Source organism: Flavobacterium daemonense (assembly GCF_007341385.1).
GTDB classification, from domain to species: Bacteria; Bacteroidota; Bacteroidia; order Flavobacteriales; family Flavobacteriaceae; genus Flavobacterium; species Flavobacterium daemonense.
The window spans coordinates 1-57,671 of the sequence record NZ_VJYD01000015.1 but is presented as its reverse complement, the minus strand read 5'-3'; the positions used below and the strand labels follow the sequence as shown (position 1 = coordinate 57,671).

At 35.4% G+C, this 57,671-nt stretch carries 41 protein-coding genes (1 of these 41 running past the window's edge); 16 read left to right on the top strand and 25 right to left on the bottom strand.

Annotated features, from left to right (window positions below; translation table 11 throughout):
• From FND99_RS17065 to FND99_RS17050, 4 genes are all read right to left on the bottom strand, one after another.
• Positions 1 to 5,474, bottom strand: the 5' portion of a protein-coding gene (locus FND99_RS17065) for an Ig-like domain-containing protein (RefSeq protein WP_144339146.1). Its footprint begins 2,653 nt before the window's first position; only the first 5,474 of its 8,127 coding nucleotides appear in the window; its start codon is at positions 5,472 to 5,474; the stop codon falls past the left edge of the window.
• Positions 5,475 to 5,529: 55 nt separating this feature from the next.
• The gene (locus FND99_RS17060) at positions 5,530 to 7,473 is read right to left on the bottom strand and encodes an OmpA family protein (protein WP_144339145.1); all 1,944 of its coding nucleotides are present in this window, start codon (positions 7,471 to 7,473) and stop codon (positions 5,530 to 5,532) included.
• 11 nt (positions 7,474 to 7,484) lie between these two features.
• On the bottom strand, positions 7,485 to 8,396 hold the full coding sequence (locus FND99_RS17055; RefSeq protein ID WP_144339144.1) for a PorP/SprF family type IX secretion system membrane protein: 912 nt from the start codon (positions 8,394 to 8,396) through the stop codon (positions 7,485 to 7,487).
• 745 nt (positions 8,397 to 9,141) lie between these two features.
• On the bottom strand, positions 9,142 to 9,600 hold the full coding sequence (locus tag FND99_RS17050) for an RNA methyltransferase (RefSeq protein WP_144339193.1): 459 nt from the start codon (positions 9,598 to 9,600) through the stop codon (positions 9,142 to 9,144).
• A 358-nt stretch (positions 9,601 to 9,958) separates the two neighbouring features.
• Between FND99_RS17050 and FND99_RS17045 the strand changes: the two genes are divergently transcribed.
• On the top strand, positions 9,959 to 10,756 hold the full coding sequence (locus FND99_RS17045) for a polysaccharide lyase (protein WP_144339143.1): 798 nt from the start codon (positions 9,959 to 9,961) through the stop codon (positions 10,754 to 10,756).
• A 278-nt stretch (positions 10,757 to 11,034) separates the two neighbouring features.
• Positions 11,035 to 11,604, top strand: a complete 570-nt coding sequence (locus FND99_RS17040; RefSeq protein WP_144339142.1) for a helix-turn-helix domain-containing protein — start codon at positions 11,035 to 11,037, stop codon at positions 11,602 to 11,604.
• 91 nt (positions 11,605 to 11,695) lie between these two features.
• Here FND99_RS17040 and FND99_RS17035 read toward each other — a convergent pair whose 3' ends face one another.
• From FND99_RS17035 to FND99_RS16985, 11 genes are all read right to left on the bottom strand, one after another.
• Positions 11,696 to 12,034: a DUF1934 family protein gene (locus tag FND99_RS17035; RefSeq protein WP_144339141.1), complete on the bottom strand. Its 339-nt coding sequence runs from the start codon at positions 12,032 to 12,034 to the stop codon at positions 11,696 to 11,698.
• A gap of 178 nt (positions 12,035 to 12,212) precedes the next feature.
• Positions 12,213 to 13,154 (bottom strand): aldo/keto reductase, encoded by a 942-nt coding sequence (locus tag FND99_RS17030; RefSeq protein WP_144339140.1) that lies wholly within the window; start codon positions 13,152 to 13,154, stop codon positions 12,213 to 12,215.
• A 73-nt stretch (positions 13,155 to 13,227) separates the two neighbouring features.
• Positions 13,228 to 14,913: a mechanosensitive ion channel family protein gene (locus tag FND99_RS17025; RefSeq protein ID WP_144339139.1), complete on the bottom strand. Its 1,686-nt coding sequence runs from the start codon at positions 14,911 to 14,913 to the stop codon at positions 13,228 to 13,230.
• Between the two features lie 175 nt (positions 14,914 to 15,088).
• Positions 15,089 to 15,631 (bottom strand): YceI family protein, encoded by a 543-nt coding sequence (locus FND99_RS17020; protein WP_144339138.1) that lies wholly within the window; start codon positions 15,629 to 15,631, stop codon positions 15,089 to 15,091.
• A 10-nt stretch (positions 15,632 to 15,641) separates the two neighbouring features.
• Positions 15,642 to 15,986, bottom strand: coding sequence for a hypothetical protein (locus tag FND99_RS17015; RefSeq protein WP_144339137.1), 345 nt, complete (start codon positions 15,984 to 15,986; stop codon positions 15,642 to 15,644).
• Positions 15,987 to 16,003: 17 nt separating this feature from the next.
• Complete coding sequence (locus tag FND99_RS17010) at positions 16,004 to 16,867, bottom strand: DUF5777 family beta-barrel protein (protein ID WP_144339136.1); 864 nt, start codon at positions 16,865 to 16,867, stop codon at positions 16,004 to 16,006.
• A 4-nt stretch (positions 16,868 to 16,871) separates the two neighbouring features.
• Entirely contained in the window at positions 16,872 to 17,267 is a 396-nt protein-coding gene (locus FND99_RS17005) for an OB-fold protein (RefSeq protein ID WP_144339135.1), read from the bottom strand.
• Between the two features lie 55 nt (positions 17,268 to 17,322).
• A complete protein-coding gene (locus FND99_RS17000; protein WP_144339134.1) occupies positions 17,323 to 18,231 on the bottom strand; it encodes a COG4315 family predicted lipoprotein in 909 nt (302 codons plus the stop codon).
• A 290-nt stretch (positions 18,232 to 18,521) separates the two neighbouring features.
• On the bottom strand, positions 18,522 to 21,026 hold the full coding sequence (locus tag FND99_RS16995; RefSeq protein WP_246074238.1) for a TonB-dependent receptor: 2,505 nt from the start codon (positions 21,024 to 21,026) through the stop codon (positions 18,522 to 18,524).
• Between the two features lie 27 nt (positions 21,027 to 21,053).
• Complete coding sequence (locus FND99_RS16990; protein ID WP_144339132.1) at positions 21,054 to 21,953, bottom strand: FecR family protein; 900 nt, start codon at positions 21,951 to 21,953, stop codon at positions 21,054 to 21,056.
• A 50-nt stretch (positions 21,954 to 22,003) separates the two neighbouring features.
• Positions 22,004 to 22,519 (bottom strand): RNA polymerase sigma factor, encoded by a 516-nt coding sequence (locus FND99_RS16985; protein ID WP_144339131.1) that lies wholly within the window; start codon positions 22,517 to 22,519, stop codon positions 22,004 to 22,006.
• 195 nt (positions 22,520 to 22,714) lie between these two features.
• Here FND99_RS16985 and FND99_RS16980 point away from each other — a divergent pair, with 195 nt between their 5' ends.
• The 3 genes from FND99_RS16980 (at position 22,715) to FND99_RS16970 (ending at position 26,102) form a co-directional block, all read left to right on the top strand.
• Positions 22,715 to 23,734, top strand: a complete 1,020-nt coding sequence (locus FND99_RS16980; protein WP_144339130.1) for a hypothetical protein — start codon at positions 22,715 to 22,717, stop codon at positions 23,732 to 23,734.
• 639 nt (positions 23,735 to 24,373) lie between these two features.
• The gene (locus tag FND99_RS16975) at positions 24,374 to 24,751 is read left to right on the top strand and encodes a hypothetical protein (protein WP_144339129.1); all 378 of its coding nucleotides are present in this window, start codon (positions 24,374 to 24,376) and stop codon (positions 24,749 to 24,751) included.
• Positions 24,752 to 24,830: 79 nt separating this feature from the next.
• The gene (locus FND99_RS16970) at positions 24,831 to 26,102 is read left to right on the top strand and encodes a hypothetical protein (RefSeq protein WP_144339128.1); all 1,272 of its coding nucleotides are present in this window, start codon (positions 24,831 to 24,833) and stop codon (positions 26,100 to 26,102) included.
• A 490-nt stretch (positions 26,103 to 26,592) separates the two neighbouring features.
• Here FND99_RS16970 and FND99_RS16965 read toward each other — a convergent pair whose 3' ends face one another.
• From FND99_RS16965 to FND99_RS16955, 3 genes are all read right to left on the bottom strand, one after another.
• Positions 26,593 to 27,669 (bottom strand): Ppx/GppA phosphatase family protein, encoded by a 1,077-nt coding sequence (locus FND99_RS16965; protein ID WP_144339127.1) that lies wholly within the window; start codon positions 27,667 to 27,669, stop codon positions 26,593 to 26,595.
• A gap of 91 nt (positions 27,670 to 27,760) precedes the next feature.
• Positions 27,761 to 29,029 (bottom strand): MFS transporter, encoded by a 1,269-nt coding sequence (locus FND99_RS16960; RefSeq protein ID WP_162615568.1) that lies wholly within the window; start codon positions 29,027 to 29,029, stop codon positions 27,761 to 27,763.
• 242 nt (positions 29,030 to 29,271) lie between these two features.
• The gene (locus tag FND99_RS16955) at positions 29,272 to 30,252 is read right to left on the bottom strand and encodes a BstXI family restriction endonuclease (RefSeq protein WP_144339126.1); all 981 of its coding nucleotides are present in this window, start codon (positions 30,250 to 30,252) and stop codon (positions 29,272 to 29,274) included.
• A gap of 505 nt (positions 30,253 to 30,757) precedes the next feature.
• On the opposite strand from FND99_RS16955, the gene FND99_RS16950 reads away from it, so the two are divergent.
• From FND99_RS16950 to FND99_RS16905, 10 genes are all read left to right on the top strand, one after another.
• Positions 30,758 to 31,669, top strand: a complete 912-nt coding sequence (locus tag FND99_RS16950; RefSeq protein ID WP_144339125.1) for an AraC family transcriptional regulator — start codon at positions 30,758 to 30,760, stop codon at positions 31,667 to 31,669.
• A gap of 132 nt (positions 31,670 to 31,801) precedes the next feature.
• Positions 31,802 to 33,412: a sensor histidine kinase gene (locus tag FND99_RS16945; RefSeq protein ID WP_144339124.1), complete on the top strand. Its 1,611-nt coding sequence runs from the start codon at positions 31,802 to 31,804 to the stop codon at positions 33,410 to 33,412.
• A gap of 14 nt (positions 33,413 to 33,426) precedes the next feature.
• Positions 33,427 to 35,376, top strand: coding sequence for a sigma 54-interacting response regulator (locus FND99_RS16940; protein WP_144339123.1), 1,950 nt, complete (start codon positions 33,427 to 33,429; stop codon positions 35,374 to 35,376).
• A gap of 486 nt (positions 35,377 to 35,862) precedes the next feature.
• On the top strand, positions 35,863 to 36,660 hold the full coding sequence (locus FND99_RS16935; protein ID WP_144339122.1) for an alpha/beta hydrolase: 798 nt from the start codon (positions 35,863 to 35,865) through the stop codon (positions 36,658 to 36,660).
• Positions 36,661 to 36,700: 40 nt separating this feature from the next.
• Positions 36,701 to 37,720 (top strand): alpha/beta fold hydrolase, encoded by a 1,020-nt coding sequence (locus FND99_RS16930; RefSeq protein WP_211356641.1) that lies wholly within the window; start codon positions 36,701 to 36,703, stop codon positions 37,718 to 37,720.
• A gap of 172 nt (positions 37,721 to 37,892) precedes the next feature.
• Complete coding sequence (locus tag FND99_RS16925) at positions 37,893 to 39,656, top strand: amidohydrolase (protein ID WP_144339121.1); 1,764 nt, start codon at positions 37,893 to 37,895, stop codon at positions 39,654 to 39,656.
• Between the two features lie 261 nt (positions 39,657 to 39,917).
• On the top strand, positions 39,918 to 40,940 hold the full coding sequence (locus FND99_RS16920) for an MBL fold metallo-hydrolase (RefSeq protein WP_144339120.1): 1,023 nt from the start codon (positions 39,918 to 39,920) through the stop codon (positions 40,938 to 40,940).
• Between the two features lie 3 nt (positions 40,941 to 40,943).
• Positions 40,944 to 42,311 (top strand): alginate export family protein, encoded by a 1,368-nt coding sequence (locus FND99_RS16915; protein WP_144339119.1) that lies wholly within the window; start codon positions 40,944 to 40,946, stop codon positions 42,309 to 42,311.
• 24 nt (positions 42,312 to 42,335) lie between these two features.
• Entirely contained in the window at positions 42,336 to 43,022 is a 687-nt protein-coding gene (locus FND99_RS16910; protein WP_144339118.1) for a hydrolase, read from the top strand.
• 225 nt (positions 43,023 to 43,247) lie between these two features.
• On the top strand, positions 43,248 to 44,198 hold the full coding sequence (locus FND99_RS16905) for a polysaccharide deacetylase family protein (RefSeq protein ID WP_144339117.1): 951 nt from the start codon (positions 43,248 to 43,250) through the stop codon (positions 44,196 to 44,198).
• Positions 44,199 to 44,261: 63 nt separating this feature from the next.
• Here FND99_RS16905 and katG read toward each other — a convergent pair whose 3' ends face one another.
• Positions 44,262 to 46,532, bottom strand: coding sequence for a catalase/peroxidase HPI (gene katG, locus FND99_RS16900; protein ID WP_144339116.1), 2,271 nt, complete (start codon positions 46,530 to 46,532; stop codon positions 44,262 to 44,264).
• A gap of 292 nt (positions 46,533 to 46,824) precedes the next feature.
• On the opposite strand from katG, the gene ligD reads away from it, so the two are divergent.
• Positions 46,825 to 49,380 (top strand): DNA ligase D, encoded by a 2,556-nt coding sequence (ligD, locus tag FND99_RS16895; RefSeq protein WP_144339115.1) that lies wholly within the window; start codon positions 46,825 to 46,827, stop codon positions 49,378 to 49,380.
• A 7-nt stretch (positions 49,381 to 49,387) separates the two neighbouring features.
• Here ligD and ku read toward each other — a convergent pair whose 3' ends face one another.
• The 6 genes from ku to FND99_RS16865 all read right to left on the bottom strand — a co-directional run.
• Positions 49,388 to 50,164, bottom strand: a complete 777-nt coding sequence (gene ku / locus FND99_RS16890; RefSeq protein ID WP_144339114.1) for a non-homologous end joining protein Ku — start codon at positions 50,162 to 50,164, stop codon at positions 49,388 to 49,390.
• 118 nt (positions 50,165 to 50,282) lie between these two features.
• On the bottom strand, positions 50,283 to 51,671 hold the full coding sequence (locus FND99_RS16885) for an autotransporter-associated beta strand repeat-containing protein (protein ID WP_144339113.1): 1,389 nt from the start codon (positions 51,669 to 51,671) through the stop codon (positions 50,283 to 50,285).
• Positions 51,672 to 51,682: 11 nt separating this feature from the next.
• Complete coding sequence (locus FND99_RS16880) at positions 51,683 to 52,816, bottom strand: hypothetical protein (RefSeq protein ID WP_144339112.1); 1,134 nt, start codon at positions 52,814 to 52,816, stop codon at positions 51,683 to 51,685.
• A 434-nt stretch (positions 52,817 to 53,250) separates the two neighbouring features.
• The gene (locus FND99_RS16875) at positions 53,251 to 54,000 is read right to left on the bottom strand and encodes a hypothetical protein (protein WP_144339111.1); all 750 of its coding nucleotides are present in this window, start codon (positions 53,998 to 54,000) and stop codon (positions 53,251 to 53,253) included.
• Positions 54,001 to 54,052: 52 nt separating this feature from the next.
• Positions 54,053 to 54,922 (bottom strand): hypothetical protein, encoded by an 870-nt coding sequence (locus FND99_RS16870; RefSeq protein ID WP_144339110.1) that lies wholly within the window; start codon positions 54,920 to 54,922, stop codon positions 54,053 to 54,055.
• A gap of 926 nt (positions 54,923 to 55,848) precedes the next feature.
• A partial coding sequence (locus tag FND99_RS16865) for an OmpA family protein (RefSeq protein WP_144339109.1) occupies positions 55,849 to 57,671 on the bottom strand: 1,823 nt, incomplete at its 5' end.

Genomic DNA, 57,671 nt, shown 5'->3' with positions numbered 1-57,671 from the left:
GGTTTTCTGGTATTGATAGCATTTTCACAAACTCCATCACCGCTTACGCTGACATAATACGTTGTCGTTGTTGCCGGAGTTACGCTAAAAGTATCTCCTGTAAAGAGCGCCGTAGTTGTTGCCTGATCAGCATACCATCTGAAAACTGGATTTGTTATTCCAGTTGTTGAAGCTGTAAGAGCAGTCGATGAACCCGCACAAATTACAGCATCTGAAGCCGTGATATCAGCATCCAAACCTAATCTATTCACAGTAACCACAACCGCTTTTCTAGTATTGATGGCGTTTTCACAAACTCCATCGCCGCTTACGCTGACGTAATACGTTGTTGTTGTTGCCGGAGTTACAGTGTAAGTATCTCCTGTAAATAACGCTGTAGTCGTTGTCTGATCTGCATACCATCTGAAAATTGGTGTTGTAATAGTTGTTGAAGCTGTAAGCGAAGTCGATGAACCCGCACAGATTACAGCATCTGAAGCCGTGATATCAGCATCCAATCCTAATCTATTTACAGTAACCACGACAGGTTTTCTGGTGTTGATGGCATTCTCGCAGACTCCGTCACCGCTTACGCTGACATAATACGTTGTCGTTGCTGCAGGAGTTACGTTATAAGTATCTCCTGTAAAGAGTGCTGTAGTCGTTGTCTGATCAGCATACCATCTGAAAACTGGTGTTGTAATAGTTGTTGAAGCTGTAAGCGAAGCTGATGAACCCGCACAAATTAATGCATCTGAAGCCGTGATATCAGCATCCAAACCTAGTCTATTCACAGTAACTGCAACCGCTTTTCTGGTATTAATGGCATTTTCACAGACACCATCGCCGCTTACGCTGACATAATACGTTGTCGTTGCTGCAGGTGTTACAGTATAAGTATCTCCTGTAAATAACGCTGTAGTCGTTGTCTGATCTGCATACCATCTGAAAATTGGTGTTGTAATAGTTGTTGAAGCTGTAAGCGAAGTCGATGAACCCGCGCAAATTACAGCATCTGAAGCCGTAATATCAGCATCCAAACCTAATCTATTGACAGTCACCACGACCGCTTTTCTAGTGTTGATCGCGTTTTCACAGACGCTATCGCCGCTTACGCTAATATAATATGTTGTCGTTGTTGCAGGTGTTACAGTATAAGTATCTCCTGTAAATAACGCTGTAGTCGTTGTCTGATCTGCATACCATCTGAAAATTGGTGTTGTAATAGTTGTTGAAGCTGTAAGCGAAGTCGATGAACCCGCACAGATTACAGCATCTGAAGCCGTAATATCAGCATCCAAACCTAATCTATTTACAGTAACCACGACAGGTTTTCTGGTGTTGATGGCATTCTCGCAGACACCATCACCGCTTACGCTGACGTAATACGTTGTCGTTGTTGCAGGTGTTACAGTATAAGTATCTGCTGTATTTAATATCGTGGTACTTGTCTGATCTGCATACCATCTGAAAACTGGATTTGTTATTCCAGTAGCTGAAGCTGTAAGCGTAGTCGATGACCCCTCGCAAATTACAGCATCTGAAGCAGTAATATCAGAATCTAAACCTAATCTGTTGACATTTACTACAACCGCTTTTCTGGTATTGATGGCATTATCACAAATATTAGTTCCTCTCACACTAACATAATACGTCGTTGTAGTTTGTGGCGAAGGATCAAATACAGCTCCAATGGATAGCGGATCGGCAGAAACTTGATCTGCATACCAAAAAAATTCAGGATTACTGATTGTTGATGAAGCGGTCAAGACTGCGACGTCTCCTGAACAAATGGTCTGATCAGCAGCATCTATATCTGCGGCCGTTGCCAAAGGATTCATCGAAACGGTTACCGGCTTTCTTGTATTTGGCGCATTTTCACAAGCATTGTCTCCGCTCACACTTAAATAATAAATTGTAGTTACTGTTGGAGATACCGTGTAAGTGTCTCCGATGTTTAATATTGCTGTCGTCGTTTGATCTGCATACCATCTGAAAATTGGCGAAGTGACGGTTGCTGATGAAGCAGAAAGAACTGATGCCTCGCCTGGACAAGTTGTAGTATCTGTTGCCGTGATATCTGAAACAACTGCTAGAGGATCAACATTTACAGTCACTGCTTTTCTTGTATTGACGGCATTCTCACAAACACCGTCACCGCTTACGCTTACATAATACGTGGTCGTTGAGGTTGGGGAAACAGTAAAAGTATCTCCTGTGCTGAGCGCTGTAGTAGTTGTTTGATCGGCGTACCATTTAAATATTGGTGTTGTAACTGTAGTTGTTGAAGCAGAAAGAACTACCGAAGATCCTGCGCAAATTTCATCATCCGCAACAGCGATATCCGAGTCCAAAGCCAGCGTATTTACAGTCACAGTTACTGCTTTTCTAGTATTTATAGCATTTTCACAGACTCCGTCCCCGCTTACACTTACGTAATAGGTTGTTGTTACGGCGGGAGAAACAGTATAAGTATCTCCAGTGAAGAGAAGTGTAGCACTTGTTTGATCAGCATACCATCTAAAAACGGGCGTGGTCACAGTAGTTGATGAAACTGCTAGTGCTGCGGAAGAACCAGCGCATATTGTTGCGTCTGTACTTAGTATATCAGAATCAAGTCCTAAAGAATTTATTGTTACTGTAATGGGTTTTCTAAAATTCGGCTCATTCTCACAGACATTATTACCTTTTACACTGACATAATACGTTGTAGTTGAGACTGGGGAAACAGTATACGTTGTACCAGTATTAATTGCTGTCGTACTGTTTTGATCAGCATACCATGTAAAGGTAGGAATACCGATAGTTAATGTACTTACCGTTAGCGTAGTACTATCGCCGGGACAGACTTCACTGTCTGCACCTGTAATATCAGATGCGGTCGCAGAGGCATTAACATTTACAGTAATTAATCTTGTTGTTGCAGCTGATGGACAGCCACTCAAGCCAGTTATAGTATAGGTAATTGTTGCATTTCCCGGTCCATTACCAGTAATTACCCCATTTGCATCTACAGTGGCAATACCAGGAAAATCTGAACTCCAAAGTCCGCCCGGGTCGCCATCAGTAGTAAAAAGGGTTGTATCTCCAATACATAAATTCTGTTTTCCTGATAAAGTCCCCGGATTAGCTTGAATAATATTTACAGAATAAACAGAAGGTATGACTGGACAACTTCCCGTTTGTATTATGGTGTATTTTATATTTGTTGTACCACGTGCAACACCAGTCACCACACCATTCACATCAACAGTCGCAATAGTTGGATCTTCACTTTCCCATAATCCGCCAGGAGTTCCGCTCGAAGTTAATGCAGAAGTACCGCTAACACAAATATCTTGATTTCCTGATATCGTACCCGATTCAGCCGCATCTTCAATCGTAATTGATCTTGTAGCCGATGCATCGGCACAACCTCCTGTTCCACTAACGGTATACGTTATAAATGTTGTACCCGGCAATAATCCTGTAATGACGCCACCACTGTCAACAGATGCTATGGTAGTATCAAGGCTTGACCAAGTACCTCCTGCAGCGCCATCGGAACTAAAAGTTGTTGTTGTTCCTTGGCAAATATTTTGCGTTCCCGATAAATTTCCAGCATTTGGAGGCGCTGTTATGGTCAATGTTACCGGAGTTCGCACAGAAGTTGTGCAACTACCATTATTTCCCTGTGCATAATACGTTACGGTTCCTACTGTGCTTAGTGTTGGAGATGCTACAATATTTCCAGCAGTCGCGGCATCATACCAAACTACAGACTGACCACTAGGAACGCTCGCAGTTGCTGTCAGCGTGGTTGGAGAACATCCTTGAGACGCAATTGTTGTATCGACTGGTATGCTTGCAGCAGTCAATGTAATTAATGCATTATTTGAAATATTCCCATCAGCATCTCTGCCGTTATATGCCATTGGAGTTGGTGCTATTACACTGCTGGATTGTGGTTCAAAGGTAACTTGACCAGCAGAGTTCACTTCCCAAACTCCTTCTCCCGGAATAGTTATTGAAACAATATCCCCTTGTCCGTCAGTAATAATATTTGTTCCCGTTCCCGGATTTACCAAACTTAACGTTGAAGGAACAATCGTATTTCCAGTAGTGTCATTGGACAAAATATTTATTGCCCCCGAAGGACTTCCTACATTGAAACAAGCCACATCTGGCGTAGCAGCTGGAAGTCCAATTGCATAATCTTCAACTTCACCATCCATGAATGCGCCGCCAGTATCCGAAGTGGTAATGGCTTCTGTGGTTGTTCTTACTCTTAAATAAGTTCTTGCATGACCTGCTGTATTGGTCAAAGTAACATTGTTCCAAGTAAGATTAACGCTTCCTGACAATGTTCCTGCCGGCGTTGTTGCTGTAGTACCTTCTGAAGCCTGAAATACGCCGTCATTATTCCAGTCAATCCAAGCCACATAATTTGCTGGCAGTCCTGTATTATTATGAAAAGTTGTAGCAACTGTATAACTACTGATTAATTGTCCGTTGTTTGTCAAAGGCGGAATGGTCTGTATTCCATCATCATCAACAGAAGCGTCTGCTAATACAGATGGTGAACCATCGGGCTCTGTGTAATTAGTATCTCCTAAAATAAGTGTTCCAACAACGCCGTGAGATGGTCCGCCAGAAGCTAGCAATGTTTTATAACTGTCTGGTGCATCTCCAAAATCTGAACTAATCGTAATTACTATCGGACTTAAGCCTGATGCTTGGACATTGGCTTGACCGGTAACACTCCAAATTCCTGTCATCAAAAAGAAATCAGTTACTTTGGTAGTTGATGATGGTGGCGTAAACAAAACCTGATGGTTTAGATCATCAGGAGTACCAGATCCTCCACTAGTTGTTTGTCTTCTAATTGTCATCGCATTAGGCAAAGCCGCCGCCGCTGTTGCTCCAATTGAATTGCTTACTAAAGTTCTCCAACTATGACCTGCCGCAGAAGTATTGATTGATTGGTTTGTAAGCTGTGTTGTGGGGCCGCTAATGATATACGGAACATACGTATTGCCATCATAACCAAAAAAAGCAACCCATTCAGCATTTCCATTTGGTGTTCCATGCACCCCATCAATGTCCAAAGCAAGAAAATTGATGCTGGAAATTGGTCGGCTGAAATAAATTCTAAAACCAATACTATTTGTGCAATTATTTCCCACTCCATTATCGGCATTTTGGGTATTTGCCATTTGAATTTTGGTGAAATTTGTCGGAGTTTTGTCTCCAACATAAGCCGGAAGCGTAATTCCTGTGAACAGTCCTCCAATATCTGGCCCAGGAGTTCCTGAACCGGCAGCGCCTGTAGAATGTGTTGCACTTCCTGTCGTGATAAGCTGCGCTTTTACAATTGTTCCATCAGGCATTCTTTTTCCATTTGGCATTGAACTTAAAATATCAGCAATTGAAAAACTGTAATTCGTTTGAGCAGATACACTTGTTATTAAAAACACTGTAATAAATACTAATAAGATTTTAACTGTATTTTTCATTATCGATAAATTTTAGTGTGCTATATTTTTTCTTTCAGATAAGTTGAAGCCAGAATTACAAAGCAGTAATTATAAACTCACTTCGTCTATTGGCTTGATGTTCTTCTTCGGTACATTGAACCCCATCTGAACATTTATTGACAAGTTGTGTCTCTCCGTATCCTTTTCCAGTCAAGCGGTCGGCTTTTACGCCATTTTTAATCAGCCAATTAATTGTTGATTTTGCTCTTCGGTCAGATAAAGCTTCGTTGTATTGATGTGATGCTCTACTATCGGTATGTGAACGAATATCAAGTTTCATATTAGGATACTCATTTAATACCGCCAATATTTTTTCTAAATCGATAGCCGCTTCGGTTCTGATATTGGATTTATCCAAATCAAAGTAGATCATTTTTATACCAAAACAAACTCCTAGATCATCACCAACAGTTACTCGGCAAACACCTCTATCTAAAGCAATTGGCAAGCTGGTTTTTCCGGTAATTTTTGGAATGGTTACAGAAACTTCTTTCGTTTCATAATCCTCTTTTTCAGCTCTAACTTGATACGATTTCCCGCATTCAACAGAAAAAGAATAATTTCCTGAATTGTCTGAAAGCACAGTATTTTTAACCGCCATTTTATCATCAAACAAAGTAACTTTAGCTCCCTGCAGAACAGCTCCCGTTTGCACATCGGTAATAACCCCATCAAGTTCTTGAATACAATTGAGTCTTCTGGTTTCTAAGAAACTGTAGATGTCATCAGAACCATGACCGCCGTCTTTATTCGAACTAAAATATCCTTTTCGGGTCGCAGGATTAATGATGTAGGCAAAATCATCTTTGGGAGAATTAACATCGGATCCTAAATTTTGGATATTGCTTATTTTACCATCTGAATCAATATTGGCAACAAAAACATCCAAACCTCCCAGGCCGGGATGACCGTCTGATGAAAAATAAATTTCATTTTCACTTGTTACATACGGGAATGTTTCTTTTCCTTCTGTATTGATTATATTGCCAAGATTTTCTGGCGTTCCGTAGCCACCATTAGAATTTATGCTTACTTTATACAAATCAGATTGCCCGATTGTGCCCGGCATATCAGAAGCAAAATAAAGTGTTTTTTCATCTGGACTTAAGGCAGGATGAGCTACACTGTATGTATTGCTGTTAAAAGGAAGTTCAGTAATATTTGACCATTTATTATCTTTATCTAACGTGGCTTTATAGATTTTTATGAAAGTAGTTTTGTTCTCGTCTTTTCCTTTTTTTCCGTTGAGGTAATTATTTCTAGTGAAATAAACTGTTTTTCCATCACGCGTAAAAACGGGAGAAGCTTCGTGAAATTTTGTATTAATCGCAGATTTAAACTTATTTACTTTTGTTGATTTTCCGGTTTCAGGGTCAAGATCTGCATTGTAAATATTCGTAAAATATTCACCAGTCCATTTATGTTTTCGTTGTGTAAAATTTCCGGTATCTCTGGCAGAAGCAAAATAAAGCTTGTTGTTGTAAACAAATGATCCATAGTCTGAATATTTGCTGTTTACCCCAGCATCTTCAATTTTATATCTTCCCGAATTTGATTTTATTACATCTAAATAATTGACATCGTCTTTATAAAGTTTGCCTCTGTTGTCATTTTTTGATTTAAGATAAAAATCATCCATAAGCTTATTTGCTTTGTCAGCCTCGCCTATTGATTTTAGTGATTGTGCATATCTGTAATAATATTCGGGTTCAACAGCGGTATTCATTGCAAACAACTCGCCGTACCATTTTGCGGCACCTGCGAAATCGGAATTAAAATAATAGGAGTTTCCTAGTTTTTTAAACATATCCTCAGATTTGTAACCTTTATTGGCTACCTTTTCATATGTTTTTATCGCATCGACGTAGGCGTAATTATCATATTTTTTATCTCCGGAATTTACTTTGGCTTGCTGCGCATAACTGCCAAAAGAAAAAGTACTTACAACTGTAAGGAAAAGTAGTGTATAGTTTTTCATGATACTTTTTTTTAGAAGAAACGAGGAGTTGTGATTTTGCCATTGTTTATGAAGAATTCATATCGCAGAAATATTTCATGCGAACCAGAATTATAGTTCCTTAATTGGGTGGTTTCTTGATCGTATCCATAGCCAACATATAATCCATCTGTGATTTGAAATCCAGCCATCGCACTCACGGCAGCGTCCCAACGATAGGCAACTCCGAGTGTTAATTTTTCGAAGAATAAAAAATTAGCCGATACATCGACCTGAAGCGGTGCTCCTTCAACCATTTTTGTCAAGAGTGCAGGTTTAAATTTAATTTCTTGGGAAAAATTAAAAACATAACCGCCCATCAAGTAGTAGTTTATTTTGTCTTTATAAATTGCTACATCATTGTCGTCATATCTGTTGGTCTGAATGAAATTAGGTACGGAGAATCCAATATAGGCGCGGTCTGAGTGCCAATAAATACCTGCTCCAACATTTGGAGAAACATCACTGTTTAGATTTTGAAATTGAGGATCGCTTTGGCTTTCGGGATTCAGTTTGCTGGCATCAAGATTAAAAATGTCAACTGAACCTTTTATTCCAAAAGAAAGTTTCCATGTTTCTGAAGTGGGAATAGTATAGGACAAATCGACAGAAAACTCATTTTCGTTTGTTGGTCCGATTTTGTCGTTGACCAAAGACGCGCCAAGTCCAATATTGCTATTGTTTATCGGAGTGTTTACAGAAATTGTGTTGGTTTTTGGTGCACCATCTAATCCTACCCATTGATCACGATGCAATGCAAAAACACTCAGCACGCCACGGGATCCAGCATAAGCCGGATTTATGTTTATGGTATTATACATATATTGCGTATACTGCGCATCTTGCTGTGCATAACTACCGCAAAAACCAAATAGAAATATGTAAAAAAGTAGTTTTTTCCTCATCTTTCAAATTTTTAAATTTAACATTAAGGCATGACGAATTAGTCATAAGAACTAACGCTCTTCAACAAAATCAATAGAATACATGTTTGATAAGTCAAATCAGTTCCAATAGCTTTATTGGAATCTTATAGACTAGAACAAAGAGAAATAATAAAATTTTAGGAGTGTACTATCCGGTTTGGAAAATATAAAGTGAATCAACACTTTATCAAAAGGCTTCAATTGGTTTGGCTAATAAAGAATTTTAAACTCTATTAAGTACTTAATGACTTAAAAAAGGTGGGGCCAAAAATTGATGACAAACCGATTGAGTTTATCATTGATCAGATAAAACAAGCAACAATAGTTCTCATATCATTTCTTTTACAATGAGAACCAATTAACAGTCTGCATTAAAGATTCAAAGAAGATAATTTTAAAATCTCTTAAGATTTAAAATTTGAGTAGTCAACCTACTCGCTCAATCATACTATTAAGTAATGTTTCTGAAAATGAAACCTTGCAAACATTAATAATAGTATTAAACCTCTTACAAAACTAAAACAAATTATATTGATAATCAATACTTTAGTGTTATTTTTTTCGCACTTTAACATAAATAACACCAAATCGAGTTTTTTGATTTTTTTTCACCAAAATCTTACAGAAGATAAATTCTAACTAAAAAACAAGCATTAAACTTGCCAATTTTCTTTACTGCACAGGAATAGCAGTCAATTGTAATCAAGCAAAAAATGGTTTTATTTTAAGATCTAGGTTTAGCTAAATTTCTATCGTACATAACAATAGTTCCAGCCACAGCGACATTCAAACTTTTTTCAGATTTAAATTTCACTAAATGATGGCATTTTTCCATAACCTTTTTTGACAAGCCATGATCTTCTGCTCCCAGTACATAAACGCAACGTCTTGGGTGTTCAAAAGTTTCGAGGTCGGTTGCATTATCAGATAATTCAACTCCGACTAATCGCGCACCTTTCGGTAAATTTTCAAAAAAAGCCTCAAAAGTATCGTAATGAAAATACGGAATTGCCTTTACGGCGTCATGCGTATCACACGCTTGTTTAGCATATCGGTTTCCAATCGTAAATATAAAAGTAGCACCTAAGTTTTGAGCCGAACGCCACAAAACACCTAAGTTTTCAGGAGTTTTACCATTCTGGATTCCGATGCCGAAATATTCATTTATAAAATTATCATTCATAGCGGCAAAAATACAAACTGTAATTTCATAAATCAATTTTTTATTCGATGACTTTTCGTCCTGAATTTTTTGGAAACAGAAAACCAAATACAATATTTAATTGAAAATCAATTATTTGCAATTGTTTTAGAAATATTCCTTTTAAAACCTTAAAAAAAGACAGAAAAATACTTAATCAATATTTTTATGTACCTAAAATCGTACTTTTTTACTCCATTTGTAACTTCTTATTAATCAACTTTGTAACACAATTACCAGTTACAATGGAAACCACTTTTGAGAATTAGAAAACAGCTTTCTATCTCATTATCAACATTGTAATTACTATCTATTATTTTCTAACCTAAATCTTTAAAAAATGAGAAAATCATTAAAAGTTACCAGTTTGCTGTTTATTGCAGCTTTAGTATTTAACTCCTGCGAAAAGGAACAAGATTTGAATATAGCGCAAAGCACTAACAAAGAAGACGTTACAGCAAGCGTTAACAAAGAGACGCAACAAAACACTAAAAAAGAAGCTCTTGCTGCCGCCGCCGCCGCCGCAGGAAGCGCCGGAGCAAGAACGATTACCTTGCAAACCAACACTTTATCATGTCCGGGTGGTTTGTGTACCTCTTTCGGAGTTTGGTCAACCGGCGTTTATACGGTTTGGTTTCAAATGAAATTTAATTCTGGATTTTATTGGAGCCGAGGCGGTAAATGCGGTTACGGAATATTAATTGGCGATCAAAACACTGGCGGCGACCCAGGATGGGACGGCAACGGTGGTAGCGCCAGATTTATGTGGTATTGCCCAAATGGCTCCAATACAGCAAAAGGCAGTGGCGCTTACTTGCAACCTTATGTTTATTACAGAGATCAGCCGGGTCAATATGGAAATGATTTCGGAAAAAAATATTATATTCAGGAAGGCGTAACTTATAACTGCCAAATATCCGTTAAGCTAAATACGGGTTCAAATACAGACGGTTATGTCAAATATTATGTAAATGGCACGGAAATATTGAATGAAAAAATTCGCTGGGTAACCAACGATTCTAAACGAAATGTAAATGCTGTTTGCTTACATACTTTCCGAGGCGGAAGCCAAGATTACTGGACTGCGCCGGTCACAAGTTCTATTTACTACCCTAGTGCTTCATGGGATGCCAAATAAATTGATGTAAATCAGAATACTAAAAATCAAAACTCCGATGCGGTTATTAAACGCTAATAACGCATTGGAGTTTTTTATTTGTGCCAAAAGGAACTAACTTTAAAATTAAATTTAAATAGTAGGTCATTTCAAAACAGCTTTACTTTAATACGCTTCTTGAAGCTGAAAATTAATTTTATATTAGCGACTTTATCAAATGTCGTAGAAATGTCACAAGAAAACCGCTACCAAAAGCTGCTTTTTAAAATAATTTTGAAGCCAATAAAAAAATAGAAACTATGAATCTAGGTAAAAAAATTTGCGAGACAAGAAAATTAAAAGGCTACACTCAAGAAGAACTTGCAGAATTATCCAAAGTCAATTTGAGAACAATTCAGCGAATTGAAAACAGCAATAATGTTCCTAGAGGAAAAACTTTAGATCTTATTTGTGATGTGCTTCAACTTGATAAAACAGATTTACAAAATGTAGACAAATCGGCACAAAATAATAGAATCGGCGCTTTACTGATCAACGGAATCTTTTTAATTATTTTAAATTTTGCAATAACGCTAAGCATCGTTTTTTTGACCGCGCCACTTGAAGCTACAATCAACAGCAAATTTGGAGCAGTTTTATTGAGCTTTTTTATTCCGTTTTCGATCTTTTATTATACTCAAAAAATGAAAGCAACCGAACGAATTTTTAAATTCGGAGTTGGTTGGGTAATTTATCTTGTTACAATATTATATGCTCAAGGTTTTCGCGGTGCCTGCGCTACAGGATTTACAACATGGATTTTTTCCTGTATCTTGATTTATTTTGGCGTACTATTTTATGGAAAAGTTTTGTTTAAATCAGAGAAGTAAAAAAATAAATATCTAAATGTGCTGCACAATTCCGAAAGCTTTCAGAATTGCGCAGTTTTTTTTTGTAACTCTTTCTAGTGCGGAGATATATTTATTCTTTCTTTAAATAAAAATTTGTCTTTACAATTCCATCTTTGGTAAAATAAAGTTTATTTCTTTTTATTTTAAATGTAAGTGTGTCTGCAGGAAAACCATTTTCTGTGGAATCTAAAAAACAAATAATTTGATTACCTTTTTTTACATAATTCCCTTTAGAAAAAATACTTATTGTATGAATTTCTGTCTTTTCAAAAGTAGCGTCAGAATTTAAAATTATTTGAAAAAAAGCACTTTTATCTTTTGAATAACTCGTATTGTATTTTCCATAAATATTTTTACTACAAGAAGTGAATATAATCAGAAATCCTGCCAATAGAACTATATTTTTCATGTTTATGCCGGTCTATATCTTGTTGTTTCAGTTTATGCTTCCCCTCTCCTTATAGTGTTCCGCAAATGCGCTACGCAAATGTCTCCGACTTTGCGTCATTCTACAAATCTCCAATTTAAAACAAAAAAATTGCGCAAAGTCAGAGACTTTTGCGCAACTTTTTAAGAAGCGAAAACTCTTAACTCCATTCTGGAAACTGAGTTTTATTCAAGTCGAGTTTTTCAATTGCGCTCATTTCGTCATGATCCAATTTGAAATCGAAGATATTTAGATTTTCAACAATGTGTGCTTTTTGCGAAGATCTCGGAATAGCAACAATGCCACGCTGAAAATGCCATCTTAAATTTACTTGAGCAACTGTTTTATTATGCTTTTTGGCAATTTTGGCAAGAACTTCGTTTGTAAAAAGTCCGTTGCGACCTTCTGCAAATGGCGCCCACGCTTCCATCTGTATATGATGTTGTTTTAGCTCATTATAGGCTTGTATTTCTTGATAAAAAGCATGTGTCTCAATCTGATTAACAGCAGGTTTTACCTCAGCATAAGACAAAAGATCAGCCATTTGTTTTGAATCGAAATTGCTTATTCCAATTGCTTTAATCTTTCCGGCTTTGTAAAGTTCTTCCATTGCTTTCCAAGATCCTTTTACATCCCCTCTCGGGCGGTGAATAAGGTATAAATCCAGATAATCAAGTCCTAATTTTGTCAATGTTTCTTCAAAACCTTTTTTAGTGTTTTCATAACCTGCGTCATCAACCCAAAGTTTTGAGGTAACAAAAAGTTCTTTTCTGTTAACGCCGCTCTGCTTTATCCCCTTGCCTACAGCTTCTTCATTTCCGTATATTTTTGCAGTATCAACAAGACGATAGCCTTCTGTTAACGCAGTCGCTACAGATTCCTGGCAAACATCGCCTCTAAGTCCGTAAGTTCCAAAACCGAGCATCGGCATTTTTAGTCCGTTGTTCAGTTTAACATCTGGAATTCCTGTAGCATTTTTATCAGACAAAACATTTCCGAATAAATTAGGCATGCCAAACACGCCTAAATAAATTCCTGCTGCTGCGGTGGTTTGTAAAAATCTGCGTCGGTTTATTTCAATTTTTTGGTTTTCAGAATTCATGGTATTTTATGGTATTAATAGTCTATTCAAATCAGCAAATAAAAGTAAATATTATATTTTAAATTTTGAATGATTAATTTTCATTCTCATCATTCTGTTTTTTAATGACTTTTTTTGGTTCTTTTGCTGTTTTTTGATTTGATGCAGATGGAGCTTCACTGGTCACATAAACCGTTTGTGATGGCGCTAAAAATGTGCCACTACTCTCAATTAAATCCATCATTTTCAACAATATATCTTCTTGTACTTCTTGTGATTTTTCGACATTTTCTGCTTCAATATAGGCGGTAATTTCAATTTTTAAAACATCTGCTGTAATGGCTGTAAATCTTACTATAATAGGAGAATTTTTAACTGACGAATACGAATTCAATAAAGCTCGGAATTCCTTCAATAGAAAACGCATTTGAGCCGAAGTGGTTTCTCTTCTAAAAGTAAAAATCGGATTAAATAAAAATCGGTCACGGTGTGCAAAATTTTCAATTTTACTAGCTGACAATTGTCCATTCGGAATCGTCACGATTGTTCGGGCAGACGTACGCAACGTCGTAGAACGCATTCCTATAGATTCTACCGTTCCTTTAATATCATCAACTCGGCAATAATCGCCCACTCGCAACGGCTGATCGGCGATTAGACTGACACTTCCTACAAAATTTTCAATGGTTTTTTGTGCTCCTAAAGCAAGCGCAATACCTCCAATTCCCAATGCAGCGAGTCCGGCAGTAACATCTACGCCTATGATGCCAAGTATGGCAATAATTCCGATAACAACAATTGCTGCTTTTGTGGTTCGGCTTAAAAATAATATTGCCGAAACCGCCGAAACTCGACCGTTACTACTCATTCGTCTGCTTACAAAGACGCTTACAAAATCGGTCATTCTCCACAGCAAAATCAAAAACGCTATAATTCCGATTGTAATGATAATGATGCTGAAGCGCTGGCGAACCACTATCGAAATCCCCATGCGCTGTGTAAAAGCAACAAATAAAACGACAGTAAGATACATATGAACCGGCAACGCAAGCGCGTTCATAATTGCCTCTCCATTTTCGCTATTCGCTTTTTTCCAAATTTTTTGTATGGCAAAGGCCAATAGAAAAATCAGTAATCGAGAAAGCAAATAAGATATTACGGTCATGACTACAACCACTGCCCAATGTCCTATTGGAACGTTTCCAAATTTCCTTTCTTTTAAAACCGTTGGCAATACTTTGTCTAAAAAAGTTTTTTCTCCTGTAAGATCGGCTGAAACAATCGCATCAATCGTTTCGGAAGAAAAAAGCCATAATGCTGGTTGGCTGTCATCTGACTGATTTTCTAAATAAAGTTGAATGGCTGTTTTGTTTGTAGATATGCTTCCAACGAGATCAACACCTGTCGAAAGATCATCATCTGTACGCCCTATTTCTTTGCTGCTTATAATTGATGATGGCGAAAAAGTTCCTCCTTGGTCCAATAATTGCTGAAAAATCTTGGCAATACGAATTCTTTCGGCTTTTTTGCGATACGAGCGCTTGCTGAGCACAAAATACTGGCTGGCACGCAAATAATTCTGCTCACCTATGGCTTTTATAAATCCGTTGACTGTTCCTTGCGGTGTTCTTCTTCCTAAAGAATCATCCGGAATTTTTACGGGTTCCTCAGTTGTCTTTTTATCACCGCCTAATAGTTGTGCGGCGACAACATCTGGCTTTAGCAACAATAACATCATCAGCAATAAATACGGAAACAAACGCTTAGCATGTAAAATCATAGGAGTCGCATTTTATCTTTTCAACACTAAAATACGAAGAAATGTATTAAAATGCGCTGAAATCATGTTTCAATTAAAAACGACGCCTTTATATTTTCCGTAAAAAAAAGAAAGCTTTTCTACTGTATTAGAAAAGCTTTCTTTTTGGGGGCAAATATTTTAAATGTTTTCTTTTTTATTTTTCATCAAGAACCAAATCAAAACTAATTGCAACATCTTCAGAGACTTTGCTTTTTACAAGACTTGGTATTTTGATATTAAAATCCTGATTTTTAACCACAAAATCGCCTGAAACATATAATTTCCCATCCTTAGGTGCTACATCTATTTTGGTTTTAATTTTTTTGGTGACACCGTGAATTGTCAAATCTCCTTCTAAATCGTATTTTTTAGAAGCACTTGTTTTCGAAGCATCAAAATTTAAAATTTTCCCCTTGAAAGTTGCCTTTGGATAAACCGAAGATTCCATATAATTTTCATTGAAATGTTCTTCCATCAAAGGAATTTTAAATTTGAATGCTTTCACTAAAGCCAAAACCGCAAATTCGCCATTCGATTCATCAAGAATTGCCGAAACCGAATTATTTACAGCCGCAACAGGATCAAAAGAAGGTACAGAAGCTTCAAATTTTATTTGTCCGGTTCGGGTCATCATTTTTTGGGCAAAAATGGTATTTCCCAAAAAAATAAATACTAGTAAAACTATTATCTTTTTCATGATTTTTGGTTTATTCTTTTACAAATCCTTCCGTTGTCCAAAGCTTTATCAAATCAATATCGCTTTGCGCGAGACGTCCGCCCAAAGGCATTCTTTCACCGCAGGATTCCGACTCAATTCGGCAAATTAAATTGGTATTAAGGCAGGCATTTTTAACGCCATCGTAGGTTTCTAAATTTGGGGACTGATTGGTTCCAAAATGGCAACTCAAACAATTATGTCTTATAATGGGTTCTACATTTGCCACATAAGTTGGATTTACAGCTGGCGCACTTATTTCGCTATAGGTATTTGATTCACAAGAAACTATAAATACACTGAACACTGCGATTAAAAATATTTTTATTTTTTTCATCGAATATGGTATTAATTTTAAAAAACCCTATATAAATTAAATCCGAAATAAAGGCTTCCTCCATTCCATTTTCCGGTGGCATTAGAGAATACATAAACATCGTTCATCGTTTGACAATTTGAGAATACCATCTGGAAAATATGGCCGCCGGTATCAATATCCAATCCTAGCGAAAGCAAATTATGGTACACATCATTTTCGGGTGCATCAATTCGAGGTGCGTATTCAAGGTTCATACTCATCCTTTTTGTCAATTTGTATCTTCCTCCAAGTCCTACAACAAATTGATCTTTCCTTTCAGTTGTTTCATCATACAAATTTTTATGAATGTAAATAGGCGCAAATTCAAGCGTAATCTTATCCGAAAACTTTCTTGAAATTAGCAATTGTGTTGTATAAGCCAAACGATTATTGAATTCTAAATATGGATATTGGTCTGTACTCAAATTAGTATTGATATCCATTGTATTATATCCCACAATCGAAACCGGAAAACCATCAGCTTCCTGATTTTTCAATCTGTATTTTGCCGTCAGTTCATAAATTTTATTATTGGTTTGTCTTGATGCTCCAATTGACAGCCAATCTGTTGCTCCGTAAATGGCGCCTAATTTGGTGTAAGCATCATCCAATCCGAAAAAATTATTAAAACCTTGTGTCAAATCACCAAAACGATGCGAAATCAAAACATACCATTCGCCTTTGGCAGTTACTTTTGTCGATTGCATGTTGCAAATCTGGAGTCCTTTGAAACCTAATGTTTCTGCCTGTTTTTCTTTTGGTTTAATCGAATCCAATTGCTTCAGTAAATCATCCTGCGCCGAAGCCTGACTCAAAGCCAAAAGAAAAAATAGTGAGGATAAAAATAATTTTACGTTCATTTAATTAATTTTTGATTATAAAACATTGGTCTAATTTCAACTCTCCCATCAAATCATCATAACCCACAATTCGGCCTTTTACAGTAACTGTTTGTCCTTTTTTTATTGATAAATCCTGATTCTTAAAACTGCAGATAATGGCTTCGTCCAGAATTACTTCTTTCCCGTTCAGGGCAGTAATTTTTCCTTTTATGGCGACGGCATTTTCAAGATATTTTTTGTTTGCAGCGTCAATATCTCCCAGAAATTCAGATGTTATAAATGCAGAAGTAACCGAGAAATCTGTTTTTTCTGCTGCCAAATCCCGTTCGCCGCCATGCATTATATAATTATAGGAGATGACTCCCGCTAAGGCAAATACAGCCACTATCAAAATAATTAGTTTGATTTTTTTACTCATTTTTCTGTGCTTTTTTAAAATCAGGATTTATCAATTTTTATACTTAAAATTCAGCTTAAATTGCTAGCGGAATATCTTTTACAGGTACCGGCCAAACTCCAGGACTCGGGAAACTGATTCCTTTATTAGCACCGCGAACACCAGCATCTTGACCGAAATAATACAACGGCCAGCCATTATAAGTCAGCTGCACTTTTCCAAATACAGTAATCGAACTAAATTTCGATTTGTCAAGAATTGAGGGAACCACAATTTTATCTGTTTCATAAATTGGCCATACGCCATTGTTAGAAAAATCGGCCAATGTAAAATTGTTTTTCTTGAAATTATCATTTTTAAATGTGTACAAAGTCAGTCCTTTGCCATCAGTAAAATAAGTAGTTACACCATCGCCAACGGTATAATCTGATTTGTAGTTTTTGCCGTCATGACCCACAAGCTGGCTTCTTACAATCATAATAGAATAATCTGGTTTTGCAATAAACCAAGTGCCGTCAATTCCGTCGCCCGCTGTTTGACCCGCAGCTTCTGGTGTGTTGACACCTCCACCGCCATATCCGTCACCTGCAGATACTGGCGCATAGTAGTACAACGGCCAACCTTTATAAGTCAATTGTTTTTTACCTGACGGAGTAGTGATTGATGCAAAATCAGACAATGTCAATCCTGCGCCTAATTTATCTGCAGTCAAATTATCTACAAAAAAAACAGGCCATAACGCTTCACAGCCACCAGTACAAGATGATTGTCCTTTTGAATCGGTTGCGAAAAAATACAAAGATCGCCCAGATTTATCAGAAAGATAAGAACCCAATGTCGCGCTTGTAGAAAGAGAAACTTCTATTTTATTTTCTTGAACTGGAGGTGGTGTCGTTGTGCTGTCACCATTATCACTACTGCAACCAGAGAAAAATAACGCTGCCGAAAACGCAGCTAAAGCGAATGTAAATTGTTTTAATTTCATAGTTTTTTAATTAGATTAATAATTTAAAAAGATGGAGATTGCTGTACAGAAATTGTAAAGCATTTTGCAATCAAGAAGTCAACTTGATTTTTTTATGAGCATTTCGTTCAATAACTTTTCAGCTATTGTTATGAACTGTCATACGAGTTTTTTAAGCGTATCATTTTTATTCTTTTGATAGGATTCAATAGTAAAACAGCCTTATTGCAGATTACCCTACCTAAGAATTTTATTTTTTGAAAAAAAAATAAATGAAAGACAGAATTTATGGGAATCCTGTGCGGAAAGAATTAAAATGAAACTCTAAAACTCAAGTTTGGAGTGCGTTGCAGGGCAGAAGTTTCAACTTCTTCAATAGAGTTCGTCAACGAACTTATTCTATAATATTCGCCAATTTCATTTCTCCTGTTTAAAATATTCAGGATCGAAATTCCTAATTTATATTGAATTCCTTTTGAAGTTTCCCATTTATAAGTGGAAGAAAGATTGACTTGCGAAAAAATATCCAAGTTGGTGCTGTTTGGTCTGTTATACACCAAAACAGGGTTTGAAGCATCAATTTGAGAAGTATTGGGTGATGTATTAGGTCGTCCAGAAGACAATTTTGTTCCCAAGGCAATTTTGAAATTATTTTTTTCAAACATTCCCGCCCACGAAACCGTATGCATCAACTCAAAGTTGTTGGGAAAAATTGGGTATTCGTAATTTGGAAAATGATAATTATTATGGTTGTAGGTATAGCTCAACCATGTCAAAAAATGATTCATTCTTTTTTGAACCAAAATCTCTGTTCCCCAAATTTCATAATCGCCTGTTGTTTTGACAAACTCTAATTGGTTCTGAAAACCTTGGCTGGAAGTCGTAATTCCGGTTACTTTTTTATAAAAATTCTCTACATCCAACAGCCAGTCATTCTTTCTATAGAACAAATTCAAAGATAATTGCTTGCTCTTCTGAATCGGAATTGTGGTATTATTGGCAACAATCCAACGTCTTTTTTCGATCCCGAAATAATCTTTCTGCAAATCAATAATTTGTTGTGAGTTTTGGCTTTTTAATTCGCCAAGCAATTCTAAATTCAGATTTTTATTAAAGCCGTAACTCAACTGAATTCGGGGTTCGACAATAAATTTCTTGAATTTTTCAATGTAATTCACTCGTGTTCCGGCCTTGAAATATACTCGAGAAATCGTGTCATTGTATTTTCCTTCCAAAATTAAAGCGTGCGTTCTAAGTACATCTTTTACTTTGCGATAAAAATCAGGATTTGTTACGTCTTCCAGATTCGTAATACCAATTTCATTGAACTGATAACCATCATTAAAACTAAATTTTGGGCTTATAATATGATCGTTCTCTAAATTGATTCCGTTATTATTGACCGTATTTTCCTGAATGACGATTTGATTATCATTAGTTGTTTTCTGGTTTGCCAAAAGTTCATAAGCCGATGTGTAAACATTAATTTTCGTAGTATTAAAACTGTTCCAATTTCGTTTCCACGATAAATTTCCGCCATAATTTTGTTGGCGCAAAACATTGTTTTCTGACCTATAGATGTTGTTTCCAGCGGCACTTTGAAAGACTTCCAAATTATCTTTTATCGTAATTAAATCTAAAACCAGAACATCTTTCTCCCCTATTTTTTGACCAAATTTTAGCGTCGCATCATAAAAACCGAATTTTTTATCGCTTCGATAATCTACGTTTTGGCTTTGCGAAAAATCGGTGATTGTTGTGTTCTGGAAAATTTTGTCGAAATATTCTTTGTACGTTGGCGTTTCTACGAAATCAGTAATTGATTTTCGTGCAGAAATTTCGATATAGCTTTTTTTCGAAAGATTGTATTTCCCATAAACATCGGCATTAATCATGTTTATTCCGGCGCTGAATGTATTTTTCTCAGCCGTTTCTGGAGTTGAAGAAATCGAAACTACGCTTGAAACACTTTCGCCATAAAACGCAGAACTTCCGTTTTTATAAATAGAAATAGTATGTGCCAAATTCGGATTGAAAACCGATATTAAACCAAAAAAATGTCCCGTTTGGTACATTCGAATTCCGTTCCACAAAAATAAATTCTGATCATGCGTACCGCCGCGCACGTTGATGCTCGAAACACTTTCGTCAATACTATTAACTCCAGGAATTTGCTGCATGGCTTGCAACGCATCTGGTTCGATAAGGCCTGGCAGAATTCCGAATTTCTTAGGCTTAATTTCAAATGATCCGTCTTTGTTTTTTGAAATTCCCGAAGCTAAAATCGCATTGGTTTTAATTTCTGCTAGTTCCGTAATTTCAGGTTCCAACAAGATTTTGAGACAATTTTTTGAGTCCGAATTGCTAACTGTGATTTTCTTGCTTATGAATCCGATATGCGTAATCACAAACGCATTTGCCTCTTCTTTTTTAAATTCAAAGTAACCATTCGAATTTGTTGCAATTTGCTGTTTGCTGTTCAAACTGATATTTGCTCCATTAATTGGATTATTATCAGCGCTCGAAAAAACGTAGCCGCAAACTATTGGTGATTCCTTATCTTTTTTATAAATATTGAATTTGTTTCCGATATTTTCAAATGACAAATTCGTTTTTTTAGAAAGATATTCCAGTTTTTGTTCAAGTGAAATTGATTGTTTTGGAGGTATTATTTTAATTCCGGCAACATTTTCTTCAATGTAATTAAAGCTTACTTGATGCTGCTTTTCAATTTCAATTAAGATGTTTTTCAATGGCACAGCCTCTTCCTTGTCCTGAGCAGAAATGCCGAGAACGAAGAAAAATACACAAAACAAAAAATGAAATTGTTTGGGGAGCAACATTTATTTTTCGTCAAAAATTACTTTATTTCCGGAAACTTTTTTAGCCTCCAAATGATAGGTCGTACTAATAATCTGCAAAGCAATATTTAAGTCATTAGCGGGTAATTTTCCTGTAAACAAGGAAGTTGTATCTTTTGTATTTAATTCGATTTTGATATTATATTGCCTTTCAACTTCATCTAGAATACTTCTGATATTTTCTTTAGAAAAACATATCTGATTGTCAATCCATTCTGGTTTAACCGAATTTGTAGTCGTTCTGGCTTGTTTTCCGTTTTCGAAAGTTACACTTTGTCCGTGCGTCAATAAAATTTGGAAATTATCATAATTTACTTTCACACGTCCTTCGTAACAAACGACATCAAATCTATTTTTTCTGGCTTTGACATTAAATTGCGTACCTAGAACCGTCACTTTCCCGAGATTGGTCTGAACCTCAAATTTTCGACCTTTGGCAACTCTAAAGTAAGCTTCTCCTTTTAATTCCAAATGTCTGTTGTGATCCCAATTCCATTTTTTATAATTTATCTCAGAACCTGAATTCAGTACAACTTCAGAATTATCAGGTAATGAAAAAGAGGTTTTTTCGCCAAAATTTGCCGTTTGTGTTTGTGGCATGAAAAATTTCATGGCAAAGGTAATTCCCAAAGCCAAAACAAATATTGCTGCAGCTCGAAACATCCATTTTTTGTATAACGGAATCACTTTTGGCGCTTCTTTTTCCTGTTTAAGAATGTTCGCCAGCATATTATTTTCTTCAAAATCATCTACTTCTAAATGAGCAGTATACTCTTTTATTTTCTGGTATTTTTCAAAATCGGGGCTTGCCTCAAATGCAGCTAATTCATCTTCAGATAAATCGTTGCTGAGCCATTTGGCTAATAAGTGATTTTTTTTCATTGTACTGCTATTATTTTATTAAAACAACTGGAACAGGGTTTACCCTACTTTTACAAATCAATTTCTTTGCGTAAACTCAATAAAGCCAAATGAATGCGTTTTTCAACTGCCTTTACGCTAATATTTAAATCTAATGCTATTTCGCTGTATTTTTTTCCGTCAATTCGATGCATCAAGAATGCAATGCGCTGTTTTTCGTTCAAATTTTCAATGGCTTTCAAAAGTTTCGCCTGAAATTGTTTTTCTTCTAAGATATATTCAGGACTTTCATTTGTTTTATCAAGGCCCGTGAAGTTTTTCTCATATCTCAAAACCACTTTTTGATGCGCAATTTCATTGAGGCTGCTGTTATTTGCAACGGTATAAATAAATGATTTTGCTTTTTCTAATGGAACTGACGCGCAGTTTTTCCAAAGTTTTACAAAAGCTTCCTGGGCTAAATCTTCGGCTTGCTCCATATTGCCATATTTGTAAAAAAGAAAATTCCGAAGTGCTTTTATCTGACTTTTGAAGAAAGACGAAAAAATGATTTCGTCGCAAGTATTTGATTCGTTTTTGGCTGGCATTCGATTTTCAATTTACAATGTAAATGTATTTGTTTTTATTTTAAGTAGGGTAAAATCAAAGCTGATTGTTTTATAAAAACAGAAAGGTCTATTTCACGCAATCATTTGAGATTGAAAAAATAAAACCGAAATAATGGATGACAATTTATTAAAAAACAGCTTCTTAAATTTTATTATCTTTGTAAAAATATAAATATGTTCCCTTTAAAAAAATATTTATCAATTGCAGTTTTGTTTTTCTTGTTGTCTTGTCAAAATGAAATGGATGAGCAAGTCAATACTACACAAGGAACAGTTACAAATGCTTCTCCGCTAACCTCTTATCTTCAAAGGGTTGCAATGGTTCAAACAGTCGAAGACAATGTAATCGACGGATCTACTTATTGTACTATAAAACCTCCATATACGGTTACGGTCAACAATACGCAAATTGCGGTTAATTCGCCAGCCGATTATCAAAAAGTAATCGATAATATCAATGCCAGCAATAGCGACGACGATGTTGTGAAAATAAATTTTCCGGTAACAATGGTTTACTATAATTATATTGAAAAAGTAATCCCAAATGAATCCGATTTTAATTCTTTAATCAATTATTGGAATCAGTATCCTGATCTTTTATCTAAAATCAACGGATTAAATATCAATTATCCTATTACTATAAATATTTACAACAGCGCCAGTCAAGCTGCAAGTTCTACATCAATCACGAGTGACAAGGCATTTTTTAATTTTATAAAAGATTTGACCGGCAGTCAATATATTTCGCTGCAATATCCAATTTCTATCGTGGATTATAATAATCAGACAAAATCGATTACCAGCAATTTAGATTTTGAAAATGCCATAAAATATGCCATTGATTATTGTCCCGAAAATAATATTGTAACGCTTGATTTTACAAATACAATTACAAACGGTTCTTGGCAAATACCTTATTATTACGCTGACTCAGATAAAACGGCTTCTTATGCCGGTTATTCGTTTACATTTAAAAGTGATAAAACGGTAATTGCTTCTAAAGGCGCTTCTTCTGAAACTGGCCAATGGGATACGAAATTACAAAACGGCGTTAGGGAAGTTCAGCTGAACTTCAATTCAGATTTACTAAAAAAATTGAACGATAACTGGAAATTGTTTGAATTCAACAATTCCTTAATAAGATTGCGTGATGTAAATAGCAATACCAATTATCTTTATTTCGAAAAAAATTAAGCGATATTTTTCAAAATTTAATGTAAAAATAGAAAAGGAATGGTTTAAAAAAACCGTTCCTTTTTTGTTTTAAAAACTATTCTTTTTTTTCGACACTTCAATTTTGCACTTTTTCCATCTCGTTTTTATAAAAACGATCTCTGTTATGAAGTGATTTCTCACGTAAAAATACTTGCTTAGCGCACTATTTTCAACATATCGCATATTTTGGCCACTTTTTTAGATAAAATAAAACCATTAGGAGGTTAAAAAAACAAAACACAATTTCCAATACACAATAAAATAAGCACTTATAGAAAATCAAAAGACAAAAATCAGAATTTCGCCACCATTTGATGGTAAAAAAAATAAAATATAAACACCTCATTATCTGATAATTAACCCAAAAACCTCGTTTTTTAAAATATTCTGAAAAACTACCACTAAATGGTTACAAAAATAAAAATCATAACAATCTCATTGTCAGTATTTTCGTAAAAGTAGATTTCAAAAAAAAAGAAAACTCAAAAAAAAATGAGAAAAAAAAAGAAAATCAATTTCAAGAGAAAAGAGCTCAAAATCTTTTTCAAAATATATTTGCAATGTCAACAATGATGTTGAACAAAAACAAATTAATAACCAATTTAATATACCCAAATTATGTCAGATTTTTTAAAACAATTCGGAGACGATTTAGAAAAAAATGTACCAGGATTCATCGCAGTTTCAATTGCAGAAATTCAAAGTGGAATGTCTTACTTTTCACTTTCAGCACTTGCAGATTTTGATCCAGAATTAGCATCAGCTTTTAACCTTGAAGTTGTAAAAGCAAAAATGAATGCGGTAAGCGCATTAGGACTTAAAAATCAAGTTGTTTCAGACATTATGATCACCTTGACGTCTCAAATTCACATTATTGATATCTCAGAGAATAACCTATACATGATTTATCTCGCAGTAGATTCTACTAAAGCAAATTTAGGAATGACCAAAGCAATTCTTAACAAGTATAAAAAAGAAATCGCTTCTAAATTATAATTGATTGAAAATTGAAAAATGGCTGACTATTTACTGGTTGGCCTTTTTTCTTTTAATACTAACATTAAAATAAGAAGTTATGAGAAAGAATTTACTGTTACTTGTATTTTTTACTTTCACAATAGTGACTGAAGGACAAAACATTAAAGGTATTAATGGTGACACTAACTGGTTGAACATGTGGACAAATTTTAATCCAAAAACGACCAGCTACAATGAAGCTTCTATAATAATAACCGGTACGATTACCGCAAACATGACCTTAAAAAAAGAAAATGTTTATGTATTAGTCGGTACCGTTTATGTTGCTCCAAATGCAACCTTAACCATTCAGCCAGGCACATTGATACGATGCGATACTGACACGCTGACGACATTGGTCATTACAAAAGGGGCAAAAATCAATGCTGAAGGTACCGAAACTGATCCAATCGTTTTTACTTCCAATAAAGCTACGGGAGATAGAAATGCTGGTGACTGGGGCGGTATTATTCTTTTAGGAGATGCGCCAATAAATAAAACCGGCGGCATTGGTACTTTAGAGTTCGATCTTGACCCGCAAAAAGCAATGTATGGCGGCGATAACAAAGAGAGCGATTCTGGAATTTTAAAATATGTAAGAATTGAGTTTTCTGGAAAAAAAACAACTGCTAATAAGCCTCTTAATGGACTATCTCTGGCGGGAGTTGGGAGCAAAACAAAACTAGAATATATTCAGGTCACATCTTGCGATGATGATTCTTTTCAGTTTTATGGAGGTTATGTAAACGCAGCTAATTTAGTATCAATGCGATCTGCCGATGATGATTTTGATTTTACGCAAGGTGTTCAATGCAATTTATCTAATAGTATTGCCATAAGAAGTCCGTTTCTATCAGATAGTTACGGATCGAGATGTTTTGAAATGGAAACGGTCGATACTAGAAAAGGTGAAGTTTTAGACAGTAAAAAAGAAATGACCCGAGTAAATGCTACAAATATCACAATGATGCATACGGAGGATATTGGAACAGAAACTGAAGGTCTTAAACACGAAGCAATATTAATTCGTGAAAACACTTTTCTGACATTGACTAATTCAGTAATATCTGGATTTAGCCACCTCATCATATTTTCGGACACTGTGACGATTTCTGATGAATACTTAGAGAAAATAATGCTAAAAGATTTGCTTATTAACGATACCAAAATTATTGGAACAACTCAAAATACCGACACCAATTCTTTTATAAGTAATTGGTATCAGGGAAAACAATTCGGAATCGAGTTTGTAAAACTTAAAAACGATGAATTATTTGCCAGTTCATCACTGAGAAGAAAACCAGATTTTAGAATTAAAAAGTTTGATTGATACTGTTTTACAAAACCAGCTCTTTTAGAGCTGGTTTTTTTTTCATTAAGACTAAAAACTAATGAGTTGACTTCTTTTTGTCATTTCGACCGGAGGGAGACTCGAGCGATAGCGACTGGCGAAGCAAATCACACTCGAAACTCTACAAAGATTGGCGATTTTCTTTGCGGAAATTCTAGTGTGATTTCTCCCTCCGGTCGAAATGACAAAAAAACAGTTCTCAATAAATTGTCGCCAATCTTTGTAGAGTTTCTCGTTAAGATTTCTCCCTCCGGTCGAAATGACAAAAAAACAGTTCTCAATAGATTGTCGCCAATCTTTGTAGAGTTTCTCGCGAAGATTTGCTTCGCCAGTCGCTATCGCTCGAGTCTCCCTCCGGTCGAAATGACAATACTTCGCGATTACTTCATTGTCAAAGTTTTAAATTTTGAAAATACTTTGTGATTAATTTAAGCACAAAAAAAAGGCTGTCATTTACGACAGCCTTATCTTATTTTATATTCCTCACTCTTTTCGCAGAATCTGCAATATAGGACAGCAGCCAAGCCATTTGACCTTGTTTTGTAAAATAGATCTTTTTGGATCTTACGTTTGGGATTTTCTCCAACAAAGTCAGTAAAATTGAATTTGCAGTAATTAAATGTTTTTGCGAATATGTTTTTAAAACCTTTTCAACATCTTTGTCTTGTGCTGCCATGGCTTCAAATTTTGCATAATCAGTTTTGATCATATTATTATATTCTGCCACTTCCTTGACTTCAAATGGACTAAAGTTTTCTGTTGCGCTTTTTCCTTTATATAAAGTATAAAATGCCCAAACAGCGCCTCCCGACATGTAGATTTTATCTTTGCTAAAAACTTTTGGACTTTGCTTGTACAAACGATCTGTTTGTTCTCTTAATTCGGGCAAAGCGTTAAAGAGCAATTCATTATATTCATTAATCGTATTGGTTTTGGCTTTTTTGTTTATTTTCTCGGTAAAAGTTACTGTGCCCAAATCTAATGTCAAAGGATAAAATATTAAAATATCATCGTTATTGAATTCTTCAACATAACCGCCTTTTGTGTTTCCGCCGCCAATATCAAGAATTACAGAATCTGCATATTCTTTTGGCGGAATACAGCCTTTGAGCAATAATTTCGCTTCAATTTCAGAAGAAATAATTGCGATATCAATGTTTGTAAAGACACGCAATTTTTGAAGCAGAACATCAACATTTTCGGCCATTCCAACTCCAGAAGAAACGACAATAAATATGTTTTTTTCTTCGACTTTATATTCTTTGACCAGCTTGGTGTAATTTTTTGCAGCAACATTAAAGGCATTTTCAATATCAGCATCCGCTAATTTTCCGTTTATAGCTATTCCTTTTGCGACAGCGACATTTTCTGTCCAAAAATCAACTACATCGTATTTTCCTCTTTTAATATTCTGGACATTTATTACCGACATTTTTACCCCCTTGCTCCCTATTTCAATTCCGCCAAAAATTTCTTGCGAAAACAAGGCTGAAGGAATTAAAAAAACAAAAATAATTATGGCTTTTAACGCATTATTTTTTTTCATAGTAAATGGTGTTTTTATTAGTAATAGGAACAGCTCATTTTATTCAAACATTGAAAAGGAGTTGGAAAACTCATTTTCGCGCAAAGCAGACTTATTTTTTCTTTTTATCGACAAATATAGATTGCACTATTTTTATTTTTGTCTCAATTGATTCTTTCTCAACGGTTTTAACTAGCCAATAACATAATGTGATGGCCAATACGCCAATCATACTCATAAAAATAAAATCGGCTCTGTAACTCGCATAAGTCACAATCTCTAAACCTGTTTTTGCGCTTAATATATGCGCAAGACTAAAACTCATTGTAAATACAGACATGTATCTTCCCTCTTGATTATTGTGTGATCTGGTCATGGCAAATGAATTCGCAAAAGGAAAAGTCAGCATTACGCCAAGCGTCATGAAAAACATCATTATGTACAATATTCCGTACCATTTATCATTTGTCAACAAAAGAATGTAGCTAAGCACCATAAATCCTAAACCAACCATTATGACATTCAGCTTATTGATTCGGTTTTTTTCTACATAATTCACAATTGGCAATTCAAACAACAATGTCAAAATACCGCTGAAACTCAAAATCAAACCACTGTTTACTTCAGATAAATTAAATTGTTCTCTGTGGTACAGCGTCAAAGTTGTAAAAACTTGAAAATACATGATTCCTGTTATCAGCGAAATAAACATGTGAGTTAAAAAAGCTTTGTCTTTTAATATGGCATATTTGTCTACGCCGATATTGTTTTTTTTCAGTTTAAATGGCAATTTTCTTTCTTTAACCAAAATGACAAAAACGATAACTGCCAAAATACACGTAGCCGCATCTACATAAAAAAGATATTTATAACCTACCAGAACAATTATTAGACCTCCTAAAGGTGGACCAAATAAAAACCCAAGGCTCGTTGCTGCTCTTACTAAAGCCAGTGCTCTTGTTTTGTTCTCTTTACGTGTATAAGTATTTAAAGAAACTAACATTGCTGGCCTAAACATATCGGCAATGGTTGTTAATAGCAAAATTGAAAAACAAAAGCCTTCAAATGATGTTATATACTGCAGCATAAAAAAGACGATTCCGCTGCCAAAAAGGCTTCCAATCATTACTTTATAAAACCCGATTCGGTCAGACAAAACCCCGCTCAGCCACGTTCCTATAAACGAACCAACTCCAAAACAAACCATTACCCAGCCAATTTGATTGTATTCAAAATGCAGGTTCTCTCTCATATATTTTGAAAGAAACGGAATTACCATTGTTCCGGTTCTGTTTATGAAGGTGATCAATGTCAAAATCCAAATTTCTTTTGGAAAACCGCTATAATTTTCGATGTATTTTTTTCTTATGTCGCTTATCATTTTTTCTGTTTTTTTGGTGAATTTTTTTTATTTTTTTGGTGCCTCTTTTTAAAACAAGTCAAAAAGAGAGTGTGCAAAAAAGCCTGCTATCAATAATTCAAGCAAATGATTACACTTGCTTTTTGATGCAAACAGCTTTTTTTGAATTAAGTAGATTTTGTTGTTTTACGGATTTAATATGTTTTTTCAGAGAACAATATTTTTATTCAAAATAGTCCTCAAGAAAAATCCTTTAAACATGATTAATTAGATGAATCCTTATTGAAAATAATGGTATTTACGACCACTTCTTTCATCCATTTAATAGTTTCGATTACCCCCGTTTCTTTACAAATCATGTTACAGTTTTGATGTCCCCAAGCCAAATTGTAAGGAGAATGATTGAACTCTCCGGTTTTTAGCTGATTAATGTAAAAAAGGTTTATCTGGCTGATGTCTTTCTCAGAATCTGATTTTTCAGAAGATTCAAAAAAGTTGATGAGAAAAGCCTCAGCACTTAACTTTTTTAAACAAAGCGGGCAAATTGTGTTTTTAGCATTGTCGATAATGCGTGTTTTGTAAAGCCGGTCATTGTTGGATAATTTTTGATTATTGCAGGACGCAGTAATAGCCGTCATACGGTTTTCGATCTCACTTTCTGTCATACCGGCGTTAAGTGCAACTTCCTTAGAATCATGACAAAGCCAGAACAAATATTCTAATTGCAAGTGGCAAGATTTTATGGTATGAAGCGAAGCATATTCTGCAACTCTAATTCCAGCGCCTTTGCAGCTGCTGGTATTAAAACCAAGAATAATTTTTTCTTCATCTTTTGCCGTTGGCAATATTCTGGCCACAAAATGTCCATCAATGGGAGTTGTTCTTTTTTCGGCTACAGATAGCTTGTTTTTATAAGGATTAAATTCATTCCATTGCGCTCTATTTTCATAATGCAAAATGGCATTGACACCAAGTTTAAGTTTCTTGGTTTTCATAATAATTTGTACATCAGGATTTGAGTAATAATCCTCAGGACTGATGACAACGATAAAACCGCTTTCAAATTTTTGAGAAGTTAAAACCGAAACATCAAATAAGTCAATGGAATCGAAAGGAATCAAAACCGTACCATTTCTGTTGGCTCTGTTTTGAAAAATCACATCATCATTCGCGCTTCTAGTTTGTCCCGTTTTGTAAATTTTACTTTGCAGTAAAGGGGGTAGTTTAGGTAGTCTTTTTGCCATAGGGGTTAGTTAAGTTGGTTGTTAGTTTATTGTAGATTTGGCAGCAATATCTTCTTACATTTTTTAATTTTTATTATTAATACTAAAATTTTGGATGTTTTTTGATTAACCTTTAAAAATATTTTTTTCTCTCCATAGTTCTTCTTGTTTTTTTTATTTACTACTTTTGTTATCTTATAAAAAACTAAAAATCAACACTTTAAGTTTAAGCTATTTTCTAAAATAGAATTAATCTTAATTAAATGGTTAAATTTTGGTAAATCAACAAAACTTAAACATTTGTTAAAAGCAAATCTATTTTATTCGTAACTTAAAATAAATGGACAATTTTATTATTATGATGGACAATCTTCTTATTATTGCATTACAAACTTGCAGATAAAATACTTTTATAAGCCTATAAAATTAGTAGAGATGGCTTGTCAAATTATTAAAATGGATTATCTCATTATTGAGACAAAATAAAAATGAAGTTAATATGTTTTTTTGTTTACACTAAATTATCATGGAGGCTTTTAAACAGCGAGAAGGTTTTCGGGGTGAAAAACTAATTTCATTACCCAATAATATTTGGAAAAAAGCAATTGAAGAAAATCCTGTATTAAGTTATTTGTATATTACCCATATGGGATATTTCCCTAAGGCCACCTATCATTACAGAGAACGCAAAAAAGGATGCGCCGACAATATTTTAATTTACTGCGTGCGCGGAAAAGGCTGGCATTGTGTAAACGGCACTCGCTTTGAGGTTAGGCCAAATCAATTTTTTATAATTCCTGCAACCAATGAACATATACTTTACGGAGCAGACGAAAATGATCCTTGGACAATATATTGGGTGCATTTTGGCAGTCGCGATATAGACCTTTTCAACAAAAGTTTCAATATTGGTTTGTTTGATGGTCCGCGCCAAATAGACTACAACGAAAAAGGACTAAAGCTTTGGAACGACATGTACCATAATCTTGAAATGGGTTATGGAAAAGAAAACATCACAAAGGCAAATTTATCTTTGTACGATTTCGTTTCTTCTTTTTTGTATCCCGACGTAAACATCAACGAAAAAAAACAAGAGGAAATTGACTCCATCAGCAATACGATTTCATATATGAGAAAAAACATTGGCGGAAAAATCACTTTAGAAGATTTGGCGCTTATTAATAATTTATCGCCATCTCATTTTTCGCTCGTTTTCAAAAAAAGCACCGGAATGGCGCCTTTAGATTATTTCATTCATTTAAAATTACAGCAGGCTTGTTTGCTTCTAATTACTTCAGAAGTCAAAGTAAAAGTCATTGCTGCCGAATTAGGATATGATGATCCTTACTATTTTTCGCGTCTTTTTAAAAAACACATGAAAATATCGCCATTGCAGTATCGATTTTCACCGCAATCAAAATCGTCTTATATTGTATAGGATAAACTTGCATTAATTTTGATTTTTATCTGCTATTTCGACGATATATCGTCGGTAATCAAATTTGCAATATTTCAAAGTTAAGTACATAATTATCAATACCTTCGTAGAGCCAGTTTAATTCGACGAAAAATGTTCTCTACTCAATCAAAAGTACTTTTGCTGCTCCTTGTTTTATTCACGCTTGGAGATTTAAACGCCTTGACGCCTTTCAGAAAAGAAAACCAATCTGAAATGGCGGAAGAAAATCTGCTCAGCCTTGAAAATAAAGGCGAACAAGAAATGCCCTACAGCGATCAGCAAGTACTGATTGCTGAAAAAATGCTAAAAGGATTAGATGAAAATATTGACAAAATAAAAACACTTTTGAAATTAAGCGACTGGTATGAAGCTTCTTTCAACAATCCCGAAACACTAGAAAAAGCATTTTATTATGCGAACGAAGCACTTCGGTTAAGCCAATTTCTTCATTCTAATATTTACGCCGGAAAATGTTACCTGCAGCTTTCCATGCTTTATCAGCTAAAAAATAATAATCCGATGATTAGCATTTGTGCAAAAAAAGCGATTGGATTATTGACAAATACTGATGAACTTGATGATTTGGGAGAATCTTGGGTTATGATTTGGTCTGAAAAAATGAGGACTCTTGCACCAATACCCGAACGATTGGTTCCTATTTTTCAAGCAGCAACTTTTTTCGAAAAATCAGGAAATAATAAAAGAATTGGTGACTGCTATCGAGAAATCAGTGAATTGTATTTTTCGTACTCCGATTTTAACCGCTCTTTGCATTACCTCAAAAAAGCCATATTTTTTTATAAAGCAGCAAATCTTAAAGAAAGCGCCATTTACCCAATTTCCTCAAGGCTGAATATTATTTATGAAGCAGAAAAAAGAAATCGAGATATAATCCGATTGAAAAACAAAACGCTTTTACAGCAAAGCAAACTTAAAAATGAAGTGTTTTTGCGCAATTCCATGATCACGTTTGTAGTGCTTTTGCTTATTATTTTGGGCTTGCTTTACAAAAGTTTCATGTTCAAAAAGAAAACAAACAAGGTACTCGAAACCCAACAAAACGAAATCAATAAAAAGAATACTACCCTTCAAAATCTTGTGGTTGAAAAAGAATGGCTCTTGCGGGAAATTCACCACAGAGTAAAAAACAATCTTCATATGGTTGTTGGTTTATTGGCGAGCCAAGTTGAATTTTTAAAAACCGAAGAAGCAGTTTTGGCAATCAACAACAGTCAGAACAGAATTCAGGCGATGTCACTAATTCATCAAAAATTATATCAATCTGAGAATTTGTCGATAATCGATATGCCTTCGTACATTTTCGAATTAACCGAATATTTAAAGGATTTTTATGAAATACGAAGCAATATTCGGTTTGTTCTGGACATTGACAGTTTTAATCTTCCTTTATCGCATTCGGTTCCCATTGGACTAATTTTTAATGAAGCGGTCACCAATTCAATCAAATATGCTTTTGAAAATCAGGAGAAAGGCATCATCAATATTTCGCTTAAAAAAAATGACGGCAACAAATATATTTTAATAATTCGGGACAACGGCATTGGGCTTCCACCCGATTTTGATCCCTACAACAATCCGTCATTGGGCGTAAAACTAATGCATGGCCTCGCGGCCGATATTGAAGGAAAGTTTTTGATAACGAATTCAAACGGTACCAAAATAACTTTGGAATTTACTATTAACGAAAATAATCTTGATTAATTTAATTCTATAAAATGGCAAAACCACTAAAAATCCTCATTGTTGAAGATCAGTTTGTAGAAGCAAATCATTTACGATTAATGCTAAAAAAAGCAGGGCATTCTATAACTGGAATGGCCCGATCTGTTTCAGACGCTAAATATTACATTGCTCAGGAAAAACCCGAACTGGTTCTTGTTGATATTTTTCTTTTAGGAAAAGAAACCGGAATTGACTTGGCAGAAATACTTAAAGAAGACAATATTCCTTTTATTTATCTTTCGGCAAATTCAAATGAAGAGGTTCTTAATAAGGCTAAATTAACGCATCCGTATGGATTTTTGGTAAAGCCTTTTCGCGAAAAAGATCTATTAGTTACGATTGAAATTGCCGAATATCATCAACAACACGGAATCGAATCATCGATCAGGAAAGAACTTTTGTTTCAAAAACAATTAAAATCCATCGTCAAAAAAAGCGGCACTTGGGATGATCGTGTTCTTAACATTATTACCTCTTTGCAATCTCTTATTTCTTTTGATCTTGTAATGGCGGTTTTTTACATTGATAATAAATTGTCTAATAGAGTTTTAGGATACGCTAGAACAGGTTTGCAGGAATATCAAAAAATAGGAATTGAAGAATTGCAGAATATTACGGCTTTAAAAGAATCGGAAATCAATGAATTGCGAAATAAAAGCAAAGTAGAAACTGAAGCTACTTTTTATAACGATAACGACTTTGTGAAAATTTGCGACAAAACGCCAATCAAAAAAATGATTGCCAATTCGATGAATATGAAGTCAAATTTAATGCTTCCTGTTCCGTTGTCAATACATGAAAACGGCGGACTTTATTTGTCTTTTTTCAGCAGACAATCAATCAATTACGACAAAAATCATTTGAAGCTATGCGAAAGACTTCAAGAACCTTTAATTTATGCTATTGAAAATTTAATTCGTGCGGATAAAAATTTAGATCAAAAAAATACTGCTGCAACAAATCATAGTGCGGGAAAAAATGCAAAAACATCAGGATTTGAATCTATTGTAGGCAAAAGTCCGATACTTTTAAAATTGTTCGATCACATTGTACAAGTCGCTCCGGCTGATACCACTGTTTTGATTACGGGTGAAAGCGGTACAGGAAAAGAAAGTATTGCCAACAGTATTCAGCAACTATCGGGCAGAAAAAATGGCCCTTTCGTAAAAATCAATTGTTCGGCGTTGCCACCAAGCCTTATCGAATCGGAATTATTTGGACACGAAAAAGGAGCTTTTACTGGCGCAATAGAAAAGCGAATAGGCAAATTTGAACAAGCCAATAACGGTACTTTATTTTTAGATGAAATTGGCGATATGCCTCTCGAAATGCAGGCAAAACTGCTTCGTGCCATTCAGGAAAAAGAAATTGAAAGAGTTGGCGGAAATCTTCCCATAAAAGTAAATGTCAGAATCATTGCCGCAACGAACTGCAATCTAGAAAAAGAAGTTGCCGATGGCCGTTTTAGGCTTGATTTATATTATCGTTTAAATGTTTTTCCGATCCAATTGCCTCCATTGCGAGAGCGCAAAGAAGATATTGGACTTCTTGCTCGTCATTTTATTGCTGTCTATAGTGCTAAAACGGGAAAACATGTAACCGAAATATCCGAAACTGCCTTAAAAAGTCTTTTGGCTTATCAATGGCCGGGAAATATTCGCGAACTTGAAAATCTTATTGAAAGAAGTATTCTTTTAGCCAAAACAGCAACGATCGAGCATATTCCGCTTCCTACTTTTGATGAAATAAAAATTATCAATACTTCAAACGAATGGTATTTTAAAACCATTCAGGAAAACGAGCGAGAACACATTATCAATGTTCTAGAAAAATGCAACGGCAGAATCAGAGGTGCCGGCGGTGCTTCCGAAATACTCGGTCTGCCTCCTACTACATTGGCATCAAGAATGCAAAAACTCGGCATCAAGAGAAGTCATTTTTGATAATGGTTGATGGTTGATGGTTGATAGTTGGTGGTTGGTGGTTAATGGTGAATTGCATAAAAGGCGTGATGAAAAGCGCTTTAAAATCGCTTTAAAAATTTTTAATAATTAACGTTTCGCAATCAACCATCAACTACCACCTATCAACTTCCACCTATCAACTACCACCTATCAACTATCAACTATCAACTATCAACTATCAACTATCAACTACCAACCATAAACCATAAACCATAAACCATAAACCATAAACCACTAACCACCAACCACCAACCACCAACCATCAACCATCAACCATCAACCATCAACCACCAACCATCAACCATAAACCATAAAAAAACGACATTCAGTTGCTTCATTTTCGTTTTACGACGAAATATAGTCTGCTGAAAATCAGTATAAAACATTTAATCATTTAAAAATCAATTAGTTACATATTAGGTTCGGTTTTAGTTTACAGTTTGGCATAACATTAAAACGTGTATTATGCTAACCGAAACCCCTACTACGATTCTTTTTATTACAGGCGCTTTTGTGAGTAATAAATGCTGGGACGAATGGAAACTATTTTTTGAAAACAAAGGATTCAAAACCCTTGCACCAGCGTGGCCTTACAAAGATGCTCCAGTTGAACTTTTACGTGAGCGTCATCCTGATCCTCAAGTTGCCAGTTTTCGATTATCGCAATTAATCGAATATTTTGAAAATATCGCTAAGAATCTGCCTCAAAAACCTATCATTATCGGGCATTCAATTGGCGGTCTTACGGCACAAATACTTTTACAGCGCAATCTGGCGTCGGCAGCAATTGCGATACATTCAGTTCCTCCTCAAGGAATAATGACTTTTAAATTTTCTTTCTTAAAAGCAGGCTGGGGTCCGCTTGGATTTTTCACTTCGACTAAAAAAACATTTTTGATGAGTTTTAGTCAATGGCAATATGCTTTTACAAACGGAATGCCCGAAGAATGGCAGGAAAAAGCCTATTGTGAATCGGCAATTCCAGAATCTAAATTGATTGTTCGCGACACCATCACTTCAGTCGCAAAAGTAGATTTTAAGGCACCTCATAAACCTTTATTGTTCATTGCCGGATCGATCGATCATACGATTCCCGAATCTCTCAATTACTCGAACTATAAAAAATATTCAGACAAAAATTCGATCACCACTTTTAAGGTTTTTCCAGATCGAAATCACTTTGTATTGAATCAACCCGGATGGCAGGAAATCGCAGTTTACATACAAGAATGGATTGCCGCACTGCCTCCAGAAAATTCATAATAACCAATTATTTATTAACCACTTCTAAAAAATTTTAATCATGAAAACGAATTCAGTAAACACCTTCTTATTCAATTTTAAAACAAAATCAGTACAATTTTTTACTGCCGCAATTTTAATATTGACTTTAATTTCCTGCAATAAAAAAGCAGAAGAAATGCCCGCTACAGAAGCTCAACCAGCCGAATCGGCAGAAACGGTACAGGTTGCTCCAGCAAATCCGCCAGCAAATTTTAAACATGCCACGGCCGAAGTCAACGGAATCAAAATTCACTACGTTATTGGCGGCAAAGGAGATCCATTGGTTTTAGTTCACGGTTTTGGCCAAAACTGGTATATGTGGAATCGCTTATTGCCAGAACTTTCTAAACATTTCACCGTAATCGCTCCTGATTTAAGAGGCGTTGGCGAATCAGACAAACCAGAAGGCGGCTACGACAAAAAAACAATGGCATCAGATATTCACGAACTGGTAAAAAAACTAGGTTATTCGAATATCAATTTGGCAGGACACGACATCGGACTTATGGTTGCTTACGCGTATGCCGCTCAATACGGAAACGAAGTTAAAAAAGTTGCCTTGATGGATGCGCTTTTGCCTGGAATCGAGCCTGTTTGGTCTAATGTAAAAGGATCTGCGTGGTGGTTTGGATTTTTTGCTTGGCCAGCTTCCGGAGATATTGTAAAAGGAAAAGAAAAAGAATTCTTGACTAATTTCTGGCCAGTTGTAGGACATGTAAAAGATCCTTTTACGGCCGAAGAATCAGCAGAATTTATTAGAGCGTATGCGGTTGAAGGCGGTACAACAGCAGCTTTTAAATGGTTTGGCGCATTTGAGCAAGACGGAAAAGACAATGTAATTTTTGCGAAGAAAAAACTAAAAATGCCATTATTAGCAATGGGTGGCGAATATTTTGCGGCTGCATTCTTAAAAGATCATTCCAAATTAGTAGCCGAAAATGTATCTGAATCTAAAATTGCAGGATCAGGACACTGGTTGGTTCAAGAAAATACAGCACAAGTTCAAAAAGATTTACTAGCCTTTTTCTTGGCTAAATAAATAACTCGTTGGTGTATTATTCAACACATAGAAACATAGATTTTATTCATGGAAAAGTGCTTAATAAGAAACTAGTTTCTAACACATAGTAAAATGCTTTTTTAAGTTTTTACAAAACTATATTTCTCTGTGTTGAAAAATAATTACCTCAACGAATTAAATAACTAAAATCATGAAAAAATTATTATTAATTCTATTGCTTTCTGCGGGCTTGTTATCTCAAGCCCAGCAAAAAGCAGATTTAATTATCTACAACGGAAAAATTGCAACCATGCAAAAACAAGGCGAATTTGTTCAAGCAATTGCAATGAAAGACGGAATTATTCTGGACATTGGAACCGAAAAAAACATTCTTTCTGCTTATAAATCTTCAGCGACAAAATTAATAGATGCCAAAGGAAAAACGGTAATTCCGGGGCTAAACGACAGCCATATGCATGTCATTCGCGAAGGTTTGAATTATAATGCTGAACTCCGCTGGGACGGTGTAAAAACCTTGAAACGCGCCATGGAAATGCTAAAAGAGCAAGCCGCAAGAACGCCAGATGGTGTTTGGATTAAAGTGATTGGCGGCTGGAATGAATTTCAATTTGAAGAAAAAAGACAACCCACAATTGACGAAATCAATGCTGCAGTTCCTGACAAACCTGTATTTATAACCTATTTGTACGGAAAAGCTTTTTTAAACAAAAAAGGAATTGAAGTTTTGGGTTATACAAAAGATACCAAATACGAAGGAAGTGTCTTGGAACAAGATGCCAACGGAAATTTGACAGGTTTGATGTACGCCAAAGAAACCCCAAAAGCGATTTACATGACAATGGGACTTACCACAAAATTAAGTCCTGAAGAACGCGTCAATAGCTCTATACAGTACAATCATGAGCTTAATCGTTTTGGACTTACCAGCATTATTGATGCCGCTGGCGGAAGCCAGAACTTCCCTGCTGATTATGTGACCTCATTGGAATTGGCGAAGCAAAATAAATTGAGTCTTCGTATTTCATATTATTTATTTGCACAGCAAAAAGGCAAAGAACTTCAAGATTATGAGAAATGGGTTGCCACAACACAAGTCAATAAAAATGACAATCTGATTGTTGCAAATGGTTATGTTGAAGAAGGTGCGGGAGAAAACATCGTAGCTTCAGCGGCTGATTTTGAAAATTTCTTGGAACCGAGAATTGTTTTATCAGATGAAATGGAAACTGATTTAGAACCTATAATTCGGCTTTTAGTAAAAAACAGATGGCCTTTTAGACTTCATGCTACTTACGGCGAATCTATTGACAGAATGTTGAATGTTTTTGAAAAAGTAAACAAAGAAATTCCGTTTAACGGATTGCGTTGGTTTTTTGATCATGCCGAGACCATTACACCTTCTGAACTTCAACGAGTTAAAAAATTAGGTGGCGGTATTGCGGTGCAATTCCGAATGTATTATCAAGGCGAATTGTACAACAAATTATATGGCGCGCCAAAAACACAATTGCCTCCAATTAAAAAAATGCTCGAACTCGGAATTCCGGTTGGAGCTGGAACTGATGCGACACGAATTTCGACCTTTAACCCTTGGATGTCATTGCATTGGTTATTGACTGGAAAAACAATTGGCGGTATGCAGTTTTGGCCAAAAGATCAGGTTTTGGATAAGTTCACGGCTTTGCAATTGTACACTTCTGGAAGCGCTTGGTTTTCGGGCGAAGAGAAAGACAAAGGAAAATTAATCAAAGGAATGTATGCCGATATGGCAATTTTATCTGATGATTATTTTACGCTAAAACCAGATGACATTCGAAAAATCGAGTCGGTTTTGACGATTGTGAATGGCAAAATTGTTTACGCTTCCGCGGAATATAAAGCGTTGAGCCCAGAAATTCCTGAGGTGATTCCGGATTGGTCTCCTGTAAAACATTTTGGTGGCTATCAGAAATAAATGGTAATAGCTGTGAGAATGGCACACAGATGACACGGATTCACTTTCGCGAAGACGCGGGTTTGAACGGATTTTTTTATGCTTCATTGAGATGATTACATAAAAGTGGTTTATCTCCCTCTAGCCCTGATCGAAGCGGTATCCTTTGCTTTTATTCTTTATAAAAGCAAAGATATAGCGGAGAGCAGGAACCATGAATCCAAAAATGCCAAATGCTCTTGCTTCTAATAAAAAATTGAACATTCATAAAAAACATTAACCATGAAAAATCATAAATCAATTTTAATTCCAGTACTTTTTTTGATCGCTTTTTTTTCGACACAAAGTACTTATGCACAATTTCCTATGCCACCCGAAGTTCCAATTTGGGATGCCAATAAAGTGACTTTGCAATTGCATAAAATTTCAGATAATGTTTATGCCGTTTCGCCTTCAACCACCGAAACCGAAACCACAAAAGGAATTCCGCAAGCCACTTCTGCGGGATTTATCGTGGGTGAAAAAGGTGTTTTATTGATCGAAACCATGTTGAGCAAAAGATTGTATGATCAGTTGTATAAATTAATTCGTTCTGTTACGCCAAAACCAATTATTTACGCTGTAAACACGAGCGATCACGGCGATCATTGTTTTGGAAATTATTTGCTTCCAAAAGAAACCATTTTAATCCAAAATGAATTCTGCAAAGAGAATCTCGCTAAAAATTATGAAGGAATCAAGCAATTCATGATTATGCTTTTTGGCAAAGACCGCGGCATCGAACAAAGTGTAAATCGTCCTGCTGATATTACCATTGCAGTAAATCAAAGTTTAAAATTGGATTTGGGCAGTGGCAAAATTGTCGAAATAATAAATGTTGGGACAGCGCAGTCACCAGCAGATTTGTTTGTCTTTCTTAAAGATTCAGACAAAAATGTACTGTGGGCGGGAAACCCCTTTATTGCCGAAAGTCCAGCGATTCCTTGGCTATTTGATGGTTATTTTTTGGAGCCTGTTCGTAATCTTCAAAAAATTTATGACATGATCGGCGACAATGATGTCGTAGTTCCCGGCCATGGTAGAATTACTAACAAAAAAGGCATCAAATACACCATTGATTATGTAAATGCTTTGAAGAAAAATGTGGAAGATGCCGTTAAAAAAGGTCAAACATTAGAACAAGTAAAAGCTACTGTAACGATGAAAGAATTTGATAAAGGCTATGTGCTTTTTAACTGGCTGCATTACAATTTCAATATTCCGAACGCTTACAACGATATTAAGAAAAACAGTTTAGGCCAATAAGCCATGAAAAAAATAATTCTATTGTTTCTTATTTGTATGAATCTTCAAGCGCAGTCGTATCCCGATTTTAAACCATTGCGATTTGATGAAAATTATGAGGTTCTGCAAAAAGATACTGTCAAAAAAAATTGGTATAAAACCATGAAATATCTGCCGCTCTCCTCCTCGGGGAAAACGTATTTGAGTTTTGGAGGAGAAGTCAGGTATCAATATTTCTATGCCAAAAATGAAAAGTGGGGAGACGATCCTCAAGATCCTGATGGCTACATCTTAAGCCGTTTGCTGCTTCATGCCGATTTTCATTACAGCAAATACTTTCGAGCTTTTGTACAGCTTCAAAGCAGTAATGCCAACGGTAGAATTGACCCGAGTCCAGTAGATAATAATCCGCTTGAAGTGCATCAGGGATTTATTGATGTTAATCTGTTTTCAGAAAAAAACAAGCAGTTGCTTTTTAGAGTCGGAAGACAAGAATTAAGTTATGGATCACAACGTTTGGTTGCCGTGCGCGATGGACCAAACAATCGCCAATCATTTGATGCGGCCAAAGCCATTTTTGCTTTCAAAAATTACAGAACCGACTTATTCTACAGCCATTATGTAGTTGCTCAAGATGGGATTTTTGATGATTATTCGAATAAAAAAAGACAGTTTTGGGGAAGCTATTTTGTCATCAATAAAATTCCAGCACTCAAGAATATCGATCTTTATTATTTAGGATATGAAAGAGCAAACGCCAAATTTGACGATGCAACTGGTAAAGAGCTTCGCCATTCTGTTGGAACACGAATTTGGGGAAAATATGATGAATGGCGCTATGATGCGGAAGCCGTTTATCAGTTTGGAGATATTGATTCAAAAGACATAAAAGCTTGGACGGTTTCTTTGAATACGGGCTATCGATTTACTTCTGTTGTTTTACATCCAGAATTTGGGTTTAAAGTGGAATTGATCAGCGGTGACAAAACCAAAGGCGATACTAATTTGAACACCTTTAATCCACTGTTTCCCAGAGGCGCTTATTTTGGATTAGCTTCTGTTATCGGACCTTCGAATTTAGTTGATTTTCATCCGTCCATCAGCCTTGACTTGGCAAAAAATATAGACTGGGTTATTGATTATGATATGTTTTGGAGATACAGCAGCGAAGATGGAATTTATGGTCCAAACACTATTATGATCTATCCCGGCGATTCGACCACTGCAAAAGAAATTGGTAAACAACTCGAAAGCGAAATTATTTATACGCCAAATCAATATCTGTATTTTAGAGTTGAGGCCACTTGGTTCAAAGCAGGAGATTTTCTAAAAGCTGCTGGAACGGGTAAAAATATGTTTTTTACGGGCGTTACCATGCAACTGAAATTTTAAAATAATTATAAATACAAAGAAATTATGAAAAATTCTATTTTATTACTTGTCTGTTTTTATGGATCGCTTTTGGCGTCAGGACAAAAACCTTCGCCTGGATTGATTAATCCAACCAATCATACTTTGGTACTAATTGATTTTGAAGGACAAATGGCTTTTGCTACTAACAGCATTCCGATGGATCATTTGCGAACTAATGTTGCTGTTATCAGCGGAGCCTCAAAGATTTTCAATGTGCCTACAGTGGTTACAACAGTTGCTGAAAAATCATTCAGTGGCCCGGTTTTTCCAGAAGTAATGCAATTTTATCCTGATTTAAATACTTACATAGATCGAACCTCAATGAATACTTGGGAAGATGTAAATGCCTATAAAGCAATTACTGGAAAAGGAAAAAAGAGAATTGTTCTTGCAGGTTTATGGACGAGTGTTTGCATTGTTGGCCCTGCACTTTCTGCACTTTCAGAAGGTTATGAAGTTTATGTTATTACGGATGCTTGTGGTGATGTCTCGAAAGAAGCTCATGATATGGCAATTGCGAGAATGATTCAGGCAGGTGCAAAACCAATGACTTCGGTACAATATTTATTAGAGCTTCAACGCGATTGGGCACGACAAGAAACGTACAAAGCAGTGACTGATTTAATGCAGCAATATGGCGGTTCTTACGGAATTGGAATTCAATATGCGCGTGGAATGGTGAAGCATTAAATTGAAAAAAATAACCAGTTAGGTATTTTTTCTTCTAACACATAGAAACATAGTTTTGCTTTGTCTATAAAGGCGTTTCACTTGTTTAAACAAACATAGCTATGTGTTGTAAACTAGTTTCTTTCAATATTCTTTCGCAAGAAAAATAAAATCTATGTTTCTATGTGTTTAAAACTATTTCCAATCAAATCTATTGTTTTAGTAAATAATTAAAACATTCACACAATGACAACAAGAAGAAATTTCATAAAAATGGCCGGCTTAACGAGCGCAGCAGTAATGGCAAATCCTGTTGATGCATTTTCAAATCCTATTAAAAAAGAGAAAATGGAATTAGAACCACAAAATAAATGGTCAGACGGCTCAAGATTAGTCGTTTCTGTTTCGATGCAATTTGAAGCGGGCGGGCAACCTGAAAATGCAGAAAGTCCGTTTCCTCAAAACATGCCAAAAGGATATCGTGATTTGCCTGCCGAAACTTGGTATCAATATGGCTATAAAGAGGGGATCCCGAGAATGCTCGACAACTGGGACAAACACGGAATTAAAATCACATCGCACATGGTGGGCTCTGCGGTTTTAAAAAATCCTGCTCTTGCAAAAGAAATTGTGCAACGCGGACACGAAGCGGCGGCGCACGGAATGAACTGGAGTTCGGAGTACGCAATGTCTTATGAAGACGAAAAAAAGTTTATTAAAGATGGTGCTGATGCGATAAAAAATGTAACCGGTTTTACTCCTGTTGGTTATAATGCTAATTGGCTTAGACGGGGTGAGAATACGATTAAAATCCTGCAAGAATTAGGTTTTACTTATCATATTGATGATTTAAGCAGAGACGAACCTTTTATAATTCAAGCCAATAAAAAAGATTTTGTCGTTGTTCCCTACACTATTCGATGCAATGATATTGTTTTGATTGAAGGCAAAAACTTTTCATCTGACCAATTTTTCAATCAGGCGAAAGCCGAATTTGACCAGCTTTATGCAGAAAGTGAATTTAAGCGCAGGCAAATGTCTATAAGTTTTCATGATAGAATTGGAGGTACGCCGCAATTAGTCAAAACAACTTCTGACTTATTAAATTATATCAAAACGCATAAAGGAGTTTCTTTTAAAAGAAAAGATGAAATTGCAAAAATGACCTTGGAGGACAAAACCTCTATCCGAGAATAACAGAAATAAATTCAACAAAAAAGCATCTTTTTACAGATGCTTTTTTGCTTTATTTAAAGAAAATTACTTTAAATCAAATCTATCCAAGTTCATCACTTTATTCCAAACTTTGATGAAATCATTCAAAAATTTATCGTGAGCATCTGCAGAAGCGTAAACCTCAGCAACAGCTCTTAATTCTGAATTAGATCCAAAAACAAGATCGGCGCGAGTTCCCACCCACTTTAACTGACCTGATTTACGGTCAACGCCTGAGTAAACTTCTTTGTCATCAGAAAGTGCTTGCCATTGCGTATTCATATCCAAAAGATTTACAAAAAAATCATTTGTAAGTTGTCCTGAACGAGTGGTGAACACACCATTTTTTGAGCCATCAGTATTAATTTCTAGTACGCGTAAACCTCCTAGAAGCACTGCTAATTCCGGTGCTGTCAAGGTCAGTAAATTTGCTTTGTCAATCAATAATTCTTCAGTCAAAACTTGAGATTTATTTTTTCTAAAATTTCTAAAACCATCAGACAATGGTTCTAAAAATCCAACCGATTCGATATCCGTTTGTTCCTGAGAAGCGTCCATACGACCAGCCGTAAAAGGTACCGTAATTTGGCTTCCAGCATTCTTCGCAGCTTCTTCAATACCTGCATTTCCTGCCAAAACAATCAAATCTGCTAATGAAACTTTTTTACCGCTTTTAGACTCAAAATCTTTCTGAATACTTTCAAGTTTACTCAGTACTTCTCTAAGTTGAGCAGGATTATTTACTGGCCAGTCTTTTTGTGGAGCAAGTCTTATTCTGGCTCCATTTGCACCACCACGTTTATCAGAACCTCTAAAAGTAGCAGCTGATGCCCATGCTGTACCAACCAGTTTTGATATACTCAATCCAGATTCTATTATTGTTTTTTTCAAATTGGTTATGTCGTTGTCATTTATAAGTTCATGATCAACTTTTGGTATTGGATCTTGCCATAATAATTCTTCCGCAGGTATATCAGATCCTAAATAGCGGGCGCGCGGTCCCATATCACGATGTGTCAATTTAAACCAAGCACGAGCAAAAGCATCAGCAAATTCATCTGGATTATTTAAAAATCTTCGAGATATTTTTTCATATTCTGGATCAAGTCGTAACGACAAATCAGTAGTCAGCATTGTAGGCAAATGTTTCTTGTTGCTATCAAATGCATCTGGAATTATCGGTTCAGCATTTTTTGCCACCCATTGATGTGCACCTGCAGGGCTTTTGGACAGTTCCCATTCAAAACCAAAAAGATTTTCAAAAAAGTTGTTGCTCCATTTCGTAGGCGTTGTTGTCCAAATAACTTCTAAACCACTGGTAATTGCATCTGGTCCTTTTCCTGTTCCAAAACTATTTTTCCAGCCAAAACCTTGCATTTCTAAACCTGCTGCTTCCGGTTCCTTGCCCACATTATCAGAAGATGCTGCACCATGAGTTTTTCCAAAAGTGTGGCCTCCTGCAATAAGCGCTACAGTTTCTTCATCGTTCATTGCCATTCTGCCAAAAGTATCCCTAATATCTTTTGCGGCAGCAATAGGATCAGGATTTCCATCAGGCCCTTCAGGATTAACATAAATCAATCCCATTTGTACGGCAGCAAGTGGTTTTTCCAAATTTCTTGAATGAATGTTGCCATCAGCATTATCATCAGAAACGACTACGCCATGCTCTTTAGGCACACCATCTGAACCATGCGCATATCGGATATCTCCTCCAAGCCATTCTTTTTCAGATCCCCAATATACATTTTCATCTGGCTCCCAAACATCTTCACGACCACCTGCAAAACCAAATGTTTTAAATCCCATCGATTCCAAAGCGATATTCCCAGTCAAGATCATCAAATCAGCCCATGAAATTTTTCGCCCATATTTTTGCTTAATAGGCCACAAAAGTCTGCGGGCTTTATCTAAACTCACATTATCTGGCCAACTGTTTAACGGAGCAAATCGCTGCTGTCCCGCTCCAGCACCTCCTCTACCATCACCCACACGGTACGTTCCCGCACTGTGCCAAGCCATTCTAATAAAAAGTCCTCCATAATGACCAAAATCTGCTGGCCACCATTCTTGCGAATCCGTCATCAAATCATGAAGATCCTTTTTGACACCTTCAAGATCAAGACTGTTGAAAGCTTCGGCATAATTAAAATCTTTTCCCATAGGATCAGACAATGGCGAATGCTGTCGCAGAATATTAATTTTTAATTGATTCGGCCACCAGTCACGGTTTTTTGTACCTCCGCCTGCAGTGCTGTTTCCATTAACTCCATTGTGAAAAGGGCATTTGCTGATGTCGTCTTTTTTCTCATCCATAATTATTACAATTTTTAAAATTAGCTATATTATTAAATATCAATTCATTACTATAAAAATAGTAATAATAAAAAGACGATGATCCAAGTTTAAATATTAAATTTATGTAACGTAATAAACAAAATCTATTACAGAATGTCATTTCAATTTAAATATCAAATGCAATTGTTCTCAACTATTTGTTTTACTGACAATTATATAATTTGTGATTTTAATCTTATAATTTAAAAACGGAATGTCAAAAGTAAATTTGGATACTAAGAATTGTGTTTCTTCAAAAAAATAAAATAGTATGTCACTTTCCAAATACAATCAAAAGAGAGATTTCAAGCAGACGCGCGAGCCAAAAGGAGCTATTCAAAAATCGGTCAATGAACTAATTTTTGTAGTTCAAAAACATGCCGCATCGCATCTTCATTATGATTTTAGATTAGAAATGAATGGCGTCCTTAAGAGTTGGGCAGTTCCAAAAGGACCGTCTTTAAATCCTGAAATCAAGCGTCTTGCCATGATGGTTGAGGATCATCCTTATAGTTATAAAGATTTTGAAGGAACAATTCCAGAAGGAAATTATGGTGCGGGAAATGTAATTGTATGGGACAATGGAACTTATACTTCCAACGAAAAAACAGATTCTGATGAAAAACAATTGCTTGCCGATTTAAAAAAGGGACGTTTGAGTTTTATCTTAAAAGGTAAAAAACTCAAAGGCGAATTTTCTCTTGTAAAACTTCATGGAAAACAAGAAAATGCTTGGCTTCTAATTAAAAAGCACGATAAATATGCTAACGAAGCAGATATTTTGGATAAAAACAAATCGGTTATTTCTAAAAGAACATTAGAAGAATTAGCATCCAAATCAAAAAAAATAACGCCACAAGCAGAAAAGGAAACTGAGAAAAAATCTGTAAAAAAAAAGACTGAGCCAAAAACAGCATCAGCTGAATTTATAAAACCAATGCTTGCCAATAGCACCGAAAAACCTTTTGATAATGACGAATGGATTTTTGAAAACAAATATGATGGTTATCGTACACTTGCGATAATCAACAGTAATAAAGTAGAATTATTAAGTCGGAATCAAATTTCGTTTACTTCCAATTTCAAACCAATTGCTGATGAATTGAAGAAAATGGATCATATCGCAGTTTTGGATGGTGAAATTGTGGTAGAAAATGAAGAAGGACGCGCCGATTTTCAACTGCTTCAAAACTATTTAAAAACAGGAATTGGGAATCTAAAATACTATGTTTTTGACTTATTGAATTTAGATGGAAATCTGTTGACGGAATTATCTCTACTTGACCGAAAAGAACTTTTAAAACTTTTATTCAACAAATATTCTTTCAAAAATATTTTTTATTCCGAACATACCATTGGTGACGGAATAAAGCAATTTGAAAAAGCAGGAAAGCAAAAAAGCGAAGGAATTATAGCCAAAAAAGCCGATAGTTTGTACACAATTGGCAACCGAAGCAAAAATTGGCTGAAAATCAAACTATCGAACCAAGAAGAAGCTATCATCATTGGAATAACAGAACCAAAAAATTCGAGAAAATATTTTGGTGCCATACTGCTTGGTCAGTACAATGGCGCCACATTACAATATATTGGAAAATGCGGCACGGGATTTACAGAAGCTATTTTAAAAGAACTTTATTCCAAACTTAAACCTTATTTTATTGATAAATCACCATTTAAAGAAAAAGTGTCATTGCGAGACAAAATTCAGTGGGTCAAACCTAATATAGTATGCCAGCTCAAATATTCAGAATGGACGGAAGATAATCATTTGAGGCATCCTGTTTATTTGGGACTACGAATAGATAAAAAACCGAAAGAAGTAATTTTTGGAGGAAATTCGATTTCAAATAGTAAGAAAAACCAAAAAGAAAATGAAATGGAAGCATTAAAAGGACATAAAACAGAAAATGATTATGATTTAAAAGTTGGGAAAAGAGTGCTTCATTTAACCAATCAAAACAAAATATATTATCCTGCTGATGGAATTACGAAAGGAGAAATCGTTCGGTATTACAACGAAGTTGCACCGTTGATTTTGTCTTATTTGAAAAATCGTCCAGAATCGATGAATCGTTTCCCTAACGGAATTGAGTCGCCAAGTTTTTATCAAAAAGATATTGATCTCGACAAAACGCCTTCGTGGCTGAAAACCGAAAAAATATTCTCTGAATCAAACAATGAAAACATCGATTATCTTATTTGCAATGACAAAGAAACACTATTATATATGGCAAATTTAGGTTGTATCGAAATGAATCCGTGGAATTCGACCATAAAAAATATCGACAATCCTGACTGGCTGGTAATGGATTTAGATCCTGCAAAAGAAGAAGATTTTGCTATTGCTGTTGAAACTGCCATCACGGTTAAACACGTTATGGATGAATTAGAAACCGAATGTTTATGCAAGACTTCAGGCGCAACGGGACTCCATATTTATATTCCGCTTGGCGCAAAATACGACTACAATTCGATTAAAATTTTAGGTGAACTAATCGCTAAAGAAGTAGAAAACAGGATTCCTCAGATTACCACAACAGAAAGAAGCATTAAAAAAAGAAATAGTAGGCTTTATATCGACTATCTTCAAAATCGGCGCGGGCAAACTTTGGCGGCACCTTATTCTGTTCGTCCAAAAACAGGCGCAACAGTTTCAACACCTTTAGAATGGAATGAAGTGAGTGAAAAATTACATCCCTCGCAGTTTACAATCAAAAATGTTTTGAAGCGTTTTGAGAAAAAAGGAGATTTGTGGAAACCTGTACTTTCAAAAGGAGCTGATATAAAAAGAATCATTAAGAAACTGGAAGAAAATCAACATTAAAAAAAGACTAAGAAGATTTCTTCTTAGACTCTAAACTTGCTTTCAACATCTCCATCAAATCTTCGTTTTGCTTGTGAACCACTTTCATTTTAGGAGCCGCTTTTTGGACTTTTCCTTTTGCTTTCTTTTTAATGATCTCGAGAAGTTTCGCTGTATATTCGTCTTTAAAACCTGCAATGTCAAATTTTTCAGTAAGCTGATCGATGAGTTTTTCGGCCATGTCCATTTCTTTGGTTGCTTTTTTAGAAATTGGTGGCAATTTTAAATCGTCTGTAGCTCTTATTTCCTGTTCAAATCTGATTCTGTTTAAAACAATCACATTTTTGTATGGCTTTAAAATGGCTAGACTTTCTTTATTTCGCAAAACAAAACGCGTTACACCCACTTTTCCCGATGCTTCAAGCGCATCACGAAGCAAACCATACGCATTCATTGCTCCTTTATCGGGTTCCAAATAATAAGGCTGCTCATAATAAATACTTTGAATTTCATTTTCAAGAACAAAACTCTCAATATCAATTGTTTTAGTTTTAATGGCATCGGCGGCTTCAAAATCTGAATCGTCTAAAACGACATATTTATCATCTATTTTATAACCTTTTACGATATTTTCAAAATCGACTTCTTTGCCTGTATTCTCATTTACACGTTTAAACTTAATATTTGCATGATCTTTTTTGTCGAGCATATCCATATCTAAACTGCTTTCCTGCACTGCCGAAAATATTTTTATCGGAATGTTTATCAATCCAAAACTCACCGAACCTGTCCATATTGATCTCATAACTTTTCATTTCAATCTGAATTTAAAAGTATGATAACATTCTGATTTTTGTTTTATATCATCGTTTTAATGTTTTATAAAATATCAATATTAATTCTTAGAAGTTATTTATAAACGTCTAAGGTAAGACACTTCCTCCATTATTTATTATAGTATTAGCAATTGCAAAACCATTTTTGCTTATTGTAGCGCCAGAATTGACGGTAATAGTTCCAGTTCCGAAAGCGTTAACATTCCCAGCAACTGCGGTACCAGCATTAATTATTGTACCACCCGAATATGTATTATTGCCTGTTAAAGTTATTATTGAAGAGCCATTTAAAGTTAATGAGCCTTGGCTACTCAAAATACCTGCAAAAGTTACATTATTTTTAGTATTTAAAATAAGTTTTCCGCCATTACCCCCGATTCCGCCAATCATTCCTCCGAGTGAGTAGCCATTTGTAATTATATTTCCCTGCAGTTCCATACTAGAATTCGAATTCTGTATGAATAGATTAGCATCTCCAGTCAAGGTAATTGTCCCAGTAAAAATAGGCGAAGCACTTCCAGCCGCTCTCAATGCTCCGGTATAATTGGTTTCTCCCCAACCATTTCCATTTATGCTAAAATTTTGGCTAAATATACCTGTTCTGGCCATGAATTGACCATTCTCATTGATGACAATATTTTTTATTCCAGACAATCCAGGAACCTGACCATCAATACGTCCGTTATCTATCTGCAAGGTACCTGTAAATCCCGATCCAAAAACCGTACTGCCACCTCCCCAATCGGCAGTGCCGTTGACAGCCTGTGCCGAATTAAGCCTTAAAATTCCATTTCCTGTTATTTTAGGTCCATAGTTGCTTGAACTTAAATTAACAGCAGTAGCATAATTAAGATATAATGTACTTCCTGAATTAATGTTAATATTGCTTGTATTGACGCTTAAGCCATTATTTGTGGTGCCGTCTCCACATTGCAGAATACCTCCATTGACCACTGTACTTCCTGTATATGTATTGTTCCCTGTTAATGTAAGTGTTCCAGCGTCAGTTTTTAAAATAGGATTAATACCTGTTAACTGAGAAGCAATTGTTGCATTTATTTCAGTGCTGATAATCATTGGTGAGAAACAGGAATTAATTGAAGAACCTGTTAATATAAAATTACCATTAGATACAGACTTGAAATACAAACCTTTGACTGAAACAACATTTAAAAGTGTAACGATACCAGCAACGGCAACACCTGGATTGCCCCCAAAAACTGCATTTTTGCAAGAAACCCATTTAGTATTGATTTTTCCACCGTTTCCCGTCCAGTTGGTTTCTGTGGTATTCCAATTGCCACTTCCGTTATCAATTTGACCATTCCATCCGTTATTGTCCCATATCAATGTTTCGGGTGATTGATTCAATATCCAAAATTGTTGTATGGCAGCTTGAGAATAAGTGTAATTTCTAGATATTAGCAGTAGGACAAAGAGTAAAAACTTCTTGTAGTTCTGGAATAACCTTTTCATTTTTAAATAAATTAATTATAATTATTGCCTACTGTCCACCAAAAAGTGGAACCATCATACATAAAGGAAAGAACATCAACTGCATTAGCAATAGGAGTAAGCGAAACCACACCTCCGCCACCGTTAATCACTTTATTGACTCCTCCACCAAAAGTTATAGTACTTGTTCCTGTATTTGTAACTATAATAGTACCATACATACCTGCTTTCATATTTGTCAGGCTAAGTGTATTTGCACCTGCTGCTAGTGACCATTTAGCATTTGCTCCTTTGCTTAAATCCCATGTTCCACCTACTACAGTTTGGACAGGAGAAATATAATTATTAGCATTTACAGTACCATTAACATCAAGTTTTTCTGCTGGCACAGTCGTACCAATACCTATATTACCAGTACCTGTAAGACGCATCAATTCGTTTGATGTCGTTGAGCTTGTAGCAGCTCTCCATATAAAATTAGCAGTTGTCGCATCAATCTGATTGACTAATGCATTAGGTGAACCTGAAAGTATCCCCAATCCGTAATACTGATGATCATTACCTGATGGGCCACCAGTACTCCACAATGAGATTTTTCGCCCCACTGTATTAGAAAATGCTAATGGAGCTGTAGGTGAAGTTGTCCCTATGCCTACATTGCCATTTGATGTTACACGTATTTTTTCAGTATTATTGGTTCTTATTGCCAAATCCTGAGCATCAGTTGTGCCTAAAAAATTATTTGCTGGATCAGTACCTTTATTGCCTATTGTTTTCCAATTAGTGTCAACAGCCCAAGTAGCGAGTCCATTTGCATCAGAAGTAAGTACTTTCCCTAAACCTTGTGTCCCATCAGCAATCTGAATGGCTCCCGCTGTAGTACCATTATTGATTTGTAGTTTTGCAGTAGCTCCGCCGGTTAAAGATGTTGATGTATTTACCAACAACTGGCCACCTGAAGTAAAGCGCATTCTCTCTGTACTATTGGTTTTTACCAACAAATCATTAGCATCAGTAGTACCTAAAAAATTTGTTGTTTCATTAATTCCTTTATTACCGGTAGTTAACCAAGCAAAGCTACCTGCAGACACATTGCGTACTGCACCAGTAGAACTGTCCCAAGTAAGCAATCGATCATTTGAAGATCCCACAAGTACGTTTTGCATCATCAATGGTGGTAATATCCCATCTCCATTAACAACCAGTCGAGCCCCTGCAAGCGCCGTCGTGTCTGACCCTATTACTACATTTCCATTTTTATTTTTATTATATAAATTTCCTGCAGCCTGAAACCATTTACTAGGGTCAACATACATTACAGTCCCCTTATTATCAATTACCCTCACTCCCTTTTGTGCAAAAGAGACAAAAGAAAGTGAGAATAACAACAATAAAATTAAACGTTTAATCATTTTTTCTGTACTTAACATATTGATTTTTTGGTTTCATATCTACGATGTTATATTGTTATGGCATTTAGTTTTAATATTTCCTGTCTTTGAAAAAAAGCCACAAATTTTATAACCTAGAAGAACCAAAACCACCTAACAAACCTAAATTCATATCGCAAGGTGATTTTGGGTCTAAATTAATTTCAGCATTATTTCACGTACTGAACCTCAATCTTGTCACCAGCAAAAATTTGAAAATCTTCTGGTTCTGTTGAATTTGGCACAATTGTAACAGTACTTCCTGATATATTATAATCTACACCAGCAAGTAATTTTGCTCCATTTCTATATACCCATACTTTACTGAAAGTTGGTAAAGGTATTTGAACACCTGATATTGCAGGTGTCCCTGAAGTTACGTCAAATGCTGTTTGTCCTGTAGTTGCCGTAAATACTGTTTGACCAGATGTCATCAAATCAGTTGCCAACATTTTCTTTGTCTCTCCTGTAGCTTCATCACGAACTAAAAGTGTAAAACCAGTTCCAGTTCCATGTGCAGTTCCAGTCGTAGCATCAGTAGAAGCCAAATCTGCAGCAGTGATCAGTTTAATACCATCCAATGCAAACACTTTATTAGTAGCATCAATATAAGTATTATCAGTTAATTTACCTCCTAATTGCCAAGTAGTAACAATTCCTCCATTGGGAGCAGTATTTGTGATCTGTGTAATACCATTTTGTACTTGTAAATATTTAATGGTTCCTTTATTATCTATAACTCGGATAGCACCTCCTTGTTTAGTAGTTGAACCATCTCCGATATCTCCCATTTTCGCTCCTGCTTGCTTGGCTACATCACCTGTAGTCTGTTGTGCATGCGCACTAAACCCTGCCAAAACTAACGACAACATTAAAACTGCATTAAAACCTCTTTTTTTGAACGTAACATTTTTTTTCATTGTTTTTGATTTAAAATTATTTTATTTAATTATTAATGATTTTCGGTGAAATTTACTTCCACTGATAAATTTTTATTTCATCACCATCCAAACAGCCTCCATTAGTATCAGCAAGCAATTGCAATGTTATTTTTGAAGTTCCCTCTGTTGCAGTAAAATTAATCTCGGCTCCATTTCGATAAACTTGTATTTTATCTAATGAATCAATAGGCCATATCGTAGAAAATACTTTTTCCCCAGCGATTGCAATCAAATTTTGCTTTGCCATATTAGTCCCTATGTTAAATTCAGCTGAATTTATTTTTCTTATTACTCCACTAGCGGAATCAATAACAAGCAGATCATCTGTTACTTTTCCTGTTTGCAAGCCACTAATTGCCAAAGTATTATTTGCAGAAGAATTAATAGATGTGGGTTCGGTAAGATCGCCTCCCAATTTAACGGTCTGCGCAGCAAGCTTCACTCCATTGGAAGCATTAATACTTATACCGTCACCCTTACTATTTATATTTGTCCATGAAAGTGCGGTTGGATCATAAATCCATGCACCTGAATCGTTAGTTACGATAATTGTACCAGCGGATGGCGCTCCCTGCGTATCTGAACCTGGTATTTTTGGGACCCCTGAGGTCCCTGGCATGCTTTGTACTATGGCAGCTGGTACAATCCAAGTAGCTTCTCCGTTGGAATCTGAAGTTAGAACTTTACCCAACCCCTCTGATCCATCCTTTATCGTTATTTTGCCCAAATCCTTGCTAACAGATATTTTACCACCACTCACCGCTTCTATTTCTAAATTAGCATTAGTACTAATTTTTGTCGGGTTGTTGCCTATTTTTATTTGTGACTGGACTGTCATAGAAAAAAACAAACTCAATAGCCAAATGCATTTAAAAATCCTAAAACCTTTCATTGAAATCATTTGTTTTTATTGTTTTATAAAATTCTTTGAATCTTTATGATTATTTTTCTGAAAACAAGAATCTTGTACTGAATCTTTATAATAAAAATTAGTTTTCTAATAAGATAAATATCTCACAAGCTATTCCGTTCAATCGAAATATTAATCAAATATTTTTTTTTGCAAATATAAAACGCTATCAATCAAATACATGTAGCCATATTTCCTTAGTAGATGTAGTACAAATTCTACTATCTAACAATAAAAAGAGATGTTTTGATTTGAAACGTGATATTGAAAAAATTCCTAAAATGATTAATTCTATGGTAAACTGAGAGGATAAATTGATAGCTAGTTCATTTAAAAACCTTCCTTCCATGTATTAATAAAATACAATTAGCTTTTTAAATAATCCTACTTAAAAAATAAAAAAGAAAAGCGTCTAGATATTTCTAAACGCTTTTCTTTTTTATTTTTTTGTCGTATTTTTTTTCAAAAAAATATAACTATTAACTATATAGCAATTAGCTAAATGATGAATTTTACGAATCTTCTAATTTAGTCTACAAATTGATTTCGTGTAATCGCTTACCAAAAATCTTTCCAACGTATTACAAACAATCATATTAAAATTATTAGACAAAATGAAATACCAAAATTAACTTCTTTTCAATCGTCGATTGAATTCAGTTTCATTGCATAAAACTAAATAAAAAGCACATTATGTATAGAATGTCACTAGGTAGAAATCGCAAAATACAAAATCGGGATAAAAAACAATAAAAAGAAATAACCCAAATTATAAATTTAACAATTACATTTTTTTAAAACAAAACTCTCAGAATTAAGAGTAATCAAAACATTTGAGTAATTACTATTTCAAAATAATTTTAATAATTGCAATTTTCTACCAAAAAAACTTTCTAAACAATAATGTGCTCAAGCATTTAAAGTTTTGTTATGATAAATTCTGAACGTCTATTCATTTGATGTTCAACTTCCGTACAAGTAGACTTAACATTTCCCTCACACTCACAATGATTTAATAATTGTGATTCGCCATAACCTCTTCCAGTCAAACGCGACCTACTAATTCCCTGTTTTACCAGCCATTCAATTGTAGATTTCGCTCTTCTATCTGATAGCGCCATATTATATGCGGCACTATTTCTACAGTCCGTATGAGAGCGAATATCAATTTTTATACCTGGGTTTTCCCTCATTGCTTCAGCGATTTTTGCCAATTCAATTTCCGCATCTGGTCTTATATTAGACTTGTCCAAATCAAAATAGATATTTTTTATATCAAGATTTTTAGCGAGGTCACCACCTAAATTTAGTCTTTGCTCTTTTATTGTCAAATCGATCAGACTTTTCCCTGTTTCACTTCCTGTGGTAACTGTTTTTTCTGTTGAATCAAATCCCTCTTTTTCAGTTTTTACCTTATATGATGTACTACAATCCACTTTTCCAAAATCATACATACCATCATTTTTTGTCTGAAAATCCCGTACAAACACACCTTTGCTATCGTATAAAGCAACTGTAGCACTTATTGGTTTGCCAGTAAGTTCATCGGTAATTCTTCCATATATATTTTGTATACATTCCTCAGCAATTTCCTTGTTTTCTTTAAGCTTATAAATATCATCGCTGCCCACACCATTATCTCTATTTGAACTAAAAAAACCATTTTTTGTACTTGTATCAATTAAAAAAGCAAAGTCGTCACCTGGACTATTTACAGGTTCACCTACATTTATTGGTTTTTCAAAACCGCCTTTCGAGTCCGGTTTTGCAACAAAAATATCTAGACCTCCTAGACCTGGGTATCCATCAGAAGCAAAATATAATTCATTCTTTGCACTTATAAACGGAAAACTCTCTCGTCCCTCTGTATTGATTTCTGGGCCTAAATTTACAGGAGTGCCAAAACTGCCATCACCGTTGATACTAGCTTTGTATATATCAGAACCTCCCAGCGTTCCTGGCATATTAGACACAAAATACAATGTTTTTTCATCTTGACTCAAAGCGGGATGTGCGACACTGTATTCATTGCTATTAAAAGGCAGTTCTTTTATATCTTTCCATTTTTTACCATCTTTAGTCGCCTTATAAAGCTTCAGTAAAGTAATTTTATTTTTATCGACTGCTGTTTTACCATCAATATAATTATTTCTAGTAAAATATACAGTCTTTCCGTCTTTTGTAAAAACAGGAGTAGATTCATTGAATTTTGTATTAATCTTCCCTCCAAATTTAACCGGCTTACTGGCAGAACCGTCATTATTCAGATTTGAAATATACAAATCAGTACAGTATTCTCCACTCCATGGATTTAATTGCCCTTTATCGCGTGCCGAAGCGAAAACAATATTCTGACCGTAAAAGGCGCTTCCATAATCAGATCTACTGCTATTGATTCCCGCATCAGCGATCGTATATCGGCCAGAATTTTTCTTAATCACTTCTAAGTAATTCTTTTCCTCTGAAGCCAAGAGCGCTCTTTTATCTCCGCCGTTATTTTTATAAAACTCTTTCAGCATCTCATCTGCTTTATCATAATTTTGAACAGCTTTCAACGATTGTGCATAGCGATAGTAATATTCTCTTTCCTTGGCATCGGGCATTAAAAAAAGCTCTCCATACCATTTTACTGCATCTGCATAATCAGCCTGAAAATAATAGGCATTGCCTAGCTGGAAAAACCGGTCAAATTGACCACCACTTTCCAGTGTAAATTGATCACCAGTTCCGGAGCAAACTG

What these genes read in the sequence shown, in the direction of transcription:
- FND99_RS17060 (WP_144339145.1), bottom strand. Translation starts at nt 7,473, where the DNA reads ATGAAAAACTATACACTACTTTTCCTTACAGTTGTAAGTACTTTTTCT.
- FND99_RS17055 (WP_144339144.1), bottom strand. Translation starts at nt 8,396, where the DNA reads ATGAGGAAAAAACTACTTTTTTACATATTTCTATTTGGTTTTTGCGGT.
- FND99_RS17050 (WP_144339193.1), bottom strand. Translation starts at nt 9,600, where the DNA reads ATGAATGATAATTTTATAAATGAATATTTCGGCATCGGAATCCAGAAT.
- FND99_RS17045 (WP_144339143.1), top strand. Translation starts at nt 9,959, where the DNA reads ATGAGAAAATCATTAAAAGTTACCAGTTTGCTGTTTATTGCAGCTTTA.
- FND99_RS17040 (WP_144339142.1), top strand. Translation starts at nt 11,035, where the DNA reads ATGAATCTAGGTAAAAAAATTTGCGAGACAAGAAAATTAAAAGGCTAC.
- FND99_RS17035 (WP_144339141.1), bottom strand. Translation starts at nt 12,034, where the DNA reads ATGAAAAATATAGTTCTATTGGCAGGATTTCTGATTATATTCACTTCT.
- FND99_RS17030 (WP_144339140.1), bottom strand. Translation starts at nt 13,154, where the DNA reads ATGAATTCTGAAAACCAAAAAATTGAAATAAACCGACGCAGATTTTTA.
- FND99_RS17025 (WP_144339139.1), bottom strand. Translation starts at nt 14,913, where the DNA reads ATGATTTTACATGCTAAGCGTTTGTTTCCGTATTTATTGCTGATGATG.
- FND99_RS17020 (WP_144339138.1), bottom strand. Translation starts at nt 15,631, where the DNA reads ATGAAAAAGATAATAGTTTTACTAGTATTTATTTTTTTGGGAAATACC.
- FND99_RS17015 (WP_144339137.1), bottom strand. Translation starts at nt 15,986, where the DNA reads ATGAAAAAAATAAAAATATTTTTAATCGCAGTGTTCAGTGTATTTATA.
- FND99_RS17010 (WP_144339136.1), bottom strand. Translation starts at nt 16,867, where the DNA reads ATGAACGTAAAATTATTTTTATCCTCACTATTTTTTCTTTTGGCTTTG.
- FND99_RS17005 (WP_144339135.1), bottom strand. Translation starts at nt 17,267, where the DNA reads ATGAGTAAAAAAATCAAACTAATTATTTTGATAGTGGCTGTATTTGCC.
- FND99_RS17000 (WP_144339134.1), bottom strand. Translation starts at nt 18,231, where the DNA reads ATGAAATTAAAACAATTTACATTCGCTTTAGCTGCGTTTTCGGCAGCG.
- FND99_RS16990 (WP_144339132.1), bottom strand. Translation starts at nt 21,953, where the DNA reads ATGAAAAAAAATCACTTATTAGCCAAATGGCTCAGCAACGATTTATCT.
- FND99_RS16985 (WP_144339131.1), bottom strand. Translation starts at nt 22,519, where the DNA reads ATGCCAGCCAAAAACGAATCAAATACTTGCGACGAAATCATTTTTTCG.
- FND99_RS16980 (WP_144339130.1), top strand. Translation starts at nt 22,715, where the DNA reads ATGTTCCCTTTAAAAAAATATTTATCAATTGCAGTTTTGTTTTTCTTG.
- FND99_RS16975 (WP_144339129.1), top strand. Translation starts at nt 24,374, where the DNA reads ATGTCAGATTTTTTAAAACAATTCGGAGACGATTTAGAAAAAAATGTA.
- FND99_RS16970 (WP_144339128.1), top strand. Translation starts at nt 24,831, where the DNA reads ATGAGAAAGAATTTACTGTTACTTGTATTTTTTACTTTCACAATAGTG.
- FND99_RS16965 (WP_144339127.1), bottom strand. Translation starts at nt 27,669, where the DNA reads ATGAAAAAAAATAATGCGTTAAAAGCCATAATTATTTTTGTTTTTTTA.
- FND99_RS16960 (WP_162615568.1), bottom strand. Translation starts at nt 29,029, where the DNA reads ATGATAAGCGACATAAGAAAAAAATACATCGAAAATTATAGCGGTTTT.
- FND99_RS16955 (WP_144339126.1), bottom strand. Translation starts at nt 30,252, where the DNA reads ATGGCAAAAAGACTACCTAAACTACCCCCTTTACTGCAAAGTAAAATT.
- FND99_RS16950 (WP_144339125.1), top strand. Translation starts at nt 30,758, where the DNA reads ATGGAGGCTTTTAAACAGCGAGAAGGTTTTCGGGGTGAAAAACTAATT.
- FND99_RS16945 (WP_144339124.1), top strand. Translation starts at nt 31,802, where the DNA reads ATGTTCTCTACTCAATCAAAAGTACTTTTGCTGCTCCTTGTTTTATTC.
- FND99_RS16940 (WP_144339123.1), top strand. Translation starts at nt 33,427, where the DNA reads ATGGCAAAACCACTAAAAATCCTCATTGTTGAAGATCAGTTTGTAGAA.
- FND99_RS16935 (WP_144339122.1), top strand. Translation starts at nt 35,863, where the DNA reads ATGCTAACCGAAACCCCTACTACGATTCTTTTTATTACAGGCGCTTTT.
- FND99_RS16930 (WP_211356641.1), top strand. Translation starts at nt 36,701, where the DNA reads ATGAAAACGAATTCAGTAAACACCTTCTTATTCAATTTTAAAACAAAA.
- FND99_RS16925 (WP_144339121.1), top strand. Translation starts at nt 37,893, where the DNA reads ATGAAAAAATTATTATTAATTCTATTGCTTTCTGCGGGCTTGTTATCT.
- FND99_RS16920 (WP_144339120.1), top strand. Translation starts at nt 39,918, where the DNA reads ATGAAAAATCATAAATCAATTTTAATTCCAGTACTTTTTTTGATCGCT.
- FND99_RS16915 (WP_144339119.1), top strand. Translation starts at nt 40,944, where the DNA reads ATGAAAAAAATAATTCTATTGTTTCTTATTTGTATGAATCTTCAAGCG.
- FND99_RS16910 (WP_144339118.1), top strand. Translation starts at nt 42,336, where the DNA reads ATGAAAAATTCTATTTTATTACTTGTCTGTTTTTATGGATCGCTTTTG.
- FND99_RS16905 (WP_144339117.1), top strand. Translation starts at nt 43,248, where the DNA reads ATGACAACAAGAAGAAATTTCATAAAAATGGCCGGCTTAACGAGCGCA.
- katG (WP_144339116.1), bottom strand. Translation starts at nt 46,532, where the DNA reads ATGGATGAGAAAAAAGACGACATCAGCAAATGCCCTTTTCACAATGGA.
- ligD (WP_144339115.1), top strand. Translation starts at nt 46,825, where the DNA reads ATGTCACTTTCCAAATACAATCAAAAGAGAGATTTCAAGCAGACGCGC.
- ku (WP_144339114.1), bottom strand. Translation starts at nt 50,164, where the DNA reads ATGAGATCAATATGGACAGGTTCGGTGAGTTTTGGATTGATAAACATT.
- FND99_RS16885 (WP_144339113.1), bottom strand. Translation starts at nt 51,671, where the DNA reads ATGAAAAGGTTATTCCAGAACTACAAGAAGTTTTTACTCTTTGTCCTA.
- FND99_RS16880 (WP_144339112.1), bottom strand. Translation starts at nt 52,816, where the DNA reads ATGCAAAACGTACTTGTGGGATCTTCAAATGATCGATTGCTTACTTGG.
- FND99_RS16875 (WP_144339111.1), bottom strand. Translation starts at nt 54,000, where the DNA reads ATGAAAAAAAATGTTACGTTCAAAAAAAGAGGTTTTAATGCAGTTTTA.
- FND99_RS16870 (WP_144339110.1), bottom strand. Translation starts at nt 54,922, where the DNA reads ATGATTTCAATGAAAGGTTTTAGGATTTTTAAATGCATTTGGCTATTG.